General features: G+C 58.1%; 54 protein-coding genes (2 of these 54 cut by a window edge). 28 read left to right on the plus strand and 26 right to left on the minus strand.

Going from position 1 to position 57,263, the window contains the following annotated elements:
- On the plus strand, positions 1-53 hold the 3' end of the coding sequence (locus ACODS3_RS20820) for a MurR/RpiR family transcriptional regulator (protein WP_201005971.1). Its footprint begins 814 nt before the window's first position; only the last 53 of its 867 coding nucleotides appear in the window; its start codon lies off the left edge, out of view; the stop codon is at positions 51-53.
- 131 nt (positions 54-184) lie between these two features.
- Here the strand turns inward: ACODS3_RS20820 and ACODS3_RS20825 are convergent, their stop codons facing one another.
- The 6 genes from ACODS3_RS20825 to ACODS3_RS20850 form a co-directional block, all read right to left on the minus strand.
- Complete coding sequence (locus ACODS3_RS20825; RefSeq protein WP_489036120.1) at positions 185-1,036, minus strand: D-hexose-6-phosphate mutarotase; 852 nt, start codon at positions 1,034-1,036, stop codon at positions 185-187.
- A 120-nt stretch (positions 1,037-1,156) separates the two neighbouring features.
- Positions 1,157-2,515, minus strand: a complete 1,359-nt coding sequence (locus ACODS3_RS20830) for a carbohydrate porin (RefSeq protein WP_201018036.1) — start codon at positions 2,513-2,515, stop codon at positions 1,157-1,159.
- A 118-nt stretch (positions 2,516-2,633) separates the two neighbouring features.
- Entirely contained in the window at positions 2,634-3,791 is a 1,158-nt protein-coding gene (locus ACODS3_RS20835) for an ABC transporter ATP-binding protein (RefSeq protein WP_201005977.1), read from the minus strand.
- 2 nt (positions 3,792-3,793) lie between these two features.
- Positions 3,794-4,639, minus strand: coding sequence for a carbohydrate ABC transporter permease (locus tag ACODS3_RS20840; RefSeq protein WP_201018037.1), 846 nt, complete (start codon positions 4,637-4,639; stop codon positions 3,794-3,796).
- Positions 4,632-5,540, minus strand: a complete 909-nt coding sequence (locus ACODS3_RS20845) for a carbohydrate ABC transporter permease (protein ID WP_201005981.1) — start codon at positions 5,538-5,540, stop codon at positions 4,632-4,634. The genes ACODS3_RS20840 and ACODS3_RS20845 overlap by 8 nt, the downstream gene beginning before the upstream one ends.
- Positions 5,541-5,644: 104 nt before the next feature.
- Positions 5,645-6,931 (minus strand): ABC transporter substrate-binding protein, encoded by a 1,287-nt coding sequence (locus ACODS3_RS20850; protein ID WP_201018038.1) that lies wholly within the window; start codon positions 6,929-6,931, stop codon positions 5,645-5,647.
- 416 nt (positions 6,932-7,347) lie between these two features.
- Here ACODS3_RS20850 and ACODS3_RS20855 point away from each other — a divergent pair, with 416 nt between their 5' ends.
- Positions 7,348-8,670 carry a hypothetical protein gene (locus ACODS3_RS20855; RefSeq protein ID WP_304575449.1) on the plus strand — a complete coding sequence of 441 codons (1,323 nt, stop codon included), beginning with the start codon at positions 7,348-7,350 and terminating at the stop codon, positions 8,668-8,670.
- 93 nt (positions 8,671-8,763) lie between these two features.
- Here ACODS3_RS20855 and ACODS3_RS20860 read toward each other — a convergent pair whose 3' ends face one another.
- From ACODS3_RS20860 to edd, 4 genes are all read right to left on the minus strand, one after another.
- On the minus strand, positions 8,764-10,227 hold the full coding sequence (locus tag ACODS3_RS20860) for an ATP-binding protein (protein ID WP_304575448.1): 1,464 nt from the start codon (positions 10,225-10,227) through the stop codon (positions 8,764-8,766).
- Positions 10,217-10,954 (minus strand): response regulator, encoded by a 738-nt coding sequence (locus tag ACODS3_RS20865; RefSeq protein WP_201018040.1) that lies wholly within the window; start codon positions 10,952-10,954, stop codon positions 10,217-10,219. Before ACODS3_RS20865 ends, ACODS3_RS20860 begins: the two co-directional genes overlap by 11 nt.
- Before the next feature lie 76 nt (positions 10,955-11,030).
- Entirely contained in the window at positions 11,031-11,996 is a 966-nt protein-coding gene (locus ACODS3_RS20870) for a glucokinase (protein ID WP_201018041.1), read from the minus strand.
- A complete protein-coding gene (edd, locus tag ACODS3_RS20875; protein ID WP_201018043.1) occupies positions 11,993-13,819 on the minus strand; it encodes a phosphogluconate dehydratase in 1,827 nt (608 codons plus the stop codon). The genes ACODS3_RS20870 and edd overlap by 4 nt, the downstream gene beginning before the upstream one ends.
- A 218-nt stretch (positions 13,820-14,037) precedes the next feature.
- Between edd and gap the strand changes: the two genes are divergently transcribed.
- The 13 genes from gap to ACODS3_RS20940 all read left to right on the plus strand — a co-directional run bounded on the left by gap (position 14,038) and on the right by ACODS3_RS20940 (position 28,605).
- Entirely contained in the window at positions 14,038-15,039 is a 1,002-nt protein-coding gene (gene gap / locus ACODS3_RS20880) for a type I glyceraldehyde-3-phosphate dehydrogenase (RefSeq protein ID WP_201005990.1), read from the plus strand.
- Positions 15,040-15,134: 95 nt separating this feature from the next.
- Positions 15,135-15,653 carry an RNA polymerase sigma factor gene (locus ACODS3_RS20885; RefSeq protein ID WP_201018044.1) on the plus strand — a complete coding sequence of 173 codons (519 nt, stop codon included), beginning with the start codon at positions 15,135-15,137 and terminating at the stop codon, positions 15,651-15,653.
- Positions 15,654-15,729: 76 nt separating this feature from the next.
- Positions 15,730-16,695: a FecR family protein gene (locus ACODS3_RS20890; protein ID WP_304575447.1), complete on the plus strand. Its 966-nt coding sequence runs from the start codon at positions 15,730-15,732 to the stop codon at positions 16,693-16,695.
- 125 nt (positions 16,696-16,820) lie between these two features.
- Positions 16,821-19,391: a TonB-dependent receptor gene (locus ACODS3_RS20895; RefSeq protein ID WP_201018048.1), complete on the plus strand. Its 2,571-nt coding sequence runs from the start codon at positions 16,821-16,823 to the stop codon at positions 19,389-19,391.
- A 128-nt stretch (positions 19,392-19,519) separates the two neighbouring features.
- Complete coding sequence (locus tag ACODS3_RS20900) at positions 19,520-20,134, plus strand: biliverdin-producing heme oxygenase (protein ID WP_489036078.1); 615 nt, start codon at positions 19,520-19,522, stop codon at positions 20,132-20,134.
- The gene (locus tag ACODS3_RS20905; RefSeq protein ID WP_201018050.1) at positions 20,131-20,592 is read left to right on the plus strand and encodes a YbaN family protein; all 462 of its coding nucleotides are present in this window, start codon (positions 20,131-20,133) and stop codon (positions 20,590-20,592) included. The genes ACODS3_RS20900 and ACODS3_RS20905 overlap by 4 nt, the downstream gene beginning before the upstream one ends.
- Positions 20,593-20,702: 110 nt before the next feature.
- Positions 20,703-21,059 (plus strand): DUF5064 family protein, encoded by a 357-nt coding sequence (locus tag ACODS3_RS20910; RefSeq protein WP_201006002.1) that lies wholly within the window; start codon positions 20,703-20,705, stop codon positions 21,057-21,059.
- Between the two features lie 97 nt (positions 21,060-21,156).
- Positions 21,157-22,659: a sigma-54-dependent transcriptional regulator gene (locus tag ACODS3_RS20915; protein WP_201018051.1), complete on the plus strand. Its 1,503-nt coding sequence runs from the start codon at positions 21,157-21,159 to the stop codon at positions 22,657-22,659.
- Positions 22,660-22,948: 289 nt separating this feature from the next.
- Entirely contained in the window at positions 22,949-23,332 is a 384-nt protein-coding gene (gene gcvH / locus ACODS3_RS20920) for a glycine cleavage system protein GcvH (protein WP_201018052.1), read from the plus strand.
- Between the two features lie 10 nt (positions 23,333-23,342).
- Positions 23,343-26,207: an aminomethyl-transferring glycine dehydrogenase gene (gene gcvP, locus ACODS3_RS20925; protein WP_304575445.1), complete on the plus strand. Its 2,865-nt coding sequence runs from the start codon at positions 23,343-23,345 to the stop codon at positions 26,205-26,207.
- Positions 26,208-26,288: 81 nt separating this feature from the next.
- The gene (gcvT, locus tag ACODS3_RS20930; protein ID WP_201018054.1) at positions 26,289-27,416 is read left to right on the plus strand and encodes a glycine cleavage system aminomethyltransferase GcvT; all 1,128 of its coding nucleotides are present in this window, start codon (positions 26,289-26,291) and stop codon (positions 27,414-27,416) included.
- A 391-nt stretch (positions 27,417-27,807) separates the two neighbouring features.
- Positions 27,808-28,020 (plus strand): cold-shock protein, encoded by a 213-nt coding sequence (locus tag ACODS3_RS20935; protein ID WP_007977299.1) that lies wholly within the window; start codon positions 27,808-27,810, stop codon positions 28,018-28,020.
- Between the two features lie 99 nt (positions 28,021-28,119).
- On the plus strand, positions 28,120-28,605 hold the full coding sequence (locus ACODS3_RS20940; protein ID WP_201018100.1) for an RDD family protein: 486 nt from the start codon (positions 28,120-28,122) through the stop codon (positions 28,603-28,605).
- A gap of 51 nt (positions 28,606-28,656) precedes the next feature.
- Here the strand turns inward: ACODS3_RS20940 and lptG are convergent, their stop codons facing one another.
- Entirely contained in the window at positions 28,657-29,718 is a 1,062-nt protein-coding gene (gene lptG / locus ACODS3_RS20945) for an LPS export ABC transporter permease LptG (RefSeq protein WP_201006012.1), read from the minus strand.
- On the minus strand, positions 29,711-30,832 hold the full coding sequence (gene lptF / locus ACODS3_RS20950) for an LPS export ABC transporter permease LptF (protein WP_489036083.1): 1,122 nt from the start codon (positions 30,830-30,832) through the stop codon (positions 29,711-29,713). Before lptF ends, lptG begins: the two co-directional genes overlap by 8 nt.
- A gap of 327 nt (positions 30,833-31,159) precedes the next feature.
- Between lptF and ACODS3_RS20955 the strand changes: the two genes are divergently transcribed.
- From ACODS3_RS20955 to rlmF, 5 genes are all read left to right on the plus strand, one after another.
- Positions 31,160-32,650, plus strand: coding sequence for a leucyl aminopeptidase (locus tag ACODS3_RS20955; protein WP_489036085.1), 1,491 nt, complete (start codon positions 31,160-31,162; stop codon positions 32,648-32,650).
- A gap of 56 nt (positions 32,651-32,706) precedes the next feature.
- Positions 32,707-33,135 carry a DNA polymerase III subunit chi gene (locus ACODS3_RS20960; protein WP_201006018.1) on the plus strand — a complete coding sequence of 143 codons (429 nt, stop codon included), beginning with the start codon at positions 32,707-32,709 and terminating at the stop codon, positions 33,133-33,135.
- A gap of 7 nt (positions 33,136-33,142) precedes the next feature.
- Positions 33,143-33,598, plus strand: coding sequence for a DNA polymerase III subunit chi (locus ACODS3_RS20965; protein WP_201018059.1), 456 nt, complete (start codon positions 33,143-33,145; stop codon positions 33,596-33,598).
- 167 nt (positions 33,599-33,765) lie between these two features.
- Complete coding sequence (locus ACODS3_RS20970) at positions 33,766-36,612, plus strand: valine--tRNA ligase (RefSeq protein WP_489036088.1); 2,847 nt, start codon at positions 33,766-33,768, stop codon at positions 36,610-36,612.
- 177 nt (positions 36,613-36,789) lie between these two features.
- The gene (rlmF, locus tag ACODS3_RS20975; RefSeq protein WP_489036090.1) at positions 36,790-37,758 is read left to right on the plus strand and encodes a 23S rRNA (adenine(1618)-N(6))-methyltransferase RlmF; all 969 of its coding nucleotides are present in this window, start codon (positions 36,790-36,792) and stop codon (positions 37,756-37,758) included.
- A gap of 79 nt (positions 37,759-37,837) precedes the next feature.
- Here the strand turns inward: rlmF and ACODS3_RS20980 are convergent, their stop codons facing one another.
- Positions 37,838-38,119: an HU family DNA-binding protein gene (locus tag ACODS3_RS20980; RefSeq protein WP_020304671.1), complete on the minus strand. Its 282-nt coding sequence runs from the start codon at positions 38,117-38,119 to the stop codon at positions 37,838-37,840.
- A gap of 392 nt (positions 38,120-38,511) precedes the next feature.
- On the opposite strand from ACODS3_RS20980, the gene yejK reads away from it, so the two are divergent.
- Entirely contained in the window at positions 38,512-39,513 is a 1,002-nt protein-coding gene (gene yejK, locus ACODS3_RS20985; protein ID WP_489036093.1) for a nucleoid-associated protein YejK, read from the plus strand.
- Positions 39,514-39,518: 5 nt separating this feature from the next.
- Positions 39,519-39,869, plus strand: a complete 351-nt coding sequence (locus ACODS3_RS20990; protein ID WP_489036095.1) for a glutaredoxin family protein — start codon at positions 39,519-39,521, stop codon at positions 39,867-39,869.
- Between the two features lie 76 nt (positions 39,870-39,945).
- On the opposite strand, the gene ACODS3_RS20995 is transcribed toward ACODS3_RS20990, so the two are convergent.
- From ACODS3_RS20995 to ACODS3_RS21010, 4 genes are all read right to left on the minus strand, one after another.
- Entirely contained in the window at positions 39,946-40,881 is a 936-nt protein-coding gene (locus tag ACODS3_RS20995; protein WP_489036097.1) for a glutathione S-transferase family protein, read from the minus strand.
- Positions 40,882-40,946: 65 nt separating this feature from the next.
- Positions 40,947-41,282, minus strand: a complete 336-nt coding sequence (locus ACODS3_RS21000) for a GIY-YIG nuclease family protein (RefSeq protein WP_489036099.1) — start codon at positions 41,280-41,282, stop codon at positions 40,947-40,949.
- Entirely contained in the window at positions 41,275-41,766 is a 492-nt protein-coding gene (locus ACODS3_RS21005; protein ID WP_463531439.1) for a nuclear transport factor 2 family protein, read from the minus strand. Before ACODS3_RS21005 ends, ACODS3_RS21000 begins: the two co-directional genes overlap by 8 nt.
- 121 nt (positions 41,767-41,887) lie before the next feature.
- Positions 41,888-43,114: a CynX/NimT family MFS transporter gene (locus ACODS3_RS21010; RefSeq protein WP_489036101.1), complete on the minus strand. Its 1,227-nt coding sequence runs from the start codon at positions 43,112-43,114 to the stop codon at positions 41,888-41,890.
- 208 nt (positions 43,115-43,322) lie between these two features.
- On the opposite strand from ACODS3_RS21010, the gene ACODS3_RS21015 reads away from it, so the two are divergent.
- Genes ACODS3_RS21015 through ACODS3_RS21025 form a run of 3 tightly spaced genes read left to right on the plus strand, consistent with a single transcriptional unit; the run spans position 43,323 to position 45,089 of the window.
- Entirely contained in the window at positions 43,323-43,808 is a 486-nt protein-coding gene (locus tag ACODS3_RS21015) for an Hcp family type VI secretion system effector (protein WP_095067134.1), read from the plus strand.
- A complete protein-coding gene (locus tag ACODS3_RS21020; RefSeq protein WP_256590405.1) occupies positions 43,790-44,530 on the plus strand; it encodes a DUF4225 domain-containing protein in 741 nt (246 codons plus the stop codon). Before ACODS3_RS21015 ends, ACODS3_RS21020 begins: the two co-directional genes overlap by 19 nt.
- The gene (locus tag ACODS3_RS21025) at positions 44,523-45,089 is read left to right on the plus strand and encodes a hypothetical protein (RefSeq protein ID WP_095067136.1); all 567 of its coding nucleotides are present in this window, start codon (positions 44,523-44,525) and stop codon (positions 45,087-45,089) included. Before ACODS3_RS21020 ends, ACODS3_RS21025 begins: the two co-directional genes overlap by 8 nt.
- 87 nt (positions 45,090-45,176) lie before the next feature.
- Here the strand turns inward: ACODS3_RS21025 and ACODS3_RS21030 are convergent, their stop codons facing one another.
- From ACODS3_RS21030 to ACODS3_RS21045, 4 genes are all read right to left on the minus strand, one after another.
- A complete protein-coding gene (locus tag ACODS3_RS21030; RefSeq protein WP_201006044.1) occupies positions 45,177-45,941 on the minus strand; it encodes an amino acid ABC transporter ATP-binding protein in 765 nt (254 codons plus the stop codon).
- Positions 45,942-45,951: 10 nt separating this feature from the next.
- Positions 45,952-47,049 (minus strand): amino acid ABC transporter permease, encoded by a 1,098-nt coding sequence (locus tag ACODS3_RS21035; RefSeq protein ID WP_201018071.1) that lies wholly within the window; start codon positions 47,047-47,049, stop codon positions 45,952-45,954.
- A gap of 10 nt (positions 47,050-47,059) precedes the next feature.
- Positions 47,060-48,241 (minus strand): amino acid ABC transporter permease, encoded by a 1,182-nt coding sequence (locus ACODS3_RS21040; protein ID WP_201018072.1) that lies wholly within the window; start codon positions 48,239-48,241, stop codon positions 47,060-47,062.
- A gap of 71 nt (positions 48,242-48,312) precedes the next feature.
- On the minus strand, positions 48,313-49,341 hold the full coding sequence (locus ACODS3_RS21045) for an amino acid ABC transporter substrate-binding protein (protein ID WP_201006049.1): 1,029 nt from the start codon (positions 49,339-49,341) through the stop codon (positions 48,313-48,315).
- Between the two features lie 480 nt (positions 49,342-49,821).
- Between ACODS3_RS21045 and ACODS3_RS21050 the strand changes: the two genes are divergently transcribed.
- Positions 49,822-50,481: an alpha/beta hydrolase gene (locus ACODS3_RS21050; protein ID WP_201018073.1), complete on the plus strand. Its 660-nt coding sequence runs from the start codon at positions 49,822-49,824 to the stop codon at positions 50,479-50,481.
- 127 nt (positions 50,482-50,608) lie between these two features.
- Positions 50,609-52,060 (plus strand): ATP-dependent RNA helicase RhlB, encoded by a 1,452-nt coding sequence (rhlB, locus tag ACODS3_RS21055; protein WP_489036105.1) that lies wholly within the window; start codon positions 50,609-50,611, stop codon positions 52,058-52,060.
- 71 nt (positions 52,061-52,131) lie between these two features.
- Here the strand turns inward: rhlB and moaE are convergent, their stop codons facing one another.
- From moaE to ACODS3_RS21080, 5 genes are all read right to left on the minus strand, one after another.
- On the minus strand, positions 52,132-52,581 hold the full coding sequence (gene moaE / locus ACODS3_RS21060) for a molybdopterin synthase catalytic subunit MoaE (protein WP_201006055.1): 450 nt from the start codon (positions 52,579-52,581) through the stop codon (positions 52,132-52,134).
- A gap of 2 nt (positions 52,582-52,583) precedes the next feature.
- On the minus strand, positions 52,584-52,829 hold the full coding sequence (locus tag ACODS3_RS21065) for a MoaD/ThiS family protein (RefSeq protein WP_489036108.1): 246 nt from the start codon (positions 52,827-52,829) through the stop codon (positions 52,584-52,586).
- Positions 52,826-53,311, minus strand: coding sequence for a cyclic pyranopterin monophosphate synthase MoaC (gene moaC, locus ACODS3_RS21070; RefSeq protein ID WP_200995175.1), 486 nt, complete (start codon positions 53,309-53,311; stop codon positions 52,826-52,828). Before moaC ends, ACODS3_RS21065 begins: the two co-directional genes overlap by 4 nt.
- Positions 53,312-53,442: 131 nt before the next feature.
- The gene (locus ACODS3_RS21075; RefSeq protein WP_201006061.1) at positions 53,443-54,837 is read right to left on the minus strand and encodes a PhoH family protein; all 1,395 of its coding nucleotides are present in this window, start codon (positions 54,835-54,837) and stop codon (positions 53,443-53,445) included.
- A gap of 335 nt (positions 54,838-55,172) precedes the next feature.
- A complete protein-coding gene (locus ACODS3_RS21080) occupies positions 55,173-56,309 on the minus strand; it encodes a polysaccharide deacetylase family protein (RefSeq protein WP_201018077.1) in 1,137 nt (378 codons plus the stop codon).
- A gap of 331 nt (positions 56,310-56,640) precedes the next feature.
- Between ACODS3_RS21080 and yaaA the strand changes: the two genes are divergently transcribed.
- Positions 56,641-57,263, plus strand: partial view of a peroxide stress protein YaaA gene (gene yaaA, locus ACODS3_RS21085; RefSeq protein ID WP_201018078.1) — the 5' portion only. The gene runs 157 nt beyond the window's last position; 623 of the gene's 780 nt are visible here — the first part of the coding sequence; the start codon lies at positions 56,641-56,643; its stop codon lies off the right edge, out of view.

Here is a 57,263-nt window from a genome sequence, read left to right on the forward strand (position 1 = left end):
AGATCAAGGAAAGCCTGAATGACAGCCGGTATCCGGCAGAGGATCAGGGCTAAGCCCAATCCTGCCTCTATGTGGGAGGGAGCTTGCTCGCGACAGGGCCGGTGAGTTCAGAAAAAACTTTTGGGGCGCACTTCAAATTGCCGTCGCGGCCAAGGCCCCTCCCACATCCGGTGGCACAGGCCCATCAAGCCAGACAGGCCTGCAACCTGATCTGCGCCTGCTCTCCCGGCTCCAGGCTTCCGTGTTCGCTCTCACATGAAGTCGCTTCAACACGGACGAATCCGCTGGCTTCGCTGCCACAGACGCCCAATAACGGCCTGCTGCCAGGATGCCAGACCACGGTGCTCGGGCTGTCGCTGGTATCGATGTGCAAACGCCGCTTCCAGGCCCGGTCCTGAAGCTGCAAGGCGCCGGAGTGCTCAAAGACCCTCTGGCAACCTCCAGCAACCCGCAGCTCGCCTTCCTGCTGACACGCCTGTCGGTTCAGCTTGTCATAGCCCTGCGCGCCATCGAGCCCCTCCAGCGCCACGCCAGCCACATCGCTGATGCGCCAGTAGGCATGTAGCCCATGACTGAAATGACAAGGTTCGCTGTCCTCATGCCGGGTACTCAAACGCAGCTCCATGCCCTGCCCCAGCTCGGCATGCAGATCGACCTGCCAGTCCCAGAGCTGCAATTGCCAGTGCAGGGTCACGCCCACTTCGCTTTCAGCGCTGTCGATCAGCTTCCAGTTGAGCAGACGCGCCCAGCCATGGGCAGGCCAGCCGCTTTCACTGGGATGACGGCCATACCAGGGCCAGCAGACCGGCACGCCACCACGAATGGCGCCGACCTGCGGCCATTGCGCAGCACACCAGAGCCAGGGTTTCTGACCCCGAGGCTGGAAATGCAATAACTGCCCGCCCTGGCGGCTGAACACGGCCTGGCACTGGGGATGATCGATCACCAGCACATCGCGTAGCTGATAGCGCTCCCACTCGAAAGTCGGGCGGGCACGTCGGGATGTGAAAAAGCGTTGCAAGGGGTGCTCAAGCATCTGCGCGTTCGTGAGGGACATCGCCAATCGCACCTCTGAAAATAAAAGAATTCATGACCATAAAAAAACGGGCAGCCAGGCTGCCCGCAAAGCACACACGACCTTGATCGGTTTATGAAATCAGAACTTCGACTGAATTTTCAGACCCGCAACAATGGCATCGTCGACCTGGCTCACGCCGCCAGGATGCTTGATGTATTGCAGGTTGGGACGCACGGTCAGCCAGTTGGTGACGTGGAAGCCGTAGTAGATTTCCGAGTTGTACTCGGTGTCCTGTACCGGCAGGTAGCCCGGGTTGTCGTAGTCGTTGATGCCACTAAGCTGGTTGGCCAGACGAACACGGTCCTGCACATCGTCGTTGACGTGGATACGGGCGATACCGATACCGATGTCATCCTTTGGACGCGAATCGAACGGACCTTTGTAGGTCAGGCCGATCTGCTGGTAGTTATCGACGAAGTTGGTTTCCTTGTCATGCACGGTAGCGTTGGCAAAGATGCTCAGACCACGGGAGGCATCGCCATTGTGCGACGTCAACTGCTGCTGGGCCACGATCCACCAGCCATGTTTGCTGTCATGAGATTTGAACGCGCCACCGGAGATCGGCTGAGCCTGACCGTCGGCACCTTCATAGACGTCGTCGGCATTAGGCGTGCTCTTGTAGAAACCGACACGGTATTCGCCAGGCAGCGAGTTGACGGTCGGAGTCCAGACCAGTTCAACCGGCAGGATCATGCCCTTGGTGCCGCTACCGCTGAGCTTGAAGCCGTTGCCGGTTTCGAGGTTAGACGGGTTCTGTTCGTACACACCGACCTGGGCATAGACCTCAGGCGTGATGTTGTACTTGATGCGCAAGGCCCACTGGCTGATTGGCCAGTTGTACCAGGTGTTGACGTAGTTACCCACCTGCGAGCCGCAGAACGACAGGTTCTGGAAGTCGCACGGGAAGGAGTTGAAGTCTTCGCCCGGCCCGAAACGGCCAGCCTTGACGTCCAGCACGCCATCGAAATACTTCTGCTTGACCCACAACTGGGTCAGACGCCAGGTCTGACCACGACCCCAGACTTCCTGCGAGGAACTGAGCGTGCCGGCACGAGGATCACCGATCCGGTCATTGGAAATGTTGCGACCACTACGTTCGGTAATCGCCAGCTTGAACTCGGCATCCTTCAGGCCAAAGGCCTTCTCCAGATCGACTTTCAAGCCAAAAGCGAACTGGTCACTGTAACGGCCCGTGGTGTCGTCGTTATAGCCCCCCTTGAGGTTGCTGGCCATCTCGGAGACGTACTCCAGAGAAAAGTCGTAACCCTTGTCGAGCAACTCGGTGCGCGTACCGCCCCAGTCACCTGTCATCCACGGTGAGTTGGCATCGAACGCATCGGCAGCATGAGCGCCGCCCGCCAGACTCATCGCACCCACAACCGAAAGCTTGCGTACCAACTGGAACCGGGAAAGCGATTTAGCCTTTATCTTCTTCATCCCATCAATCCTCGTTTTATTGTTATTAGCTTTGGTGCACGTTTTACTTACTGCTTCGTGTTCACTGGCGGGTCATGCGGTATGGCAGCACTTGACCAGCCAGCTGTGCTCGGTACGTCTAACGAATCATCTGCGTGACATTGCCCACGCGCTCAGCCGTTTGCTGCTTTCCCAAAACACCCAGACGCTCGCCGCTCTGGGCATCGAAAAGCAGGACCCTGGACGGGTCGAATTGCAGGGTCAGGCTTTCGCTCACCTGAGGCGCGACATCCGGCGCCAGACGACAGCAGACTTTACTCTGATTCAGGGTGACAAAAACCAGTGTGTCCGGCCCGGTCGGCTCGGTGACCTGCACTTCAGCACGAATGGTCGGCAACCCGTTGGGCTCGCCAGACGCCAGGGTGATCTGCTCCGGACGAATGCCCAGAATCACTTCGCGGTCCTCCAGCCCTGCATCGCTCAGCCCCAATGGCAGCTCGCATCGGGCCTGACCGCTGTCGAGTACCGCCAGCAGGCGGCCTTCCTTGCGTTGCAGACGCAACGGAATGAAGTTCATGGGCGGCGAACCGATGAAACTGGCGACGAACAGGTTGGCCGGATCGTTGTAGATCTGCTTGGGCGTACCGAACTGCTGAACGATCCCGTCCTTCATGACAGCCACCTTGTCGCCCAGGGTCATCGCCTCGATCTGGTCGTGGGTGACGTAGACGGTGGTGGTTTTCAGGCGCTGGTGCATCAGTTTCATTTCGGTGCGCATCTCGACCCGCAGCTTGGCGTCGAGGTTGGACAGCGGTTCGTCGAACAGGTAGATCTTCGGACGCCGCGCCAGGGCACGCCCCATGGCGACCCGCTGCTGCTGACCACCGGACAACTGGCCCGGCTTGCGATTGAGCAGGTGTTCGATCTGCAACAGCTTGGCAACCCGACTCACTTCTTCGTCGATGGCAGCCTGAGGCATCTTGCGGATTTTCAGGCCGAACTCGATGTTCTCCCGCACGTTCATGGTCGGATACAGCGCGTAGGACTGGAACACCATCGCGATATCACGATCCTTCGGGCTGGTGCCGCTGACGTCTTCGCCATCGATCAGGATCGCGCCGCCACTGATGCTCTCAAGACCGGCGATGCAGTTCATCAGCGTCGACTTGCCGCAACCGGACGGGCCGACCAGGATCAGGAACTCGCCATCATTGATTTTCAGCTCAATGTTCTTGAGCGTGTCCGGCAGGTTGGCGCCGTAGGTCTTGTTTACGTTACGTAGTTCGAGAGTCGCCATGATTACCCCTTGACCGCGCCGGCCGTGAGCCCACGCAGGAAATACTTGCCAGCCAGCACATAGACCAGCAGTGTCGGCAGCCCGGCGATCATCGCCGCCGCCATATCAACGTTGTATTCCTTGGCCCCGGTGCTGGTGTTGACCAGGTTGTTCAGCGCCACGGTGACGGGCTGGGATTCGCCACTGGAAAACACCACGCCAAACAGGAAGTCATTCCAGATCTGGGTGAACTGCCAGATCAGGCAGACCATGATGATGGGCGTGGACATCGGCAGGATGATCCGCCAGAAAATCGTGAAGAAACCCGCACCGTCAAGACGTGCCGCTCTGACCAGCGCATCCGGGATACTGACGTAGTAGTTGCGAAAGAACAGTGTGGTGAATGCCAGCCCGTAGACCACATGCACGAACACCAGGCCGGTGGTGGTACTGGCCAGCCCCATCTTGCCGAGGGTAAAGGACGCTGGCAGCAGCACGGTCTGGAACGGCAGGAAGCAACCGAAGAGCAACAGGCCGAAGAACAGCTGCGAACCGCGAAAGCGCCACATCGACAGCACATAGCCGTTCAGCGCACCGATGGCTGTGGAGATGATCACTGCCGGGATGGTGATCTTGATCGAGTTCCAGAAATAGCCATCGACGATATCCCAGGCCTTGATCCAGCCGATAGCCGTGACCACGCTTGGCCAGCTCAGCAGGTTACCGCTGCCGATATCTTCAGGTGCCTTGAAGCTGGTCAGGAGCATGACCACCAACGGCACCAGATACAGAAGACAGGCCAGCAGCAGCACGGCATGAATCAGAATCCGGCTGAAGCTGATGGAAGGTTTGCCAACATGACTACTCATGGCGTTTTGTCCTCAGCTCGGAATACAGGTACGGCACCAGAATCGCCAGGATCGCGCCGAGCATCAGAATCGCACTGGCCGAGCCCATGCCCATCTGGCCACGACTGAAGGTGAAGGAATACATGAACATCGCTGGCAGGTCCGACGAGTAACCGGGACCGCCGGCCGTCATTGCCGCCACCAGGTCGAAGCTCTTGATGGCGATGTGCGCCAGAATCATCACGGCACTGAAGAACACCGGACGCAGGCTGGGCAATATCACGCGCCAGTAGATGAGCGGCAAGCTCGCGCCATCCATCTGTGCAGCGCGAATGATCGATTGGTCGACACCACGCAGGCCCGCCAGAAACAGCGCCATGACAAACCCGGAAGACTGCCAGACCGCCGCGATGACCAGGCAGTACACAACCCGGTCGGGATCGACCAGCCAGTCCAGGCGAAAGCCTTCCCAGCCCCAGTCGCGCAGCATCTTGTCCAGACCAAGGCCCGGGTTGAGCAGCCATTTCCAGGCCGTACCGGTGACGATCATCGACAGCGCCATCGGGTAGAGATAAATGGTGCGAATCGCACCTTCACGGCGAATGCGCTGATCCAGCAGCACCGCCAGCACCACGCCGACCACCAGACTGATGGCGATGAACATACCGCCGAACATGAGCAGGTTCTTGCTCGCCACCCACCAGCGGTCGTTGTCCATAAGGCGCATGTATTGCGCCAGCCCGACCCATTTGTAGGTCGGCAGGAAAGTCGAGTTGGTAAAGGAGAGGACGAAGGTCCACAGGATGTAACCGTAAAAACCAACCAGCACGACGAACATGCTGGGTGCCAGTACCAACTTGGGCAACCAGCGTTGCAGCGCATCCAGAGGCGAGGCTTTGCTGAACACAGCGACAGAGCTCATCGGGAGTATCCAATCCGGAATATCGAATCCAGGCCGCAGGCGTGTGTGAAACCGGGGTACGGGTTCATCAGCACGAACTGCGGCTGGGGTTCAGGTAACGATAATTACTGGGCTGACATGATTGCCGCGCCCAGTTTCCTGGCTGCTGCGGCAGGGTCGGCATCTTTATCGTTGATGTAGTTGGTCACGACATCGAAGAATGCGCCTTGTACCGCCAGCGTAGTCGCCATGTTGTGAGCCATGCTTGGCTGCAGACCGCCGGTTTTCGAGTCAGCCAGGAAATCTTTTGCAGCAGCCTGGGCGCAGGAATCGAAACCGTGCTTCTCCATATTGGCCAGCATGTCGTTACGAACCGGAATGGAGCCTTTGTTGATGCTGAAGACCTGCTGGAAGTTTTCACCCAGCGCGACCTTGGCCAGGTCCTGTTGCGCAGCGGTGGTGCCCTTGTCTTTCTGCTTGAACACGGCCAGCGAATCGATGTTGTAGGTGAACGCCTTTTCAGTGCCCGGGAAGGCTACGCACTCGTAATCCTTGCCTGCGACTTTCTTGGCGGCAGTCCACTCGCTCTTGGCCCAGTCGCCCATGATCTGCATGCCAGCCTTGCCGCTGATGACACTGGCTGCCGCGATATTCCAGTCACGACCGGCGCGGTTGGCGTCCATGTAGGTGGCGACTTTCTTGAGTTCGGCGAAGGACTTGGCCATTTCCGGACCGGTCAGGGCTTTCTGGTCAAGATCGACGAGGGCCTTCTTGTAGCCTTCTGCACCCATGACCGAGAGGACTACAGCCTCGAATACGGTGCTGTCCTGCCATGGCTGACCGCCATGGGCCAGTGCAATGAAACCGGCGGCCTTGAGCTTGTCGCCAGCGGCGTAGAATTCTTCAAGGGTGGTCGGGGGCTTTTCGATACCGGCTTTCTTGAAGACTTCCGGGTTGATCCACAGCCAGTTGACGCGGTGGATGTTCACCGGCACGGCAACGTATTCGTTCTCGAATTTCACGGTGTCGGAGACTTTCTTGTCCAGAAGAGAATCCCACTTCTCTTCCTTGGCAACATCCTTCAACGCATCGGTATCGAGCAGGCCGGTGGAACCCCATTCCTGAATGTCCGGGCCTTTGATCTGTGCTACGCCAGGCGGGTTACCCGCTACTGCACGGCTCTTGAGCACGGTCATTGCCGTCGCACCGCCACCGCCGGCAATCGCGCCGTCCTTCCAGGTAAAACCGTCTTTTTCAACCTGCGCTTTCAAAACATCGACAGCGGCCTTTTCGCCACCGGACGTCCACCAGTGCACGACTTCGATAGTGCCTTTGGAATCAGCAGCAGTAACGCTCAGAGGGAACAACGAGGCGAGGGAAATGACAACAGCGAGACGTGAGATTGAATTCATCGATTTGACCTTTCTTGTTGTTATGCATGAGCAAGTCTGTGCTTGCGCTCAAAGCAGTTTAACCAAGGGTTTTTCAGGCACGGTAACGAAGGGACGCGCAAAAGTCACAGGATGGTTACATTCACCACCCGTCCTCTGGACAGCAACACCCAACCTCAAGGCAGGTTAGTTCATTTTTCCAGAACCGGTCATCCAACGAAAATTCAATCACAACGACATCATTGACTTCATACCGTCACTCGGATTACGTGAAACCCTCTACTTCATAGTGCAAATGAATATAACTTGAAACGATTGCCGCACACATGATTACCTAGAATTAAAAGGCAGGACGCCTTTCATCACGCCCCCCTTACTTCAACTCTTGTTAAAAGAGCATAAACGGACGTGCATTTTCATTCACAAGGAATAACACAATGAACAACACTCCTGTTTCGCCCAAGTCCGGTGAAATTGATCCGGGCTTTCAACCCGTCGTCGTTCCCAACCCGGTTGAAGGCCAAAGACTTTTTTCTGTCGATACCTTGCTCAGGCTGGCCGATGGCTCTTTCATTGCTGGCTGCCAGGATGAGAACTATCGACAACTTCCCTGCCTGGTCAGAATAAAACCTGATAACAGCCTTGATACAACCTTCGGCCAGAATGGCTACGCCTTCGTTAATGTACGTAGCGCCCCTCTGGCCGAGAACGACGGTTATCTGCTGAATGTGGATCTATTGCCAGACGGCCGGTATCTGGCCAGGCTGGATACCACAATAACGATCAAGGGCCAGCGGGTCAGTAGCCTGGTACTGGCCTGTTTTACAGCGGATGGCCAGAAAGACCCGGCCTTTGGCAACAACGGGCTGCGCCTGTATCCACTCCCCGGCAACCCGGGACAATGGCCGTCGCCATTGCGCAAGCTTGCCAGCCGTATTCCCCAGCCTCAATCCCTGCGATTCCCCGATGAACAATACGGTGACCTCAAGGTATTGAGCGATGGAAAACTGCTCGTCCTCACCACGGTAAGAGACATGGTTGAATATGTTCATCGCACTTATGTCCTGAGACTCACCCCGGACGGAGAACCGGACCCGACCTTCAATACCGATGGCCTGATGGAGCCTGAAAGTTATGTGTGGTTCAAGCCTTATCGTTTAATCGTGCAAGACAATGGAATGTTTGTCATCGGCGGCGAACATCCAGGTGTTCCCTTTATTGCCAGATTTCATGAAAACGGGGCTCTCGATACCACATTCGCCTCAGATGGATATTTTACAGACTTTGGCAATTACGCTTATTCAAGCTGGAATTCGCTTATACAGGACGCTGATGGCAATATTGTCTGCGCAGGAAACAGAGGCAGTGTAAACATCGTTCGCGGCAGAGGCGTTCTGGCCATTTGCAAGTTAGACATGAATGGTCAACGTATTCCAGAGTTCAATCAGGGAGAAACCGTACTGATCGAATCAAGAGAACCCGACAATGTCGTACCGGTAAACTTCACGGCTATTGTCGACCGCTCCGGGCGGATTGTAGTGGCTGGCAGACACATAAACGCGATACCGAAACTGACAGGCTTCATGGCCCGTCTGCTCGAAAACGGGCAGCCAGACACCAGCCTGGGAGCAGACGGCGTGTGTTACTACGAAGAAATCGAGGGGTTGAACTATCTGAGCGAAGATCCGGACACCGGGGCCTATTATTCCAGTGTTATAACGGGTTTTTCACCCAATGCCATTTATCGATTCATCAGTTGAAACAGACACAGACCACACATAGAAACGAATTCATTCGCGAATAAATTCGCTTGTACCGAGGCGGTGTCCAGACACCGCCGATGATGGCCTGCCTCAATCCACTGACCGAGGCAAAAACAGTGTCACCCGCAATCCGCCCTCGCGCAGATTCTGCAGGCTCACTTCGCCTCCATGGCTGTGGGCGATATTGCGAGCGATGCCCAGGCCAAGACCGTAGCCCTGTTGCTGGCTGCCGGCCAGACGAAAATGCGGCTCGAACACATGTTCCAGTCGCTTTTCCGGCACCCCCGGCCCTTCGTCATCCACGTGCAGGACGAAAGCCAGGTCGTTGTCTTCGACCTTCAAATGCGCGCGATGCCCGTACTTGATGGCGTTATCGATCAGGTTGCCGATGCAACGCTTGAGCGCCAGCGGCTTGCCGGGATAAGCCGCTTCGGCAACCCCCTTCTGCGTGACACGCCCGTCACGCAGATAGGGCTCGATCAGGCATTCAAGCAAGTGATTGAGGTCCACCTGCTCGATGTTCTCGTGAATGTCGGTGTCCTTCACGCATTGCAACGCGCCTTTGACCAGCAGCTCAAGCTCATCGAGATCGCGGCTGAACTTGGTCTGCATCATTTCGTCTTCCAGCAACTCGACACGCAACCGCAAGCGGGTGATGGGCGTGCGCAAGTCATGAGAAATGGCGCTGAACAACTGGCCGCGCTCCGTCAGATAACGACTGATCCGGTTGCGCATGGCATTGAAGGCGCGGCTGACCTCAACCACTTCACTGCCACCGCCCTCGACCACCGGCTCGACATCGGCGCCCAGGGACATGTCACGCGCCGCACGCGCCAGACGCTTGAGGGGCCGGCTTTGCCAATGCACCAGCAGGCCGATGAAGAACAGCAGAAAAACACTGGTCAGGGCAATGAACCAGACCTGCTGCAAAGGAAGCTCCTGCTCTTCCAGAGAGGTATAGGGCTCAGGCAGCAGTGACGCGATATACAGCCATTCGCCGGGAGCCAGTTCAATCTGGGTCACCAGAACAGGAGGGTTCAGCGGCTCAAGGGTCAGCGCGTAATGCGCCCAGGAGCGTGGCAACTCATCGAGCTTCAGGCCGCTGTTGAAAATCCGCAGGTCATCCGGGCGCACGAACCACACCGCAATGTCGGGATCATTGCCAAGGTGCTGGCGCAATACTTCATCGACAACCTGCAACACGGCCTGCTTGCGAGGCGTGGGCGGCAATATCTGCATGTCCAGCGGACGGTCATTGAGCGATACGACAAAGCGCGTACCGCCCATGCTGCGCAATTGATCCAGCACCAGCGGACGGTAGGCCAGAGGCAACGAGCGAAAGTAGCTGACACTGGCCGCCATGGAATACGCCAGGCTGCGCGCACTGGTCACCAGCCCGACCATTTGCGTGGCCCGCAACTGGGAAAGCCAGATGACGCTGGACAAGGCCTGAGCCATCAAGACCGCCAGCAGCGTCAGCAACAGCATCCGCCCCAACAGTGAACGCGGCAGCCTTGGGCGGCGCAACTTCAAGAGGGTCGTTTCAGTAGCCATTGCTGGCGTGCACGCTAACGTTCGTCGCCAGAAGGTAACCACTGCCGCGTATCGTGCGTATCAGGCGCGGCGCCTTGCCAGTGTCGCGCAAACGCTGGCGCAGACGACTGACGGCCATGTCGACAATGCGCTCCAGCGGCATCAGTTCACGCCCGCGAGTGGCGTTGCCGATGGTGTCGCGATCCAGGATCTGCTGCGGGTTATCGAGAAACAGCTTGAGCAGCGCAAAGTCCGCCCCCGAAAGAATCACTTCCTCGCCATCGTTGTGAAACAGCCGGTGGCTGACCATGTCCAGACGCCACTCATCGAACACCATCACGTCATTGCCGCTGCGTTCCTGACCAAACTGGGCACGACGCAACAAGGCCTTGATCCGGGCCTGCAATTCACGGGGGCTGAAAGGTTTACCCAGATAATCGTCAGCCCCGAGTTCCAGGCCGATGACACGGTCGGCCTCATCGGAACTGGCGGTAAGCATGATGATCGGCACATGGGGCTGGCGCGGATGCTGGCGCACCCAGCGGCACAGGCTGAAGCCGTCTTCATCGGGCAGCATGACGTCGAGGATCAGCAGGTCGCTGGGAGCCTCGTTGAACGCCTGTCGAAAATCCGCGCCGTCCCCAACAGTACGCACCTGAAAACCGGCACGGCTGAGGTAGGTATCCAGCAACTCGCGGATCTCCTGGTCATCATCGACCAACAGAATCGATTTACTGACTGAGCTCAAATTGAATCGTCCTTGTTAGCAGTGACGTTGTTGTTATTGGGTTGCCATCCATGACACGCAGCGTGTGAAAAACGAATCAGAGATCCTTTCCAAATGCCTGTTGCAATGCTACGCCTGCCCCCATCAAACCGGGGTATTCGGCAGTGACCAGCCAGACCGGCAGGCCCTTGAAGTAATCGCTCATCACGCCCTTTTCAGCGAGTGCGCGCTTGAAACCGCTGTTGCTGAAGAAGTCGACGAAACGTGGCACCACGCCGCCAACGATATAGACCCCACCCAGGCCACCCAGAGTGAGCACGTTGTTGCCCACCACCCGGCCCAGAAATACACAGAACTGATCCAGAACCCCTGCCGCCACCGGGTCACCCGCCACAGCCGCCGAGGTAATGGCAGCCGGCGACTTGAGCACTGGCTCGATATCGTCCAGCGCACAACTGACCTGATACAACTGCAACAGGCCCGCGCCACTCAATACCGTCTCGGCACTGACATGCTCGTGCTCGGCCATCAGACGTGTCCACAGCAAGGCTTCACGGGCGGTGCCGATCGGCAGATCCACATGACCACCCTCGCCGGGCAAGGCCGTCCAGCGGTCTTCGCCGACGCTGATCAAGGTTCCGACCCCAAGCCCGGTCCCCGGCCCGATCACCACACGCGGGCGATCCGGCTTGCCGAGACCGTGGCAGATGGTCAGGTATTCGTCATCACGCAGGCGGGTCATGCCCAGCGCCATGGCCGTGAAGTCGTTGATCAGCAGCAGCTCATCGACTTTCAGGTTTTCGCAGAACTTCGACCGGCTCAATTGCCAGTGGCTGTTGGTGAAATAGAACTCATCGCCATCCACCGGCCCGGCCACGGCCAGACAGACGAAGCCGACATCGCCACGTTGCAACTCAAGATCCTGCAAGTAGATCTCGATGGCTTGTTCCGGCCCGGCGTAATCGATGGTCGGGAATACCCGAATCGAATGCAGTTTGTCGTCTTCCCAAATGGCAAAACGTGCATTGGTGCCGCCAATATCACCGACCAGAGCCAATTTCACTTGAGCGTCTCCAGATTTGAAGTAAAGGCGCTGGCGCCCTGCTCCGCCGAGCTGAAGGCCATGCGCATGAAACCGAACAGTTCCCGGCCACAGCCGACACCGTTGTCGAGCTGACCGACTGCCGGTTGTCTGGCTCCCAATTCTGACGCTTCGACCAGAACTTGCAACGTGCCTTTTACGCCATCGACGCGAATCACGTCACCATCTCGGACAAGAGCCAAAGGGCCACCATCAAAGGCTTCCGGGCAGACATGAATCGCCGCCGGAATCTTGCCCGAGGCTCCGGACATGCGCCCGTCAGTCACCAGGGCAACCTTGAAGCCACGATCCTGAAGCACGCCCAGGAATGGCGTCATCTTGTGCAGTTCAGGCATGCCGTTGGAGCGCGGCCCCTGGAAGCGCATCACCGCCACGAAATCACGCTCCAGCTCACCGGCCTTGAACGCATCGGCCAGATCCTGCTGATCCTGGAAAACCCTGGCCGGTGCTTCGACGATCTGATGCTCGGGCGCCACGGCGGAGACTTTCATCACGCCACGCCCCAGGTTGCCCTCCATGACCCGCAGGCCGCCTTCCGGCGAGAACGGACGCGCCACCGGGCGCAGAATGTTTTCGTCCAGGCTTTGCAGTGGACCTTCGCGCCAGACCAGCTTGCCATCTTCCAGGAAAGGTTCCTTGGTGTAGCGGCTCAAGCCATGACCGGCCACGGTATTGACGTCTTCGTGAAGCAGACCGGCAGCCAGCAGTTCACGGATCAGGAACGACATGCCGCCCGCTGCCTGGAAGTGGTTGATGTCGGCCTTGCCGTTTGGATAGACGTGGCTCAGGGTCGGCACGACTTCCGAGAGGTCGGCCATGTCCTGCCAGGTCAACTGGATGCCTGCGGCCTGAGCAATCGCCGGCATGTGCAAGGTGTGGTTGGTCGAACCGCCCGTGGCGTGCAGGGCGACGATGGAGTTGACCAGCACTCGCTCATCGACGATTTCACCAATTGGCATGAAGTCGCCGCTTTGCTTGGTCAGGCGAGTGACCTGCTGCGCCGCCTCGGCTGTCAGCGCCTCACGCAACGGCGTGCCCGGATTGACGAACGAAGCGCCCGGCAGGTGCAAGCCCATGACTTCCATCAACAACTGGTTGGTATTGGCTGTGCCGTAGAACGTGCAGGTGCCCGGACCGTGGTAGGACTTCATCTCCGAATCCAGCAACTCTTCGCGGGTCGCCTTGCCTTCGGCGTAGCGCTGGCGCACATCGGCCTTTTCCTTGTTGGAAATACCGGAAACCATCGGCCCGCCGGGCACGAAGATGGTTGGCAAGTGACCGAAACGCAGCGAGCCCATCATCAGGCCCGGCACGATCTTGTCGCAGATGCCCAGCATCAATGCGGCATCGAACATGTTGTGGGACAGCGCCACCGCCGTGGACATGGCGATCACTTCACGGCTGGCGATGGCCAGTTCCATGCCCGGCTCGCCCTGGGTCACGCCATCGCACATGGCCGGCACGCCGCCCGCGAACTGGCCGACCGAACCAATGTCACGTAAAGCCTTTTTGATCTGGGCAGGAAAGACTTCGTACGGCTGATGCGCCGAAAGCATGTCGTTATATGAAGAAATAATTGCCACGTTGGCGGCGTTCATCAGGCGCAGGTTCTGCTTGTCCTCGGGTGCGCATCCGGCAACGCCGTGGGCGAAGTTGGCGCATTGCAGTTGGCCACGCATCGGGCCGTCGCTCGCTGCGCCGCGAATCAGTTGCAGGTAGCGCTGACGGGTTTCGCGACTACGAGCGATAAGACGCTCGGTTACCTCAAGAATGCGGGGATGCATGTGATGAACTCCAGGCTAACGTCTATGGTCACCCGTAAAGACCATGCCAGTTATCGGGACCCGGCGCCAAGGCGCAAAAGCCTGATCTCGATCAACTGAACCAGCCTTTCAGGCTTGTAGTTGTAGATAAAACAAAATATTGCCACTAAAAAGGCTTGTTTTCTATTTTTATGAGAATAATCTTGTAATTCCAACAACAATTCTTGAAGGACGACTGTATGACTATTCGCATTGCAATCAACGGTTTTGGCCGCATCGGCCGTAACGTCCTACGCGCACTTTATACCCAAGGCTACCGACAAGACCTGCAGGTCGTCGCCATCAACGATCTGGGCAACAGCGAGATGAATGCTCATCTGCTGCGTTTCGACACCGTTCACGGCCCTTTCAGCGGCACCGTCGAGTGCGACAGCGAAAGCCTGACAGTCAATGGTGACCGTATCGCTGTCAGCGCCATACGCAACCCTGCCGAGTTGCCATGGAAAGCCCAGAACATCGATGTCGTCTTTGAATGCACCGGTCTGTTCACCGACCGTGAAAAAGCCGCCGCGCATATCACCGCCGGGGCAAAGAAGGTCATTATTTCAGCTCCGGCCAAAGGCGCGGACGCTACCATCGTCTATGGCGTCAACCACGACACCCTGCGCCAGTCGCACCAGATCATCTCCAGCGCCTCCTGCACCACCAACTGCCTGGCACCTGTCGCGCAGGTACTGCATCGCGAACTGGGCATCGAAAGCGGTCTGATGACCACCATCCATGCCTACACCAATGACCAGAACCTGATCGATGTGTATCACACCGATCCGTACCGCGCCCGTTCGGCCACTCATTCGATGATCCCGAGCAAGACCGGCGCCGCCGAAGCCGTGGGCCTGGTATTGCCGGAACTGGCGGGCAAACTGACCGGCATGGCCGTCCGGGTGCCGGTGATCAACGTTTCGCTGGTGGACCTGACCGTCAACATCAAGCGCGAAACCACCGCAGACGAAGTCAACGCGCTGCTCAAGGAAGCCAGCCAGCACTCCAGGATTCTGGGCTACAACACCCTGCCGCTGGTTTCCCACGACTTCAACCACAACCCGCTGTCGTCGATCTTCGACGCCAACCACACCAAAGTCAGCGGCAAGCTGCTCAAGGTGCTGGCCTGGTATGACAACGAGTGGGCGTTCTCCAACCGCATGCTCGACAACTGCCTGGCGCTGCATAACGCACAGTGACAGCGAAGTATTAAGAAAAATACAGAAAGCCGACTTGACCGAATATGTGGATGATAAGCATTATCATCCACTGATTTTTCCGGTCAGGTACTTCTGTGTCGCAGGCGCACTTCAATGACGTATTTGTCGCTCAACGCGAAGTGTTGTTGCGAACCTTGCAAGGCATGGTGGGCAACCACAGCACCGCTGAAGACCTGCTGCAGGAAACCTGGTTGCGCGTCACCCGCGCCCTGACCGAACGCCCGATAGATCACCTGGAACCCTTCGTCTACCAGACCGCCCGCAACCTGGCGCTGGATCATTTGCGCTCGCGCCGCATCCATGGCCGGACCCTGGTCGAAGATGCGCCCGCCGAGCAGATCGAAAGTGTGGTCGCACAGCTCAGCACACCGGAAGAGGCCACCCACGCCAAACGCCTGCTTGAAAGCCTCAGCACCACTGTGGGTAAACTCAGCACGCGCCAACAGAACATATTCACCCTGAGTCGCCTCAACGGATGCAGTTATCTGGAGATCGCCGAGCAACTGGACATCTCTGCAAGCACCGTACAAAAAGAACTGAAACTGATCATGGCGATCTGTGTGGGAGTGCTGGCGAGACTCGACCAGGCTTGACCAGACCTGGACACTGTCGCAGGCTGCCACTCCCATTGCACGCACATCGATCAAACCGAGTTTGCCGAGGAACACCGTGACCCCAGGAACAGAACGCCCGCAGTCGCTTGCGCAGGATGTACTGAGCGACAGCGCAATGGATCAAGCCCTGACCTGGCTGATCGAACTGGAAGGCGCAGATCCTCAGCAGCAGGCACACTTCGAGGCCTGGCTGCAGGCCGACCCTGCCCATGCGCAAGCTTTCACCAAGGCCCGGGCGATATGGGACTCGCAAACCGTTCAGCACGCGGCAGCGGCCTTGCAACAACCGCACAAGCCTTCGCGCTGGCAACGCATCCGACCGCACTGGAAACCCTTGGCCACAGCGGCTGTTCTGCTGTTGGGGCTGTTCAACTTCAGCAACCTGCCCTTGCGCATCCAGGCCGACCACCTGACGGTAGTAGGCGAACGCCAGCGCCTGCAACTGAGCGACGGCTCGAAAGTCCTGCTCAATACCAACTCGGCCTTTTCCAGCCACCTTGATGACAAGCAACGGGTGGCACGCCTGTATCAAGGGGAAGCCTATTTCAATGTAGCCCTCGATCCGAACGTGCCGATGGAGATCGAAGCCGGCCCGATCCGCATGAGCGCCAACAGCACCGAGTTTTCGGTGCGTTACCTTGATGGCGAAGCGCGGGTTCAGGTTCAGCGTGGCGCGGTAGACGTCAGCGCCATACGCGGCGACTCCAGAGTCAGCCTTGGCGCGGGCGACAGCGTTCGCGTAGGTCCATCGGGTTTTGGCCATCGGGAAAGGCTCGATCCGGCCAGGGACCTGGCCTGGGTCCAGGGTCGACTGATCTTCGATAACAGCCCGCTCAGCGAAGTTCTGGCCGAGCTGCGTCGCTATTATCCCGGCTGGATCATCAACACCAACCCCGCACTGGATCGCGTCACCGTCACAGGCAACTACAAGCTGGATAACCCCTTGAACGTGATACGTTCACTGGCGCAGATCACTTCGGCCAATGTGCAGGAAATACCTGCGCTAGTGCTCATCAACTGATCGGTAAAACTTTTTTTACGCACTCCCCGTCCCTCGTTCGTCTAGTCATATCCAATGCAACTGATTCGCATTAAGAATCGACAGCACAACACTATAACCAGCAGTTCGTCAGGGAGCGCCACCGTATGTCATCCTCGTTCACTCACTCACGCAAGCGATTCACACTTTCGCTGCTGACCGTGGCGATTTTCAGCGCCGGCATGCAAGCGATGCCCGCCGTCGCAGCAACAGAAAGCGCTCCACAGGCACGCGCTGCCGGCACTTACACGTTCTCGATCGCCAGACAACCGCTGGTATCGGCACTCAATGAATTCAGCCGTGTCACCGGCTGGCAGGTGGGCGTGTCGTCGGACCTGGCGCAAAACGTTGTCTCCCCTGGCGCCAATGGCAACCTGCAACCCGCCCAGGCCCTGGAGCGCCTGCTGTCGGGCAGCCAGTTGAGCTATCGCAACCTGGGCGACAACAACGTCGTACTGGAAAAGCGCGTCTCTGGCGTCATCGCCCTTGAGCAGACCACCGTCAGTGCCACGCGCCAGGAACAGGATATCTCCTCGGTTCCCAATACCGTCAGCGTACACACACGCGCAGAACTGGACCGTCGCAACGTCAATGACATCCGCGATCTGGTACGCAACGAGCCGGGCGTTTCGGTCGGTGGTGCCGGTCAGCGCGGCGGCACCACTGGCTACAACATCCGTGGTATCGACAACAACCGGATCCTGACCCAGGTGGACGGCGTCGAAATCCCGGACAGCTTCTTCACCGGTCCTTTCGCCCAGACCCGCCGCAATTACGTCGACCCGGAAATCGTCAAGCGCGTCGAGATCCTGCGCGGCCCGGCTTCGGCGCTTTACGGCAGCAGCGCCATCGGTGGCGTAGTCAGTTACTACACCCTGGACCCGAGCGACATCATCAAGCCCGGAAAAGACGTCGGCGCCCGCCTGAAAACCGGTTACAGCTCGGCCGATGAAAGCTGGCTGACCTCAGGCACCGTTGCTGGCCGCCATGGCGATTTCGACGCCTTGCTGCATTTGAGCCAGCGCGAAGGCCATGAAACCGAATCCTACGGCAGCACCAGCGGCACCGGCCTGACCCGTACCGAGGCCAACCCTGAAGACCAGCGCGCAACCAATGTGCTGGCCAAACTGGGCTGGAACTACGCCGAAGACTCGCGTCTGGCGCTGACCTACGAAAAGTACAAGGATGATCGCGACACCAATCAGCTCAGCGCCGTCGGCGGGCCGTTCGGCAACGGCGTCGGGGTTGGCATGTATCGGGGTCGTACCACCAATGACACCGTCACTCGCGAACGCTTCGGCATCGAACACACCTTTGCTCTCGATAGCCTGCTGGTCGACAACGTCAAGTGGAGCCTGAATTACCAGAATGCCAAGACCGAGCAAAGCACCCGCGAACGCTACTTCCCGTTCGTCCGTGACTTGTACCGTAATCGCGATACGACCTATCAGGAAAAACAGTGGATCTTCGATGCCCAGTTCGACAAGGCATTTTCGATTGCCAGCACCGACCATGAGCTGACCTACGGCACCACTGTAAAACGGCAGAAAGTCACGGGCTTGCGTACCGGCAGTGCAACCTGTGCGCGAGTGTTCGGCGCCTGTACCGTGGCCGGTGCCATCAGTCCTGTAGCCAGTGATAACCCTGTGCCAGCCAGCGACTTCCCCGACCCGACCATCACCAGCTATGCGCTGTTCGCTCAAGACCAGATCAGCTGGAACAAATGGACCTTCATTCCTGGCGTGCGCTACAGCTACACCCGCCTGAGCCCGAAAATGACCGAAGAGTTCCTCAACTCCGAAGGCCTGAACGATCCGAGTGGCGGCAATAACAAGGACAAGACCTGGGATCGCGTATCGCCCAAGTTCGGCGTGACCTACGCCCTGAGCAACGAATACACCTGGTATGGCCAGTACGCCGAAGGTTTCCGGACTCCGTCGGCCAAGGCCTTGTATGGCAGCTTTGAAAACACCACAACCGGTTACCTGGTCGAACCCAACCCGAACCTGGAGCCCGAAAAGAGCAAAAGCTATGAAACCGGTCTGCGTGGCCGCTTCGAGTCGGGCTCGTTCGACGTTGCCGTGTTCTATAACAAGTACCGCGACTTCATCAACGAAGACGGTCTGGCTGCCGGCTATGACGAACTTACCTTCCAGTCCTACAACATCAAGCACGCCACCATCAAAGGTGCGGAGATCAAGGGTCGTCTGAACCTGGACAGCTTCGGCGCACCGCAAGGTCTCTACACTCAGGGCTCGATTGCCTACGCGCAAGGCCGCAACAACGACACCGGCGAACCACTCAACAGCGTCAACCCGCTGACCGGCGTTTTCGGCCTGGGTTATGAGCAGGACAGCTACGGCGGCCTGCTGAGCTGGACGCTGGTCAAACGCAAGACACGTGTGGATGACAGTGAATTCCATGAGCCGGACGGTTCTTCATCACAGTTCCGCACACCGGGCTTCGGCATTCTGGACCTGACCGGCTACTACAAGGTCACCGACGACGTCACCGTCAATGCGGGCCTCTACAACCTGGCCGACAAAAAGTACTGGCTGTGGGATGACGTGCGCGGATACGACGGCGTAGGCGAGGCAAGTGCTACTGCTCCGGCCAACATGGATCGCCTGACTCAGCCAGGACGCAACTTCAGCGTCAATCTGGTCTGGGACATCTGATTCCTGGCGCAACAAGCCCTGTGAAAAACACGCCATCGACAGTGATCGGCGGCGTGTTTTTTTACGCTCCGTGGATTGGCCATTCGTCTATTCAACAACGCCCTCTTACTTTTGCAAGGAAGAACCTGATGACAACCGAGCAGACTCGTCCTGCCCTGCGTTCCCAGCGGCTCAACCAGATTACCCATGCGCCCCACGAACAGCTCGACAAGGCGGTCAAGGCCAATGCGCCTTTTGAAACCCTCGACAGCTACAAGCGTTTCGTCGTCGCCCAATATCTGTTTCAGGCCGAACTGCAAAGCCTCTACAACGATCCTGAACTGATCGAGATCATCGCCGACCTGCCCGCCCGTTGCCGCGCCGAGCAAGCCAAGGCCGATCTCGCAGACCTGAACACCGACATTCCTCGATCCATCTCCGGTGCCGTGCAGAATCCGAGCAAGGCCAAGGCCCTGGGCTGGCTGTTCGTCTCCGAAGGCTCAAAACTGGGTGCGGCCTTTCTGATCAAGCGCGCTGCCGCCCTGAACCTCAGCGAAAGCTTTGGCGCACGGCATCTGGGCGAACCCGCCGGTGGCCGCGCCGAAGGCTGGAAAACCTTTATCAGAATCCTGGATGGCCTGGAGTTCAGCGCCGAAGAGGAAGCACAGGCCGATCAGGGCGCCATCGAGGCTTTCGAGCGTTTCACGGTTCTGCTGCAACACGCTTACGCCCATGCGCCTGAGATCGAACAGGTTCAAGCATGAAAAAGCGCCCGGTGCTGTTAAGCTGGCCGGGCTTTTTGAACCAGCCCGTAGTGACCATGACCTATAAACCGCCCGGCTCCAGACTTTCGCGCTTTCTGTTTGGCATCCTCGCTTATGTCAGCCTGGGTATAGGCATTGCCGCCATATTCATCCCCGGCCTGCCGACCACGGAATTCATTCTGCTGGCCGCCTGGGCCGCGACCCGCAGTTCGCCGCGCCTGAACGCCTGGCTGGAAAACCATCGCGTGTTCGGCCCGATCCTGCACAACTGGCGTAATGGCCGGTTGGTCGCACGCCGCGCCAAAATCAGCGCGACCATCAGCATGCTGGTCTGCGCCATCCTGATGCTGAGCCTGCTCACCCATGTCTGGTGGCTCTACCTCGCCATCGCGGGCATGGCGATGGGCAATATGTGGCTCTGGTCCAGGCCCGAGCCTGCCCGTGATCTGAATCAGTAACCAAAAAGAACAGCCCGGCTATCCTGTCAGGTGTTTGTTCATGGTGCTGAACCCCGGAACACATGCCGGGGTCTACCCGTACACTTTCAATTTCTGACGGAGCGACCTCAATGTTTGAGCCAGGTCATCTGCACATCACCCACGCGGCCCTGCAACGCTCAGGGTTCAGCTACGACATTCATGTCCATTACGAAGTGCGCGAAGATCCCGAGGAAGGAACCTGCATGCACTTCACCATGCAAGGCGAGATCAACGGCAAGGCCTTCTCTGAAGAGTTTCAGTTACCAAGGGATCTGGCCTTCAATTTCGCCCATGACGCAGGGCGCATCGGCATGAAACACGGCCTGCCCAACCTCGCCGCAATGCCCATCGACCTGCACAAGGACTACGACAGGATGTTCAAGGACGTGCGCGAAAAGCTGAATGCCAAACCGGGTGAGCCTGTGAAGCCTGAGCATCTGGAATAACGATTTTGTGGGAGGGGCCTTGGCCGCGACGGCGTATCAACAAACACCCCGGCAAGGCATACTGGCCACCCTCGCAGCCCAGAACCCATAACGCCTCATGCGCATCCATGTCTGCTTCATCGACCGCGTCGGTATCACCCAGGAAGTGCTGGCCATTCTGGGTGGACGCAATCTGAATCTCGATGCTGTTGAGATGGTGCCGCCCAACGTTTACATCGATGCGCCGACCCTGAGCCCTCAGATGCTCGAAGAGCTCAAGGATGCGTTGTTCCGGGTACGCGGTGTCGAAGCGATTACCGTCGTGGATATCCTTCCCGGCCAGCGTCGCCACCTGCAACTCGATGCCCTGCTCGCCGCCATGACCGACCCGGTGCTGGCACTCGACAGTGCCGGGCACGTGCTGCTGGCCAACCCGGCGCTGATCGCGCTGATTGGCCGTGAACCTGAAGGCGAGCCCATAGGCGAACTGTTCGCCGACCCAAGCCTGCAAGCCACGCTGCTGGAAAACGGTTTTCGCCTGCCCATGCGCGAGGTCACGCTCAATGGCGAAGCCTTGCTGCTGGACGCAACGCCCATTACCGAAGCAGGTGCCTTGCTGACGCTGTACCTGCCCAGCCGGATCGGTGAGCGCCTGTCGGCATTGCATCATGACCATGCAGAAGGCTTCGATGCCCTGCTGGGAGAATCCCCCGCCATCCGCATCCTCAAGGCCCGCGCCCAGCGAGTCGCCGCGCTGGATGCGCCCTTGTTGATTCAGGGCGAAACCGGCACCGGCAAGGAGCTGGTCGCCCGTGCCTGTCACGCCAGCAGCGCTCGCCATGGTGAGCCCTTCCTGGCACTCAACTGCGCGGCGCTCCCGGAAAACCTGGCTGAAAGCGAGCTGTTCGGCTATGCACCCGGCGCGTTCACCGGAGCCCAGCGCGGCGGCAAGCCGGGGCTGATGGAACTGGCCAACCAAGGCACCGTGTTTCTAGATGAAATAGGCGAAATGTCGCCTTATCTGCAAGCCAAGCTGCTGCGTTTTCTCAACGACGGCAGCTTCAGGCGGGTGGGCGGGGACCGGGAAGTCAGGGTCAATGTGCGCATCCTGAGCGCCACCCATCGCGATCTGGAAAAGATGGTCAGCGAAGGTACCTTTCGTGAAGACCTGTTCTATCGCCTGAACGTGCTGAACCTGGAAGTCCCGCCACTGCGCGAGCGCGGGCAGGACATTCTGCTGCTGGCCCGCTATTTCATGGAACAGGCCTGCACCCAGATCCAGCGCCCGGTGTGTCGCCTGGCAACCGGTACTTACCCCGCCTTGCTGGGCAACCGCTGGCCGGGCAACGTGCGCCAGTTGCAGAACGTGATCTTCCGCGCCGCCGCCATCAGCGAAAGCACGCTGGTGGACATTGGCGACCTGGACATCGCAGGCACCGCCGTCGCCCGCCAGAACGATGGCGAAGTCGGCAGCCTTGAAAAGGCTGTCGAAGATTTCGAGCGTGAGCTGCTGCAGAAGCTTTATGCCGATTACCCCTCGACCCGCCAACTGGCGGCACGGCTGCATACCTCGCATACCGCGATTGCCCATCGGTTGCGCAAGTACGGGATCGGGAAATAGTGGCCGACCTTTTCGCGAATGAATTCGCGAAGAAACGTAACAAAATCATTCCATCGTAACGAATTCGATCCACACCTCCCCGATCCCCAGCCAGCAAGGCTTTGATCCCACGGGAATTTTGCAGCCCTCCATCGCTGTATCGATTTCGCTACAGCCTTCTAGATCCCTCGCCCTCAAAAACATCTCAAGCCATTGATTTAAAACAATAAATTTATATTGGCCGCAAAATTGCTACTGAGCTTTTCATTATGCCGGCATCAGCCGCGGCCTTTACCCTTGAGGAGTTGTTATGAGCGAGTTGCGATTCACCGTTGAACACGAATGGCTGCGGGCCGAAGCCGATGGCAGTGTCACGGTAGGCATCACGCCTTATGCACAGGAATCGCTCGGCGATGTGGTCTTTGTGCAGCTCCCGGAATTACAGGCCTACACTCAACACGCCGAAGTCTCGGTCGTGGAATCGGTAAAAGCTGCCAGCAGCATCAACATGCCGCTGGACGGTGAGGTGGTCGAAGTCAATTCCGCCCTCGACGCCACTCCTGAACTGGTCAATGAAGACGCGCTCGGCGCCGGCTGGTTCTTTCGTTTCATCCCGCAAGACGTCAATGCCATTCACGGCCTGTTGGATCAGGACGCCTACGACCGACTGATCAAAGCCAACGCTGAAGCCTGAGGAGCGAGACATGACTGACTCTATCGAACTGAGCACCGCCAACGAATTCATTGCCCGCCACATCGGCCCGCGCGCCAGCGACGAGCAAGCCATGCTGCAAACCCTGGGCTTCGACTCCATCGAAGCGCTGAGCGAAAGCGTGATCCCGCAGAGCATCAAGGGCACCAGCGTGCTGAACCTGCCGGCTGGCCAGAGCGAAGCCGATGCCCTGGCTTCGATCAAGGCCATCGCCAGCAAGAACCAGTTGTTCAAGACCTACATCGGCCAGGGTTACTACAACACTCACACACCGGCTCCGATCCTGCGCAACCTGCTGGAAAACCCGGCCTGGTACACCGCCTACACGCCTTACCAGCCAGAGATTTCCCAGGGCCGCCTGGAATCGCTGCTCAACTTCCAGACCCTGATCAGCGACCTCACCGGCCTGCCCATCGCCAACGCCTCGCTGCTGGATGAAGCCACCGCCGCCGCGGAGGCCATGACCTTCTGCAAGCGCCTGAGCAAGAACAAAAGCAGCCAGCACTTCTTCGCCTCGGCCCACTGCCATCCACAAACCCTGGACGTGCTGCGCACCCGCGCCGAGCCATTGGGTATCACCGTTGTAGTGGCCGATGAAGCGGAACTGGGCGATGTCAGCGACTACTTCGGTGCGCTGCTGCAATACCCGGCCAGCAATGGCGATGTATTCGACTATCGCGAACTGATCGAACGCTTCCACAGCGCCAACGCGCTGGTGGCGGTTGCAGCCGATCTGCTGGCCCTGACCCTGCTGACTCCGCCGGGTGAATTCGGTGCCGACGTGGCCATCGGCAGCGCCCAGCGTTTCGGCGTGCCGCTGGGCTTCGGTGGCCCGCATGCGGCCTATTTCTCCACCCGCGATGCATTCAAGCGCGACATGCCCGGCCGTCTGGTCGGTGTATCGGTGGACCGCCACGGTAAACAGGCTCTGCGTCTGGCCATGCAGACCCGCGAGCAACATATCCGTCGCGAGAAAGCCACCAGCAACATCTGCACCGCGCAAGTGCTGCTGGCCAACATCGCCAGCATGTATGCCGTCTACCACGGGCCTGCTGGCCTGACGCAAATCGCCAATCGCGTGCATCGCATGACGGCGATCTTCGCTGAAGGCTTGAACCAGCTAGGCCTGAAGGTCGAGCAGGAGTTCTTCTTCGACAGCCTGACAATCAATACCGGCGCCAAAACCGCCTCGCTGCACAGCAAGGCCCGCGCGCAACATATCAACCTGCGGGAAATCAACGCCGAATACCTGGGCCTGTCTTTCGACGAAACCACTTCGCAGTCGGCCATCGAAACCCTGTGGACGATCTTTGCCGCCGATGGCCAGAGCCTGCCGGACTTCGCCACCCTGGCCAGCAGCGCCAAGTCGTATCTGCCCAAGGCCCTGCGTCGTCAATCGGCAATCCTCAGCCATCCGGTCTTCAACCGCTATCACTCCGAAACCGAGCTGATGCGCTACCTGCGCAAGCTGGCAGACAAGGACCTGGCTCTGGACCGCACTATGATCCCGCTGGGCTCCTGCACCATGAAGCTCAACGCCGCCAGCGAAATGATCCCGGTCACCTGGGCCGAGTTCGGCAACCTGCACCCGTTCGCGCCTGCCGAGCAAAGCGCCGGTTACCAGCAACTGACCAGCGAACTGGAAACGATGCTCTGCGCCGCCACCGGTTACGACGCCATTTCCCTGCAACCCAACGCCGGTTCACAAGGCGAATACGCTGGCCTGCTGGCGATCCGCGCCTATCACCAGAGCCGTGGCGATGAAGCCCGCGATATCTGCCTGATCCCATCGTCCGCCCACGGCACCAACCCGGCCACCGCCCATATGGCTGGCATGCGCGTAGTCGTGACTGCCTGTGATGCACGCGGCAACGTCGATATCGAAGACCTGCGCGCCAAGGCCATCGAACACCGCGACCAACTGGCTGCACTGATGATCACCTATCCGTCGACCCATGGCGTGTTCGAGGAAGGCATCCGTGAAATCTGCGGCATCATCCATGACAACGGCGGCCAGGTTTACATCGACGGCGCCAACATGAACGCCATGGTCGGCCTCTGCGCACCGGGCAAGTTCGGCGGCGACGTTTCGCACCTGAACCTGCACAAGACCTTCTGCATCCCCCACGGCGGTGGCGGCCCGGGTGTCGGCCCGATCGGCGTGAAATCGCACCTGACACCGTTCCTGCCCGGCCACGGCCATATGGAGCGCAAGGAAGGCGCAGTCTGCGCAGCTCCGTTCGGCAGCGCGAGCATTCTGCCAATCACCTGGATGTACATTCGCATGATGGGCGGCGAAGGCCTCAAACGCGCTTCGCAACTGGCGATTCTCAATGCCAACTACATTTCCCGTCGCCTGGAAGACCATTACCCGGTGCTCTATACCGGCAGCAACGGTCTGGTGGCACACGAATGCATTCTGGACCTGCGCCCGCTCAAGGAAACCAGTGGCATCAGCGTCGATGACGTCGCCAAGCGCCTGATCGACTTCGGCTTCCACGCACCGACCATGTCGTTCCCGGTGGCCGGTACCTTGATGATCGAGCCGACCGAAAGTGAATCCAAGGAAGAACTGGACCGTTTCTGCGAGGCCATGATCAAGATCCGCGAAGAAATCCACGCGGTCGAGAACGGCACTCTGGACAAGGATGACAACCCGCTGAAAAACGCTCCGCACACAGCCGCCGAAATCGTCGGTCAATGGAGCCATCCATACAGCCGCGAACAGGCCGTGTATCCGGTCGAGTCGCTGATCGAAGGCAAATACTGGCCCCCTGTCGGTCGTGTCGACAACGTGTTCGGCGACCGCAATCTGGTCTGCGCCTGCCCGTCCATCGAAAGCTACCAAGAGGCGTGATCGCCCAGCCTTCGCGAAGAACGCTCCTCCTGCAGGAGCGAATTCATTCGCGAAGGCCTTCTCTTGTATATGGAACCCATCATGCCCACAGAACAATTGCTGACCACCCCGCTACACGCCCTGCACCGTGAACTCGGCGCCAAAATGGTGCCCTTCGCCGGTTACGACATGCCCGTGCAATACCCGGCTGGCGTGATGAAAGAGCACCTGCACACCCGTGAAAAAGCCGGCCTGTTCGATGTGTCGCACATGGGCCAGATTCTCCTGACCGGTGCCGGTGCCGCACAGGCGCTGGAAACCCTGGTCCCGGTGGATATCATCGACCTGCCGGTCGGCATGCAGCGTTATGCGATGTTCACCAACGAGAACGGCGGCATTCTCGATGACCTGATGGTCGCCAACCTGGGCAACGATCAATTGATGCTGGTGGTCAATGCCGCCTGCAAGAACGAAGACCTGGCACACCTGCGCAAACACCTGGCGTCTCAATGCACCATAGAGCCACTGTTTGAAGAGCGCGCCCTGCTCGCCCTTCAAGGCCCGCAGGCTGCCACAGTGCTCGCACGCCTGGCACCGCAAGTGGCAGACATGACCTTCATGCAGTTCGCCAGCATCACGTTGCTGGGCGTTGGCTGCTATGTCAGCCGTTCTGGCTACACCGGCGAAGACGGCTATGAAATCTCGGTTCCGGTCGCTCAGGCCGAAGCCCTGGCGCGTCGTCTGCTGGAGGAGCCGGAAGTGGCTCCGATCGGTCTGGGTGCCCGAGACTCACTGCGCCTGGAAGCCGGTCTTTGCCTGTACGGCCACGACATGAACACCGAGACATCCCCTGTCGAAGCCAGCCTGTTGTGGGCGATATCCAAGGCAAGGCGCGCCGATGGCGTTCGGGCTGGCGGATTCCCCGGAGCAGAAAAAATATTTGCCCAGCAACAGGCCGCAGTGGATAAAAAACGTGTCGGTCTGTTGCCACAGGAACGTACGCCGGTGCGTGAAGGCTCACAAATCGTCGATGCAGAAGGCCAGACAATCGGCAGCGTTTGCAGTGGCGGTTTTGGCCCAAGCCTGGGCAGTCCTCTGGCGATGGGTTATCTGGACAGCCGCTTCACTGCGCTGGATACGCCAGTCTGGGCTGTCGTGCGCGGCAAGAAGGTTGCGATGCTGGTGAGTAAAATGCCTTTTGTTGCACAGCGTTACTTCCGCGGCAAATAACAGCGTCAAAAAAACAGCAATTATTCATGGCGTAATAACCCTGCTGCATGACTCTTTAACAAGAGGCGCGCAACAGGGTTTCTGCCATTGAAAAAATGCCCCGCCAACGGGCACGACGAGCCAAAAACGGGCAGTTTTTCAGCCTGGGTGAAAGATCGCTGCACATCAGTTGCAGCCAAGGAAACAAGGGACAAAGCGGGGCTTGTTTTTGTAACGAGAGTTGGCGTAGAGTTTCCTGACTGTGTTTGCATAGGTCGCTGAATCTGGACCTGGGCAGTAGCTCAAAGCGTTGCTACATCCCGTTCTACGTTTCTTACTTCTTGCAACCAGCCCCAGTACTCTTTCGTGTGAAAGAGGCTGTCATCAATTCAAGCGTCAAGGAAATAAGAAAATGTCCCAACGTCAGAGCGGCACCGTCAAGTGGTTCAACGACGAAAAAGGTTTTGGTTTTATCACTCCAGAAAGCGGTCCGGATCTGTTCGTACATTTCCGCGCAATTCAAGGTAACGGCTTCAAGAGCCTGAAAGAAGGCCAGAAGGTAACCTTCATTGCAGTGCAGGGCCAAAAAGGCATGCAGGCTGATGAAGTGCAGGCAGAAGCTTAATAGCTGAAACCCGAAAAGCCCCTGATTATTGATCTCAGGGGCTTTTTTATCAGCGCGATTTCGTAAGATGCGGTCTTTACCGTGATCGAGAACTTCGCGATGCCCAAACACCTGCTTCGACCGCAAGGCGATTTCGCGCCCGCCAGCCTCGCTCGACGCCTGGCCGCCATCTGTTACGACGCCCTCCTCTGCTTCGCCCTGCAACTGGTTACCGCATTCATCTACAAGCTGGTGCTGATGGCTTTCATCGGTGAAGCCAGACTGCGCGCCCTGACCGAATCCGGTTCACTGGATGGCGACCCCTTGCTCTCCTCCATTCTCCTGCTTGCCACCTTCGGCTTCTTCGCCAAATTCTGGACCCATGGCGGCCAGACACTGGGCATGCAGGTATGGGGCATTCGCGTACAGAACGCCGACGGCACCGCCATCAGCCTGATGCAGGCACTGCTGCGCTTTATCGTCTCTATCGCTTCATGGCTGTGCGTAGGGCTGGGCTTTATCTGGAGCCTGTTCGACAAGCAACAGCGTACCTGGCACGACATGTATTCCAACACCCGATTGGTGCGGGTGCCCAAACAGAAGTAAGCGCCCATGAAAAAGCCGACTCACGTCGGCTTTTTCGATTCAGGGAGTCGCTTATCCGGCGCGGCGCAACAACAGCACACCCGCAAGAGCACAAGCAGCTGCCGGCACCAGCACCGCGAACAGCGGCGAGAAACCGAACACCAGACTCGACGGGCCAAGCAGGTCCTGGATGATGCGGAAGGTAAAGCCGACCAGCACACCGGTGAACACACGCTGCCCCAGGGTCACCGAACGCAGCGGACCGAAGATGAACGAGATCGCCATCAGCACCAGCGCCACAGTCACCAGCGGCTGCAGGACCTTGGTCCAGAAAGCCAGCCAGTAACGGCCATTGCTCAAGCCTTGCTCTGCCAGATAGTGCGCGTAGCTCCAGAGCCCGGAAATCGACAGCGATTCAGGAGGCATGATGACCGTGCTCAACAGTTGCGGGCTGAGGGACACTTCCCAGCGCTCGACCGGGGTCTTGATGACTTCGGTGCTGCCATCACGGAAATACGTGGTAGAGACGTCTTTGAGCTCCCAGTAATCCGTCATGTAGTTGGCTTGTCTGGCGAAGCTTGAGGTCAGCATATGGTGCTGCTCATCGAAGCGATAACGTGTCACGCCGTACATCAACCCGTTGGGCTGAACCGTGTTGATGTGGATGAACTCGTCACCCTGACGGTGCCACAAACCATGCTTGGCACTCTGCGAGTCGCCGCTGCCCTGAGCCAGCGAACGGGCGGCCTGCGCCTGGTTTTCCGCGTAGGGCGCAACATACTCGCCCACCAGAACACCCGCAGCCATCAGGAACAGCATGGGTTTCATGACCGCCCAGACGATGCGCGCAATGGACACGCCGGCTGCGCGCATGATGGTCAGTTCACTGCTGCTGGCCAGCGTGCCCAGACCGATCAGGCAACCGATCAGGGCCGCCATCGGCAGCATGTCGTACACCCGCCGCGGAGCAGTCATGAGAACGAAACTGCCAGCGTCCATCAGGGTGTAGCTGTCGCTGATATCACCCATCTCGTCGATGAAGGCGAACAGCGAAGCAAGGCCCAGAATGATCCCCAATACCGCCAGGATCGCCAGAAATACACTCTTGCCAATATATCGGTCGAGCTTAACCACGAGCCACCTCCGCTACGCTACGGCGACTCGCCATTTTCAGCCGCAATGGCTCCCAGTAAATCAACGCCAGACCCACCAGCAGGAAAATCCCGTGGACCCACCACATGCCAAGGCCGATCGGCAGCTTGCCTTTCTCCAGGGCACCGCGCACGGCAATCAGGATTGTCAGGTAGGACATGTAAAGCAGAATCGCCGGCAGCAGTTTCAGATAACGCCCCTGACGCGGATTGACCCGCGCCAGCGGCACTGCCATCAAGGTCACGATGAAGACCAGGATCGGCAGCGAGATACGCCACTGCAATTCGGCCCGGTAGCGCGGCGTGTCGTTGCCGATCAGCTCACTGGTGGGAATGGCTTCGCGGTCGGTGATTTCCTCGCTGATTTCCGGCTTGGGCAGCATCGCGCCATAGATGTCGTACTTGATCGCACGGTAATCGGCCTCGCCTGGATTACCGTCGTAGCGATAGCCGTTTTCCAGAATCAGGAAACGGCTGCCATCGGCACGCACTTCCTGGTGCCCCTTGTCGGCCACCAATACCGTGATGCTCGGCTCCTTGGTCGTGTCGGCGGGAACACGCCGCTCGGAAATGAACACACCACTCAGATTGGTGCGGTCTTCTGACAGCTCCTGGGTGTAAGTGACCCGTGTGCCGTCGCGCAACGCCTGAAAACGTCCTGGCACCAGGGTGTCGAACTCGGTCATCGCATCCTGCTTGTTGATCAGCAGCGAGAACTGGGTTGCACCTTGCGGCGCGAGGCTGAAGCTCAGCCAGGCAACCAGCAGTGCCACAACGGCTGCCGGTGCCATGGTGATCGCGAGCAGACGCTGCTGGCTCATGCCGGTAGCGGCGAGCACGGTCATTTCACTTTCCAGGTACAGACGGCCATACGCCAGCAGAATACCGAGGAACAGACCCAGCGGCAGGATCAGTTGCAGGAAGCCCGGCAGGCGAAACCCCATGATCATGAAGAGCACGCCCGGATCGAGCGCACCCGACGCAGCCTGGGCCAGATACTTGATGAAACGCCCGCTCATGATGATCACCAGCAATACGGCGCTTACCGCGCTCAAGGTGATCAGCACTTCTCGGGACAGATAACGGAAGACAATCAAACCAGACACTCCAGAGTTGTCAGGCTCAGGCAGCCAAACAAGAAAAAATGAGCCACGGCAACCAGACATTCACACCCGGCAAAGGTGCGAGCCGCCAAAAAATATGCGGCATTATCCTGTGATTGGGTGTTCCTGTCACTGCGCGGTCTGGATAGATCTCACAACAACTTCCTACACAGACCGTAGAAGCGGTTTTTCGGGGTTGTCAGCGGCTGCAAAGCGGGGTCAAACTGCAAGGCTTGACGCTGGCACCGGCTGCAAAAGGCCTCGATTTGCCGCACACATCATTCATTTTGCGAAAGCTCGCAGTCTATTCGGGGACCCGACATGGAATTGGTTGTTAAAAGCGTAAGCCCAGAAACCTTGAAGACCGCCACCCTGGTGGTTGCAGTGGGCGAAAATCGCGTTCTGAGCGCTGCTGCTCAAAGCGTAGACGCGCTAAGCGGCGGCGCCATTGCCGCCGTTCTCAAACGCGGGGATCTGGCAGGCAAGGTTGGCCAGAGCCTGTTGCTGCACAGCCTGCCCAACCTCAAGGCCGAGCGCGTCCTGCTGGTAGGGATCGGCAAGGAAACCGAACTGTCGGATCGTCAATTCAAGAAAGTCATCGCCAGCGTGCTCTCGACCCTCAAGGGGCTGGGCGGCAGCGATGCAGCCATCGCGCTGGATCAGGTAGCGGTGAAGAATCGCGACACTTACGGCAAGGCTCGCCTGCTGGTCGAAACCCTGGCTGACGGCGAATACGTGTTCGACCGCTTCAAGAGCCAGAAAGCCGAACCTCGCGCCCTGAAGAAAATCACCCTGCTGACCGCCAAGGCCAGTGTTGCCGATGTCGAGCGCGCAGCGACCCACGCCCAGGCCATCGCCAAAGGCATGGCTTTCACCCGCGACCTGGGCAACCTGCCGCCGAACATCTGTCACCCGGTTTACCTGGGCGAAGAAGCCAAGGCACTGGGCAAGGCTCACAAGAATCTGAAAGTCGAAGTCCACGACGAGAAGAAACTGGCAGAACTGGGCATGGGTTCTTTCCTGGCCGTCGCACAAGGCAGCGCCCAGCCTCCACGCCTGATCGTCATGAACTATCAGGGCGGCAAGAAGAGCGAAAAACCTTTCGTGCTGGTCGGTAAAGGCATCACCTTCGACACCGGCGGCATCAGCATCAAGCCGGCCGCTGGCATGGACGAGATGAAGTTCGACATGTGCGGTGCCGCCAGCGTATTCGGCACCCTGCGCGCCGTGCTTGAACTACAACTGCCGATCAATCTGGTTTGCATCCTGGCCTGCGCCGAGAACATGCCAAGCGGCACCGCAACCCGTCCGGGCGATATCGTCAAGACCATGAGCGGCCAGACCGTCGAGATCCTCAACACCGACGCCGAAGGCCGTCTGGTACTGTGCGATGCCCTGACCTACGCCGAGCGCTTCAAGCCGCAGGCGGTCATCGATATCGCGACCCTGACCGGCGCTTGCGTGGTTGCACTGGGCGGCCACACTTCCGGCCTGCTGGGCAACAACGACGTGCTGATCAATCAACTGCTGGACGCTGGCAAACTGGCCGATGACCGTGCCTGGCAACTGCCGTTGTTCGACGAGTATCAGGAGCAACTGGACAGCCCGTTCGCGGACATCGCCAACATCGGCGGCCCGAAAGGCGGCACCATCACCGCAGCCTGCTTCCTGTCGCGCTTCGCCAAGGCCTATGACTGGGCGCACCTGGACATCGCCGGCACGGCATGGCTGAGCGGTGGCAAGGACAAAGGCGCAACCGGTCGTCCGGTTCCGCTGCTGACCCAATACCTGCTGGATCGCGCTGGCGCATAAGATGCCTTGCGACGTATCGGCTTGGCGGTCGATACGTCGCTTGCACAGGAACAGAAATGACTCAAGTCGACTTTTACATTCTCCCCAGCGCCGATCCTGCGGCACGCCTGGACTTCGCCTGCAAGCTGACGGAAAAAGCCTGGCGCCTGGGCCACAAGGTTTATCTGCATTGCAGCGACAACGCCCAGCGCGAAGACCTCGATGCCCGGCTCTGGCGCTTCAAGGGTGAAGTCTTCCTGCCTCATGGCGAGGCCGAAAGCGATCACGACGCACCGGTAGTACTGGGGCTTGGTGACGATCCCGGGCAACATCAGGACCTGCTGGTCAACCTCGACCTGCGCATCCCGGCCTTCTTCAAGCGCTTCGCCCGTGTGGCCGAAGTGGTCGTGGAAGAGCCTGCAATACGTCTGGCGGCACGAGAGAGTTTCCGCTCCTACCGCGAACAGGGTTATCCTCCGCAAGATCACCGACTACAGCGTCTTTGAGTACACGATGGATACTTCAAAAAAAGCTGAACCTGCGCTCCTGCTGGACGACCTTGAATCGATCCGCCAACTGCTCGGCGATGACAACCTGCAACCGCCCTTGCTGACCGACACGGTTCACCGCGAAGGCCAGATCCCGTTGCTGTTCGATGTGGTCGGCACAAAACCCGACATGACACTGGAAATGGATTTCGACAATCCGGACATTCCGACTCTGCTGCCCGATACGCCCGTACAACACCCCGTACAACAAGCGGCAGAGCCCCAGCCAGCCCCTGAACCCGAAACCCGCCCGAATCCCGATGCCCTGCTGCATCTGGACACCGAACTACGGGCTGCGGCGCAGTTGATCATGCAAGACGTGATCGACGACTTTGCCCCGCATATCGAGACGGAGATAAAGCGGCGGCTTGAGGCGAGGCTGGAGAGGCTTGTAGCCTCAACCAAAAGCGGGAAGGTCTGAAGCTACAAGTTGCAAGCTTTAAGCTGCAAGAAAAAGCTCATGGCTTTCCGCTTAGTAGCTTGTAGCTTGTAGCTTCCAACCTGCCGCTTACCACTTGTAGCCTGCAACCTCCCCCCGGTCTATACTTGTCGGCTTTTCTGAATCAATGCCACAGGGTCCCGCCGCGCATGGACAAGACTTACCAGCCGCACGCCATCGAAACTTCCTGGTACCAGACCTGGGAGTCCGAAAACTATTTCGCTCCGCAGGGCGCGGGGGACTCCTACACCATCATGATCCCGCCGCCGAACGTGACCGGCAGCCTGCACATGGGTCATGGTTTCAACAATGCGATCATGGATGCTCTGATCCGTTTCCGTCGCATGCAGGGCCGCAATACTCTGTGGCAGCCGGGCACCGACCATGCGGGTATCGCCACGCAAATGCTGGTTGAACGCCGCATCGAGGCTCAGGGCCTGAATCGTCACGATCTGGGCCGCGAGAAATTTCTGGAAAAGATCTGGGAATGGAAGGATGAGTCCGGCGGCAACATCAGCCGTCAGATCCGCCGCCTGGGTTCGTCCGTGGACTGGAGCCGCGAGCGTTTCACCATGGACGACGGCATGTCCGCCGCCGTACAGGAAGCCTTCGTGCGCCTGCATGAAGACGGCCTGATCTATCGCGGCAAGCGTCTGGTCAACTGGGACACCAAGCTGCACACCGCGATTTCCGATCTGGAAGTGGAAAACCACGACGAGAAAGGTCACCTGTGGAACCTGCGCTACCCGCTGGCCGACGGCGCGAAAACCGCTGAAGGCCTGGATTACCTGATCGTTGCCACCACTCGTCCTGAAACCATGCTGGGTGATGCCGCTGTCGCGGTAAACCCTGAAGACGAACGCTACAAGGCGCTGATCGGCAAATTCGTAGAGCTGCCACTGATTGGCCGCCGCATTCCGATCATTGCAGACGACTATTGCGACCCTGAATTCGGCACCGGCTGCGTGAAAATCACCCCGGCCCACGACTTCAACGACTATGAAGTCGGCAAGCGCCACAACCTGCCGCTGCTGAACATCTTCGACAAGAACGCTTCGGTGCTGCCTGCCGCTCAGGTGTTCAACCTCGACGGCACGCTCAACGAATCCGTCGACGGCCGCCTGCCTGCCGAATACGCCGGCCTGGACCGCTTCGAGGCGCGCAAGCAGATCGTCGCCGCATTCGATGCCGCCGGCCTGCTGGTCAGCGTCGATGACCACGCCCTGAAAGTCCCGAAAGGCGACCGTTCCGGCACCATCATCGAGCCATGGCTGACCGACCAGTGGTACGTTTCCACCAAGCCACTGGCTGAACCTGCCATTGCCGCAGTGGAAGACGGCCGCATCGCCTTCGTGCCCAAGCAGTACGAAAACATGTACTTCTCGTGGATGCGCGACATTCAGGACTGGTGCATCAGCCGTCAGCTCTGGTGGGGCCACCGCATTCCGGCCTGGTACGACGAGTCCGGCAAGGTCTACGTCGGTCGCGACGAAGCCGAAGTGCGCGCCAAGCACAACCTGGGGCCGGACGTTGCGCTGCAACAGGACAACGACGTACTCGATACCTGGTTCAGCTCGGGCCTGTGGACCTTCTCCACACTGGGCTGGCCGGAAAAGACCAAGGCACTGGAAACCTTCCACTCCACCGACGTGCTGGTCACCGGTTTCGACATCATTTTCTTCTGGGTCGCCCGGATGATCATGCTCACCATGCATCTGGTGAAAAACGAGGACGGCACGCCGCAAGTGCCGTTCAAGACTGTCTATGTGCATGGTCTGGTGCGTGATGGTCAGGGCCAGAAAATGTCCAAGTCCAAGGGCAACGTCCTGGACCCGCTGGATATCGTCGACGGTATCGACCTGGAAACCCTGGTGCAGAAACGCACCAGCGGCCTGATGCAGCCACAACTGGCCAAGAAGATCGAAAAGCAGACCCGTCAGGAATTCGCCGACGGCATCGCCAGCTACGGCACCGACGCCCTGCGCTTCACCTTCTGCTCGCTGGCCTCTACCGGTCGCGACATCAAGTTCGACATGGGCCGCGTGGAAGGCTATCGCAACTTCTGCAACAAGATCTGGAACGCAGCGCGCTACGTGCTGGACAAGGGCGAAGACTGCGGCCAGAACGGCGAAGAAGTCGAGCTGTCGCTGGCGGATCGCTGGATCATCTCGCAACTGCAACGCACCGAAGCCGAAGTGACCCGCCAACTGGATCAGTTCCGCTTCGACCTCGCGGCACAAGCGCTGTACGAGTTCATCTGGAACCAGTACTGCGACTGGTACCTGGAGCTGTCCAAGCCCGTGCTCTGGGACGAAAACGCACCGATCGAACGTCAGCGCGGCACACGCCGCACGCTGGTTCGCGTGCTGGAAGTCGCGTTGCGTCTGGCGCACCCGTTCATGCCGTTCATCACCGAAGAAATCTGGCAGCGCCTTGCGCCGCTGGCCGGCATCAACGGCAAGACCATCATGCTGCAGGCGTGGCCGGTGGCCAACGAAACACGCATCGACCCGGCTGCCGAAGACGATATCGAATGGCTCAAGGGCCTGATGCTGGCGGTGCGTAACATCCGTGGCGAAATGAACATTGGTCCGGGCAAACCGCTGCAACTGTTCCTCAAGAACGTCAATGCCGAAGACCAGCGCCGCCTGAGCGAGAACGACTACCTGCTCAAGAAACTGGCCAAGCTCGAATCCATCACCGTACTGGCTGAAGGTGCAGAAGCACCGCTGTCCGCGACCGGTCTGGTGGGCGAGATGGAAGTGCTGGTGCCAATGGCCGGCCTGATCGACAAGGGTGCCGAGCTGGCGCGTCTGGACAAGGAAATCCAGCGTCTGCAAGGCGAAGTCCAGCGCCTGGGCGGCAAGCTGTCCAACGCAGCGTTCGTCGACAAGGCACCGCCTGAAGTCATCGCCAAGGAACGCGCCAAGCTGACCGAATCCGAACAGGCCCTGAGCAAGCTGGCAGAGCAACACGCACGTATCGCCAGTTTGTAAGCGGTTACAGCCCTATTTGTCGCGCAGCAAACAGGTGTAGGAGCGGATTTATCCGCGAGACGTCATTGAAGGTTATACATTTCTTCAGATATACCTCTCGCGAATAAATTCGCTCCTACGGAAATTTGCAGCGCGCTCCTACGGGGCGCAGCATTCGCATCTTCAGAACGACTCCCCATGACCACGCCAGACAAACCCAAACCTCCCCGCAAGAAGCCCCAGCGTCCTGCCAGGCCCGCAGAACCTCGCGAGAAGGCCACACTGCACCCGCGCAATCGCCATCAGGGTCGCTACGACTTTCCCAAGCTGATCAAAAGCAGCCCGGAACTGGCCGAGTTCGTGATCCTCAACCCCTATGGGAAGGAAAGCATCGACTTCGCCAACCCTCTGGCCGTGCGGGTCTTCAACCGGGCACTGCTCAAGGCGCTGTATGGCATTGCCCATTGGGATATTCCGGCAGACTATCTGTGCCCGCCGATTCCGGGGCGTGCGGATTACCTGCATTTTCTCGCCGACCTGCTGGCCAGCGAGAACAATGGCGAGATTCCACGCGGCGCCTCGATCAAGGCGCTGGACATCGGCACCGGTGCCAACTGCATCTATCCGCTGCTGGGCCATAGCGACTACGGCTGGCATTTCGTGGGCTCGGATATCGACAGCACTGCCATCGCGGCGGCCACGACCATCATCAAGGCCAACGGCTTGAGCAAGGCCATCAGCGTGCGTCAGCAGACCAATCGCAAGCACATTCTGCTGGGCCTGCTCGACAGCAGTGAACGCTTCGAGGTGAGCCTGTGCAACCCGCCCTTCCACGCCTCGCTGGAGGAGGCGCAGCGCGGCAGTCAGCGTAAATGGCGCGCACTGGGCAAGGCCGACCCCAAACGCAAGCTGCCGGTGCTCAATTTCGGCGGGCAATCCCAGGAATTATGGTGCGAAGGTGGCGAGATCGGTTTCGTGACCCAACTGATTCACGAAAGCTCCCAGGTGCCTGAACAAGTGCGCTGGTTCAGTACACTGGTTTCCAAAGCCTCGAACCTGCCTGCAATCCAGGCCGCCCTGACAAGAGCCGGAGCGCTACAGAGCCGGGTCGTGGAAATGGGCCAGGGCCAGAAGCAGAGCCGTTTCGTGGCCTGGACCTTCATGTAGAAGCGAATTCATTCGCTACAGAATCAAAAAAGCCGTGCCCGGTTATCCGGCGCACGGCTTTTTTACAGCAAGCGTGAGCTTACTTGTTGATCGAGTCGTTCAGCACTTTGGCCGGTACGAACTTGATGACTTTCTTGGCAGCGATTTCGATGGCAGCGCCAGTCGAAGGGTTGCGGCCGGTGCGAGCTGGACGCTCAGCAACTTTCAGCTTGCCAATGCCTGGCAGAGTGATTTCAACGCCGTTTTCCAGTTGGTCGGCAACAATCTGGCCCAACTGCTCAAGAGCATTACGCGCGGTGGTTTTTGGCGCGTCGATAGCTTCAGCGATATCGGCGATCAATTGGTCTTTGGTAAGAGCCATGGTGGTGTTCCTTCCCTATCAAATTCATTTGGATTGCAGAACGCAACGTCGGCCAAAGGCCGGGCAATGAACCAGGCTCCCGCTGGCAGCCACGATTAATCGCGAAATGTAGATACTGAAACCGGGTTTTGGTTCGGCCTACACGTAAACGATCTGCATGCTTGGCGCGCTAGAGTGCGCAAGACCGCGCAAAACTAGCACAGAGCCGGGCAAATATCCGCCCTTACCTATCCTTTTGGTCAGCTTTAAGTCGTAATAGAACAAAAATTGATCACAAAACACCCTACAGAGTGGAAAACAGGGCTCTGCAAGGCCATTTGTCGCGGGCGTGCGTTACACTTGCTGCCTTGCAACGAGCTGCCTGCTCTTCATCACCATCAGCCGAGATATCCATGCCGATCCGTCATTGCATCGTCCACCTGATCGACAAGAAACCCGACGGTACGCCCGCAGTTCTCCACGCTCGCGACTCCGAACTCGCTGAGTCCCAGGCCATCGAGAACATGCTCGCGGACCTCAACGAGAGCTATAACGCCAAACAGGGCAAGGCCTGGGGACTGTTCCATGCCGAATCCGGCGCACACCCTTTCAGCGGCTGGCTGAAAGAGTATCTGGATGGCGCAAACGACTTCACGGCGTTCTCTCGTGTGTCGGTGGAGCACCTGCAGAAGCTGATGGAAGAATCCAACCTGTCGGTGGGCGGTCATGTGCTGTTTGCGCATTACCAGCAAGGCATGACCGATTACCTGGCCATCGCCCTGCTGCACCACAGCGAAGGCGTGGCCGTGAATGACGAGCTGGACGTTACACCGTCGCGGCATCTGGACCTGGGCCAGTTGCACCTGGCTGCCCGGATCAATATCTCGGAATGGCAGAACAACAAGCAGTCCAAGCAGTACATCTCCTTCATCAAGGGCAAGAACGGCAAGAAAGTCTCGGAGTACTTCCGCGACTTCATCGGCTGCCAGGAAGGTGTCGACGGCCCCGGCGAGACCCGCACCCTGCTCAAGGCGTTCAGCGACTTCGTGGAAAGCGAAGACCTGCCGGAAGAGTCGGCACGGGAGAAAACCAAGACCCTGGTGGATTACGCCAGCAGCCAGAGCAAACTGGGTGAGCCCATGGGCCTGGAAGAACTCTCCGAACTGATCGACGAAGACCGCCCGCGTGCGTTCTACGATCACATCCGCAACAAGGATTACGGCCTGTCTCCAGAAATCCCGGCAGACAAGCGCACCCTGAACCAGTTCCGCCGCTTTACGGGCCGCGCAGAAGGCCTGTCGATCAGCTTCGAGGCGCACCTGCTGGGTGACAAGATCGAATATGACGAACAGGCCGACACCCTGATCATCAAGGGCCTGCCCACTCAGCTCACCGATCAGTTGAAACGGCGATAACCGCGATGCTGCTGCGTACCCTCAAGAAGTTCGCGCTGATCATGCTGGTGGTCGTGGTCTATCAGAACTGGGGCAAGATCGAGAACCTGTTCAACCCGCAACCCGCCAGCGTTGCGCAGAGCTACAGCCAGGCAAAGGTCGTGATGTATGCGACCGAATGGTGCGGCTACTGCAAACAGACACGACGCTTTCTGGACAGCAAGGGCATCGCGTTCACTGAGTACGACATCGAGAAGTCAGCAGAAGGCCGCAAGGCCTATGAAGCCCTCGGTGGACGCGGTATCCCGTTGCTGGACGTCAACGGGACGCTGATTCGCGGCTTTTCGCCAGACACCATATTGGCGGCGCTGAAGTAGGAGCAATCGGGCGGCGCTCCGCTTATTCGCGAAAATGATCTTCGCGGATAAATCCGCTCCTACCTGAGCATTTAATTCACGACCGCTTTTCGATCCGGAACCCCAGGCGTGGGAAATGCACATGCACCAGGCCTGCACGCGGGTCTTCACGGCGCAGGATCAGCTCTTCGCGGCCACTAAACAGCAACTCGCCTTCCACTTCATCCACGCCGTAATCAATGGCTGAGATCGCCACCCGATCACCGGCCTTGAAGCCGTTCGGGTCGACAAACGCCTCATCGGGCAATGCCGCAGGCGTGGCGTCGGCGGCGATTTGCACTGCATCGACAGCAGAGAGGTCGTTATGCGCGCCATGACCGAAGCCCAGCACACGACCAAGCCAGGCCGAAACCGTCGGGTAGTCGTCTACCAGCGGCGCAGTCACGGGGGTCTGTTTGAGGAACCAGAGGGTGTGGGCCACGGAAAAGTCGGCAATCGAAGGCTCGCCAAACAGGAAGTCGCCATTGCGCTCCAGTTGCTGCTCCAGACGTGCCATCAGGGTTGGCCATTGATGCTGCGCCTGTTCCAGCTGCAGGCGTGATGCGCTTCCACCATCGAACAAGGTTGCCCGGTCTGCAACGAAGGCCTTGACCGCTTCGGGAGGCACCTTGGCGAAGCGGACCGCCAGCGAGGCGGGCTGGAATACCAGGCTGACCGCATGCATGAACAGCACCGAATCGCCCCAGGCAGCAAGACCGGCAACCGTAAACTCGTAGCCTTCGGGGTAGAAGGTCGGGGAAATCTTTTCCTGCTCCAGACGACGTGCGATCAATGCGGTGTCGCAGTAGATATCCGCACCTACCTGCAGAACCGGCGTCTTGCGATAACCACCGGTAAGGGCCGTCAGATCAGGTTTTGGCATGATGGGCGGGATCGTCACCGACCGCCACGAGAGCCCCTTGAAGCCGAGCATCAGGCGGGCCTTTTCGGCAAACAGCGATGCAGGGTAATGATGAAGAATCAGCTCTGACATGCTTTGGCCTCTTGGGCGCTGGGAAAGCAACAGCTTACCCCCCTGCACCCGGGCAGCCTACAGGATCAGGCTGATGACAAGGCATCACGCAGAGTGATCGGAGAACCCGCATAGCTTGCCGCCAGTACTTCCTTGGCGCTCTTGCGCAGCTTCTTGATCAGGCGCTCCTGGCGCAAAGCCTCGCCCTTGCTGTCCCAGACCTCGACGTAGACCAGCGCAAGTGCCGGGCTGGAGTGGAAGAAGCGTGCGCCCTTGCCCCGCTGGTGATCGGCAAAGCGTCGATAAGGATCGTCACTGATGCCGCAATACAACGAACCATTGGCCGCACGCACCAGATAGACAAACCAGGGTTTGCCCACAGGTGCTGCGACATCGGTAACGGCATTCACAACGTCAGGCATGGCGTTTTTCTGTAAACACTTTGAGGCCCTTGTGAGCCTGTGCGCGAATCGCGTTCTGCACCAGCGGCGTCCAGCCCAGCAGCAGGCCCTTGGTGCCCAGCGCCTGACGCGACCAGCTCCACAGATCGAAGTTGTCATGGTGCTCAGTGATCTTGCCATCATGGAAGACAAACCGGGCCTGGATGTTATTGACCACTGTACGGCCAGTCTGGCTGAACAGGTAAGTGGCCACCCAATGCGCGCCGCCACTGCGCTCATCGGCGCGGACATTGTCGAAAACCACCGAGAAGTCCTGGGCGCGCGAGGTCAGCATGCGCCACATATCACCGGCCTGCCTGCCACGCAGCTCACCGAATACCGGGTCGCTGAATAGCACATCATCGCTGTAACAGGCCGCCATTCCTTCGGCATCCAGACGGGCAAAAGCCTCGTAGAAGCGGGTAATCAATGCGCTATTGGCTTGGCTTGTTTGTTCGTTGCTCATGCATGCAGGTCCGTTTGGAAGCAAAAGATGATGCACGATAAGCGGCAACTCGACACTTTGCCATCATCATTCGCAGGATAAATGTTGTTCGCGAATGAATTCGCTTCCACACAGCGCAGATTCAAACCTTCTCGCTGACGACATTCACATGCAACGCCCGTCCTGCACCCAGCCCGGCCACAATGGCTCCAAACCCCAATGCAGCAAAGATCCAGCCAATCGAATCCCAGCTTCCCGTCACATCATGCACCACGCCCACCGCCAGCGGGCCTATGGAAGCAATGGTGTAACCAATCCCTTGAGCCATGCCCGACAGGTTGGAAGCCACATGGGAGTCACGCGAACGCAGCACGATCAGCGCCAGTGCCAGACTGAACGTACCGCCCTGCCCCAGCCCCAGCAGAATGGCCCAGCCCCAGAGCCCTTCCAGCGGCGCATACAGGCAACCGAACAATCCCCCCAGAGTCATCAGCATGACAAGCACAATGGACAGACGCTGATCCTTGCCCCGTGTCGCCAGCCATGGCGCACTCAAGGCACTGATCAACTGCACAATGATCGAGCCGGACAACAACAGACCCGCCTGGGTCGGAGTCATGCCGCGGTCGATCAGCACCGAAGGCAACCAGCCGAAGACGATGTAGGCCAGAGAGGATTGCAGGCCCATATACAGCGTGACCTGCCAGGCCAGCGGATCACGCAGCAGACCACGCACGCGATACGCCACCTGATGATTAGCATGCAGCTCGCGAGCCTGGGGCAACCAGACCAGTGCGGCCAGTACCGCCGGGATCATCCAGAACCCCAGACCGACACTCCAGCGATCATCGAAATACTGGGTCAAAGGCACCGTCAAGCCGGCAGCAATCGCGGCCCCAAGGCACAGCGCCATGGTATAGACGCCGGTCATCGCACCGGCCTGCCGGGGGAAGTCGCGTTTGACGATACCTGGCAACAACACACCAATGATACCGATGCTCGCCCCGGCCAACAGGCTCCCGGCGAACAACCCGACCTCACCGAAATGGCTACGCAGCAGGATGCCCGCCGCCAATAACAGCAGAATCCCCAACACCACCCGCTCGCTGCCGAAACGTCTTGCGAGTCGTGGCGCCAATGGCGCGAACAAACCCAGGCACAACACTGGCAAAGTCGTCAAAAGCCCGGCCCTGGCCGCCGACAACCCAAGGCTGTCGGAAACCGCATTGAGCAATGGCGCAACGCTGGAGAGCGCGGGCCGCAGATTCAGGGCAACCAGCACCAGGCCAAGCAATAACAGCCATGGGCGTTTGAGGGTGGAAGTGTGCTGGATTGAGGTCGTGCTCGCCTGAGGCGCCTTGGTCGTCATGAGTCTCTCGTGGGCAGGATGTGTTACAGCGCATTGCGCAAAGGGGGTGCATCCTGTTGGAGAACCTTGCCGAATACAAGTTCGCTCTGAATATCCACAAAAATGCGCGGCCCCACTGACCACAAAGCGTCGTAATTTTCAGAAACGCCCTACAGCCTGTTTGATGCCATATTAATAAGATGATTGCCTACCTTCAGGACGATTATGTATGGCACATCACGGTTACATGACAATCACTGGTAAAAATCAAGGCTTCATCTCGGCAGGTTGCTCTACGCAGGAATCCATCGGTAATAAATGCCAGGATGGGCATGCGGATGAAATCATGGTGCTTTCGTTCAGCCACAACATGAACAATATCGGAGGCATCCGACACGCCACGCATCATCCTGTTGTCATCACGAAGAACATTGATAAATCTTCTCCTCTATTAGCTCAGGCGCTAGCTAATAGAGAAGAGCTCAACTGCAAAATCGATTTCTTCCGCAACTCCGCTCAGGGAAAACTGGAAAAATTTTACACCGTCGAATTAATAGCAGGCATGGTCGCAGACCTGAGCGTAGATATTCCCCACTCAATCCGGCAGAACGACAGCGTCCCCTTGGAACATATCGCCATTCGTTATCGCGATATCATCTGGACACACCATAAGGCCGGTACCATTGGCTACGCTTCATGGATAGAAAAGGAATGAGGGAGCAAGGCCGTGGCGATAAAACAATCAATAGAAGCAATAAATTCCAGGAAGTCAGCCAAGCTGCCTCTTATCTGGCTGGCCACGCTTGCACAATCAGTGCTAGACACATAAGAGACGGCACACTGCGTATTCAATTCAACAGGGAGGTTGCTTACTACGCAAGAGAGATTGTCAGGGATGTTGACCAAGGTCGCAAAAGTGCCGATGAAGGACTGAAAGCGCTCAAGGAAGAGCAAATCAGCCTAAGCAAGCAATCACTCACGATTGCACAACAAAGCATTGGACTTGTTGCAGGAGGATTACAGATTACAGGTGGCGCAGCCATGTGTGGGGGGACATTCGGGCTGGGCTGCGGATTGGGTGTCCTGATGGCTACTCATGGCGCGAACAATGTCTATGAAAACGGGCGTAATTTATGGGAAGGCAGATCAGATACGCAGGGTTACGTCAGAAAGACCTATCAAGGTATTTCCAAGTTTTTTGGAGGCAGTGAATTTGAGGGCAATATGGCGTATGGCGGTGCGGATATAGCTTTATCACTCTACGGGGCATCTAGACTTATTCCAAAACCAGACGCATGGAGACTATTCAGATACTTGAGATCCGACAAGGAGAGGGCCTACAAACAAGCTTCCGCAACATCATTAGTGATTGATGCTGCATCAGATGCAGTAACAATGAGCAGCATGTGGAATGACTGGAATAAAGAAAATGAATGATCTCGCCTATCAATCCATCATCATTTCACTCTGCATCCTGTTCTTCCTTCCCTCTCTATGGGCCAAATCCAGATGGAGTGGTGATGGTTACTCCGGCGATAGATTCTTGATCGCATTTATCTATAATTTTATTTTTTCAGCTCTCCATTGGCAGTTGGTACAAACGACTGAGGTACCTTTTTCAGGGACACCAGCGAGCCCTTTGCTGCAATGGTTCTCTATTTTCATGGCAGTGGCACACATTATTTCACTCCCCAGAGAATCCCTGCCTAAACGCTGGTTTTCAAGAAAGGCTTCATTACCCATTTCTTTTAATCCGCAATATAGCTACACACTAAAAAGCCCTATCACAGACTTCTTATCACCCTTATTTAGCCTCTTGATACCGAGCATTTGTTGTGCAACATTTTATTCCGGGCTTATTTGTCTGGCACTCATAGAATTTATTGACGTCGATATTTTCTATCGAAAGATCATCTTCGGAACGCTTTGGATTATCCTGTTCGGTATATTTTTATACGGGCTGCACGCTGAAAGAAAAAAACGCGGTTACCTCTAGTCCGCTCCTCCTTTTGCCTGCGATAAAAATCGCAGCGCATAAAAAACCCGGACACAAGGTCCGGGTTTTTCATGCAGCGTCTGCGACTCAGTGAATGATCTGGCTGAGGAACAGTTTGGTACGGTCGCTTTGCGGGTTGTCGAAGAAGTCGTTTGGTGCGGCTTGTTCGACGATCTCGCCCTTGTCCATGAAGATCACGCGGTTGGCCACGGTGCGGGCAAAGCCCATTTCGTGGGTTACGCAGAGCATGGTCATGCCCTCTTCGGCCAGGGTGACCATGGTGTCGAGTACTTCCTTGACCATTTCCGGGTCGAGTGCCGAGGTCGGCTCGTCGAACAGCATGATTTTCGGTTTCATGCACAGGGCACGGGCAATCGCCACACGCTGTTGCTGACCACCGGAAAGCTGGCCCGGGTACTTGTTCGCCTGCTCTGGAATGCGCACGCGCTCCAGGTAGTGCATGGCGATTTCTTCAGCCTTTTTCTTCGGCATGTTGCGAACCCACATCGGAGCCAGCGTGCAGTTCTGCAGGATGGTCAGGTGCGGGAACAGGTTGAAGTGCTGGAACACCATGCCGACTTCACGACGAATGGTTTCGATCTGCTTCAGGTCCGAAGTCAGTTCGGTGCCATCAACGATGATGCGACCCTGCTGGTGTTCTTCCAGACGGTTCAGGCAGCGAATGGTCGTGGACTTGCCCGAACCCGACGGGCCGCACAATACGATACGCTCACCCTGACGCACGTTCAGGTTGATGTCCTTGAGTACATGGAACTGGCCGTACCACTTGTGTACGCCTTCCATCCGGATCATGCCTTCAGCGCCCAGAGGCTTACTGATAACTTCACTCATCACAAAACTCCTAACGCTTGTGGCCTGTGTCCAGCTTACGTTCCAAATGCATGGAATAGCGGGACATACCGAAACAGAAGATCCAGAACACCAGGGCCGCGAAGACGTAGCCTTCGGTGGCCATACCCAGCCATGACGGGTCGGCGGTGGCTTGCTTGACGCTGTTGAGCAAGTCAAACAGGCCGATGATGATCACCAGGCTTGTATCCTTGAACAGGGCAATGAAGGTGTTGACGATGCCGGGGATAACCATCTTCAACGCCTGCGGCAGGATAACCAGCCCCATTGCGCGCCAGTAGCCCAGGCCCATCGCTGCGGCCGCTTCGTACTGACCTTTGGGGATTGCCTGCATGCCACCGCGCACCACTTCGGCGATGTACGCCGACTGGAACAGGATGACGCCGATCAGGGCGCGCAGCAGCTTGTCGAAGTTCATCCCTTCAGGCATGAACAGCGGCAGCATTACCGACGACATGAACAGCACCGTGATCAATGGCACACCGCGCCAGAACTCGATGAAGGTCACACACACCACGCGCACGGCCGGCATGTTGGAACGACGCCCCAGTGCCAGCAGGATACCCAGCGGCAGCGCACCGGCGATACCGACGGTCGCGATCACCAGGGTCAGCATCAGGCCGCCCCACTGACTGGTTGCCACAATGCTCAGACCAAACGCGCCGCCATGCAGCAGGTAGAACGCGATGATAGGGTAAAGCACCAGGAAGCCGATGGCGTAGAACGCCTTGCGCGGGAACTTCGAGATGAACAGAGGCGCAGCACCGACAATCGCCAGGATTGCGGTGAGGTCGACCCTCCAGCGCAATTCAGTCGGGAAGTAGCCATACATGAACTGGCCAAAACGCTGCTGGACGAATACCCAGCAGGCACCTGCCTTGGTGCAGTCTTCCTTGGTGGTGCCGATCCAGTTGGCGTCCAGCAGTGACCAGCTGATCATCGGCGGGACGATCAGGTAGATCAGGTAGAACGAGAGCAGGGTCAGCAGCGTGTTGATCCAGCTGGAGAACAGGTTCTGCCGCATCCACGCAACCGGGCCGAACACTTTGCTCGGTGGTGGCATGTCAGGTTTGAAAGTATGAGTTGTCATGCGCGTTTCCTCACCGCTCGATCAGCGCAATGCGCTTGTTGTACCAGTTCATCAGCATGGAAATGCTGATACTGATCGCCAGGTACACGCTCATGGTGATGGCAATGACTTCAATGGCCTGACCGGTCTGGTTGAGCACCGTACCGGCAAACAGAGAAACCATTTCCGGATAACCGATCGCTGCCGCCAGCGAAGAGTTCTTCGCCAGGTTCAGGAACTGGCTGGTCAACGGCGGAATGATCACCCGCAGGGCTTGCGGAATGATGACCTTGCGCAGCGTTGGCCCAGGGCGCAGGCCCAGGGAACGAGCGGCTTCGGTCTGGCCATGGCTGACCGACTTGATGCCCGAACGCACGATTTCGGCGATGAACGCCGCGGTGTAGATGGTCAGCGCCAGAGTCAGGGAGATCAGTTCAGGGATCAGTACCCAGCCACCGGTGAAGTTGAAGCCTTTGAGCTGAGGCAGTTCCCAATGCACCGGGCTGCCGAAGATCAGCATGCTCAGGCCGGGAATGACCAGCAGCAGACCCAGGCTGGCCCAGAACTTGTGGAACGGCTCGCCAGTGGCTTCAAAACGCTTGTTGGCCCAACGCACCATCGCGACCACCGCCACAATGGCGATGACGATGCTGATCAGAAACGCCCAGATGCCTTCGGAAGGAATTGCCTTGGGCATGTTTAACCCGCGGCTGCTGACAAAGAACATGTCCAGGTAGCCATGAGCCTGACGTGGTCCGGGCAGGGTCAGGAATACGGCGGTGTACCAGAACAGGATCTGCAGCAACGGCGGAATGTTACGGAAGACTTCGACGTATACGGTCGCCAGCTTGTTGATCATCCAGTTCGGCGACAGACGAGCGACACCAATGATGAAGCCCAGGATAGTCGCCAGAAAGATACCGATGATCGACACCAGCAGGGTATTGAGCAAGCCGATGACAAAGACGCGGGCATAGCTGTCCGCTTCCGTGTAGTCGATCAAGTGCTGGGCAATACCGAAACCGGCACTGCGCTCAAGAAACCCGAAACCCGATGTAATACCACGATGCTGCAGGTTGGTCTGGGTGTTGTCGAACATGAACCAGCCCAACGAGACCACCGCCACTACGGTGATGATCTGAAATAACCACGCGCGCACTTTTGGGTCGCTCAAAGAGAGCTTTTGCTTTGGTGCGACGATTTGCTTTTCCATGAAATGCCCCAGGAAAAATCGAACAGAACAACGCCCGACAGGCTAAAAAAGCCTGTCGGGCGCCGGGTCAATCAGCGAATTGGTGGAGCGTACTGAATGCCACCTTTGTTCCACAGAGCGTTTTGGCCGCGCTTGATTTTCAGCGGGGTCGATTCGCCCAGGTTGCGCTCGAACATCTCGCCGTAGTTACCTACCTGCTTGACGATCTGAACAACCCAGTCCTTCGGCAGTTTCAGGTCTTTGCCGTACTCGCCGTCAGCACCGAGCATACGGGCAACGTCAGGGTTCTTGGTGGCCTTGGCTTCAGCTTCGACGTTCTTCGAAGTGATACCAGCCTCTTCCGCGTTCAACTGAGCGAACAGGGTCCAGCGAACGATGGAGAACCACTCTTCGTCGCCTTTACGTACGACCGGGCCCAGTGGCTCCTTGGAGATCACTTCAGGCAGAACGACGTAGTCGTCAGGCTTGGCCAGCTTGCTGCGCTGTGCGTAGAGCTGCGACTGGTCGGAGGTCAGTACGTCGCAACGGCCACCTTCCAGCGACTTGGCGCTTTCGTCGGAGGTGTCGAAAGTGATCGGGGTGTATTTCAGACCGTTGGAGCGGAAGTAGTCGGAGACGTTCAGCTCAGTGGTGGTACCAGCCTGGATACAAACGGTTGCACCGTCCAGTTCCTTGGCGCTCTTGACGCCCAGCTTGTTGTTTACCAGGAAGCCGATACCGTCGTAGTAAGTCACGCCGGCGAATACCAGGCCCATGCCCGAATCACGGGAGCTGGTCCAGGTGGTGTTACGCGACAGGATGTCGATTTCACCGGATTGCAGTGCGGTGAAGCGCTCCTTGGCGTTCAACTGGCTGAATTTGACCTTGGTTGCGTCACCGAAAACGGCAGCAGCTACGGCACGGCACACGTCAGCGTCGATACCGGTAATCTTGCCTGTAGCATCTGGAACGGAGAACCCTGGCAGGCCATCGCTGACACCGCACTGAACAAAACCTTTCTTCTGGATAGCGTCAAGTGTGGCACCGGCGTTAGCTGCACCGGTCACGCCGAGTGCTGCTACAGCTGTCACGACCGCCAGTGTGGATTTCAACATCTTCATTCAAACCTCCAGTGTGCTCTTTATTGTGTGGGACTTCGGTTACGCCGCACCCTTGTGAGGCATTAATGACCCGTGCTGGCTTTTTTTTGGGTCATACGACGTTGGGCCTGGACCATGAATCGAGCGCAAGATCATCTCGTCACTCACCTTCATCATTCATTTATAGCCCTAAGACCAAAGCCCCGTGTTTTCCCCGGACCAGAGCGGTACAGGATCAATCATGCCGGGAGTCCTGACGCATGGACTCCCGTGCTGCCTTCGATCGTTACAAGTAGTAGCCTAATAGTGTTACCGATCGATGTGAGCGCTTTGACTCCACACGTTTCATAGCAAAGCCCGTACCAGCATGCTGGCGATGTCGAATTAGCGACAGGTCAAGTCGAAAACTTGTAACCTTGCGACATCTTCTTTCACTTTTAAACTGCACGCGCACTTAATTAATGCGCCAAAAAACAATCAATGCACCCTATTGGAGCACTCATGAGCGAGCCTTTGATCCTTCAACCCACCGCAGAATCCGATGCCTGCGTCATCTGGCTGCACGGCCTGGGTGCCGACCGTTACGATTTTCTTCCCGTCGCCGAAGCCCTTCAGGAGTCGTTGACGACCACTCGCTTCATATTGCCCCAGGCCCCGAAACGCGCCGTTACCGTCAACGGTGGCTATGAAATGCCGAGCTGGTATGACATCAAGAGCATGACTTCCGAAGCCCGCTCCATCGATCACGATGAGATGGAAGCCTCGGCCCAACAGGTTCTGGACCTGATTGAGCAACAACGCGACAGTGGCATCGACCCCGCGAGAATCTTCCTGGCAGGTTTTTCCCAGGGCGGTGCCGTGGTTCTGCACACAGCCTACAAACGCTGGCAAGGCCCGCTGGGTGGCGTGCTGGCATTGTCCACCTACGCGCCAACCTTCAATGACCAGATGACATTGTCAGCCAGCCAGCAGCGCATTCCGGCCTATTGCCTGCATGGTTTTCACGACGAAGTGGTCCACAATGCCATGGGACGTACCGTTTACGAGTACCTCAAGACACTGGGTGTAACCGCTCAATGGAAAGAGTACCCAATGGGGCATCAAGTGTTACCCCAGGAAATTTCCGACATCCAGATCTGGCTTGCCGAGAAGCTTCGGTAACGTCTTCTTTAATAGAGCTTTGAACCGGCCTGATCGGGCGCCTGTGTAGCGAACCATGGATGACACTACGCCGCGCCCGATTCTTGCATTACACTGCTCGGCGTACATTCCTTAATCAATTGACGAGATGACCGTGCTCAAAGCACTTAAAAAGATGTTCGGTAAAAGCGAGGCTGAGCAGCTCGCGCCCAACCACGCAGCATCCCCCCCCGCCTCCAGGGCTGTCGCTGAAGACGAATCGCAGAATCGTGCGGTCAAGGCGCAGGCTTCGGTCAAAGAGCCCGCAGCCCCGACTCAGGCCAGGAGCGACAAACCCAAGGCCGAACGTCCACGTCGAGAGCGAGCGCCCAAGCCGCCTGTCGTCACCTGGAAGCTCGAAGATTTCGCTGTCGAACCTCAGGAAGGCAAGACGCGCTTCCATGACTTCGATCTGGCCCCCGAACTGATGCATGCGATTCATGATCTGGGCTTCCCGTACTGCACGCCGATCCAGGCGGGCGTGCTGGGTTACACCCTCAAGGGCAAGGACGCTATCGGTCGCGCCCAGACCGGTACGGGCAAGACCGCTGCGTTCCTGATCTCGATCATCACCCAGTTGACCCAGACGCCACCACCCAAAGAGCGCTACATGGGTGAACCCCGCGCCCTGATCATCGCCCCGACCCGCGAACTGGTGGTGCAAATTGCCAAGGACGCGGCAGCGCTGACCAAATACACCAACCTGAACGTCATGACGTTCGTGGGTGGCATGGAATTCGACAAACAGCTCAAGCAGCTCGAAGCCCGTCATTGCGACATTCTGGTTGCAACACCGGGACGTCTGCTGGACTTCAACCAACGCGGTGAAGTGCATCTGGACATGGTCGAAGTGATGGTCCTCGACGAAGCCGACCGCATGCTGGACATGGGCTTTATCCCGCAGGTACGCCAGATCATTCGCCAGACCCCGCACAAGGGCGAGCGTCAGACGCTACTGTTCTCCGCGACCTTTACCGATGACGTGATGAACCTCGCCAAGCAATGGACGACCGACCCGGCCATCGTCGAAATCGAAGCCGAGAACGTCGCCAACAGCAACGTCGAACAGCATATCTACGCAGTGGCTTCGGCTGACAAGTACAAGCTGCTGTACAACCTGGTCACCGACAATGGCTGGGAACGGGTGATGGTCTTTGCCAACCGCAAGGATGAAGTGCGCCGTATCGAAGAGCGTCTGGTGCGTGACGGCGTAAACGCCGCACAACTTTCAGGCGATGTGCCTCAGCACAAACGGATCAAGACCCTGGAAGGTTTCCGCGAAGGCAAGATCCGGGTGTTGGTGGCAACAGACGTCGCAGGCCGCGGTATTCACATCGATGGCATCAGCCACGTGATCAACTTCACCCTGCCGGAAGTGCCGGACGATTACGTACACCGGATCGGGCGCACAGGCCGTGCGGGCGCAGATGGCGTTTCGATCAGCTTTGCCGGGGAAGACGATTCCTATCAGCTCCCGGCCATCGAAGAGAAACTGGGCCGCAAGATCAGCTGCGAAATGCCACCGACCGAGTTGTTGCGGGCTGTGGTGCGCAAGGCCTGAGCACTTTTCGCGACTGAAGTCGCTCCTGCAGCGTTCTGTGCAGGAGCGACTTCAGTCGCGAACACCACCACTCATTTCCAGCGATCCGCAGCCGCCTGATCGCTATGCCGCCCTTCAACCCAGCGCGGGCCTTCGGCGGTGTTTTCGCGTTTCCAGAATGGTGCGCGAGTCTTCAGGTAGTCCATGACGAAATCACAGGCCTCGAATGCGGCCTGACGATGAGCGCTGGCAACGCCGACAAACACGATTGGCTCGCCAGGCTCCAGTGCGCCGACCCGGTGCAGCACTTCCAGCCTGAGCAGTGGCCAGCGCTGTTCGGCTTCAACCACGATCTTTGCCAGAGCCTTTTCGGTCATGCCTGGATAGTGCTCCAGAAACATGCCCGAAACCTCACGCCCTTCGTTGAAGTCCCGCACGTAACCGACAAAACTCACCACCGCGCCGATGCCGACATTGGCCGCATGCAGTGCATTGACCTCGGCACCTGGATCGAACGCCGCCGCTTGCACGCGAATCGCCATGCTCAGCCTCCGGTCACGGTAGGAAAGAATGCCACTTCGTCGCCATCCGTCAGCGGTTCGTCCAGCTGACACAGCTCTTGATTGCGGGCGCACATCAGGTTCTGCTCGGCCAGCACTTGCCAGGCATCACCACGCAGCAGCAGGTGCTGGCGCAGTTCGTCCAGGGTGGCGAAAGTGCCCTCGACACGCTCGCCATCCAGCCCCAACGCCTCCCGATAACGGGCGAAATACTGAACCTGCACACTCATTGCGCAGCTCCCGGCTCGTCGGCAATGAAGTGACCGCTCTTGCCACCGAGTTTTTCCAGCAACCGCACCGACTCGATGGTCATACCGCGATCAACGGCCTTGCACATGTCATAGATGGTCAGCGCGGCAACACTGGCGGCGGTCAGGGCTTCCATTTCCACACCGGTCTGCCCGGCGAGCTTGCAGCGCGCGACGATCAGCACCGCATCATCCCCTTGGGCACTGAGTTCGACCTTGACGCTGGTGAGCATCAGCGGATGGCAGAGCGGGATCAGATCACTGGTTTTCTTCGCAGCCTGAATGCCGGCAATGCGCGCAACAGCAAACACATCCCCTTTGGGATGACCGCCGCTGACAATCATTTGCAGGGTTTCAGGCAACATGCGCACAAGCGCTTGAGCCACAGCCTCACGGGACGTCACGGCTTTGTCAGTGACGTCGACCATATTGGCGCGACCTTGGGAATCGAGATGAGTCAGCACAGCCTTACTCCTGAACAGGAGTGGCGATTGTAGTTAGCCAAGGGCGTCAGCTACAAGCGGCAAGAACTGCAAGCTACAAGCGAACCACACTCTGGCTTCTCGCTTGCAGCTTGCAACTTACCGCTTACCGCTTACAGATGACTCTCGGCATATTCAGCCAGTACCGAGCGTGGAACCCCTTGCAGGGTGATGTGTACGCCGTTGGGGAAATCCTTGAAGCGCTCCGTCAGGTAGGTCAACCCCGAACTGGTGGCTGACAGGTAAGGGGTATCGATCTGCGCCAGGTTACCCAGGCAGACCACTTTGGAACCGGCACCGGCACGGGTGATGATGGTTTTCATCTGGTGCGGCGTCAGGTTCTGGCACTCGTCGATCAGAATCAGGCTTTGCTGGAAGCTGCGGCCCCGGATGTAGTTGAGGGATTTGAACTGCAACGGCACCTTGCTGAGGATGTAATCGACACTGCCATGGGTGTTTTCATCATCCATGTGCAGGGCTTCGAGGTTGTCGGTGATCGCGCCCAGCCATGGCTCCATTTTTTCCGCCTCGGTGCCGGGCAGGAAGCCTATTTCCTGATCCAGGCCTTGCACGCTGCGGGTTGCGATGATGCGGCGATAGCGTTTGCTGACCATGGTCTGCTCGATGGCAGCAGCCAGCGCCAGGATGGTCTTGCCGGAACCGGCAGCGCCGGACAGGTTGACCAGATGAATATCAGGATCGAGCAACGCGAACAGCGCCAGCCCTTGATAGATATCGCGTGGTTTCAGGCCCCAGGCTTCCTGGTGCAGCAAGGGTTCCTGATGCATGTCCAGAATCAGCAGCTCGTCGCTCCTGACGCCCTTGATCCAGCCGACGAAGCCTTGCTCGTCGATGATGAACTCGTTCATGTGAACCGCGGGCAGGCTTTCGCTCAACTGCACGCGATGCCAGGTGCGGCCATGGTCCTGACGGGTTTCGACCTTACTGACCCGGTCCCAGAACGAGCCGGGAATATCGTGATAACCCCGCGACAGCAGCGAGACGTCATCGACCAGCTGGTCAGTGCTGTAGTCCTCGGCGGCAATCCCGCAGGCCCGCGCCTTGAGGCGCATGTTGATGTCCTTGGTCACCAGCACCAGACGCAAATCCTTGTTACGCGCGTGCAGGTCGACCAACTGGTTGATGATGATGTTGTCGTTCAAATGCTCGGGAAGAAGGCTGTTGGGTTCCTCGCGCTTGCTCATCAGAATCGACAGGAAGCCCTTGAATACGCCGGTCCCACGGTCGATAGGCACACCCTTTTCGACTTCTTCCGGTGAAGCTTCACCCAGAGTCTTGTCGATCAGGCGGATGGCCTGACGGCACTCGGCAGCGACCGAATGCTTGCCGTCCTTGAGCTTGTCCAGTTCCTCCAGAACCGTCATCGGAATGGCAACGCGGTGTTCTTCGAAATTCAGCAGTGCGTTTGGATCATGGATCAATACGTTGGTATCGAGCACGTAAAGGATAGGCTGGTTAGTGGAAGGGTTGCGTCCGTGATCATCCATACTCGCTCACCTTTATAGAAGCCAGGCGGCGCAGAACCACTACAAAGCTGCGCCACGAAAAGGCCGCCGGTTCCTTCCCTTGAGGCAGGGAAGAATGTTGCTCAAGATGGGTCGTTGAGGACGCCACCTGTGTTGCAGGTTTCGGCGGTCTGTTCTCGTAATACAGCAAAACCGATGACAGAAAAAAGCTCTTTGACAGTTTTTTGAAGTTTATTTCACAGTATGACGAATAGCGCTTGGCGAGTGCCGCCTGCACGTTTACAGTCGGAAGTCACCTCAGGCCGGATTGGCCGAAAAAACCCGCCTTCCCCCCTTCCTCTTATGCCCTCAAGCCCTTATTCCTCCTGGGTTTCAGACAGATTTCGACAGTCATCCCAGATCAGTTCGCTTTGAGCGGTATTGGCCAGCAGCAAAGGCAGCGCCGACTGCGCCTTGTTGCCCATGTCATGGAATACCACCGTACCCCGACGCCAGAGCAGCATGAGGGTCAGCACCCGGTCCCCGACCTGCTGGGCCGAGAGGCGGCCTGTGGCGTCCTGCGAATCGATATTCCACAGCGACACCCGCAAGTGCTGCGAACGGAAGTATTCGCCGCTGTCAGCACGACGATGGCCATAAGGCGGCCTGAACAGCGGAACGAAGTTGTCCGGGAGAATCTGCTGGACCAGAGCGGCACTGCGCTGCACGGAATCCTGCCAGTCGACCCAGTTACTGTGCGAACGATATTCCCAGCCCTGCACACCCACGCATTGTTGCCTGTAGAGCGCCTGCAGGCTGGCTGCCGAGCTGCTCTCCAGGCGCGTCTGCAGGCTTTTCCCCAGTACAAAGAAGGTCGCGGTCATTTTTTGCTGGCGCATGAAATCGGCCAGCCAGTCCGTATTGCCATCCGCCGGGCTCGGGCCACTGTCGAAATTGAGCATGAAGGTGCGATCCGGCATTTCATCGCCACTCATTTCATCGGAGTTGTAGCGCTCGATTTCACTGCTGGTCTGAGGGAACAGAGCCGCCATGTACAGCAACTCGTTCAGGTAACGCTCATGGAAGATCGAACTCGGCTTGCCCCATGCGGCATAGAACGAATCCGGCAAAACCTGATACTCCTCGGCGCGCTGGCGCAATTGCTCCATGTCCTCGACCAGCACACAGAAGTTGGCGTCTTCCTCACAGGTCTTCTGCGCCGCCTGATAGTTCTCCAGCAAGCGCAACCACAGGCGATGACGAACCACATTCAGCGACGGCACGTTGACATAACGCAGGCCCAGGCGCTGCTTGAGCCCTTCTTCGTCCAGAGTCTCGCTGACAGCCAGGGCATGGGCGAAAGCCAGAATCTCGGCACGGGAGGCAACATCGAACAAGGCCGGCGTCTCGAAACGCTCAGGCCACACACTGCGATCCATCGTGGCGACTTCAGGCACCGCCGCCTGAGCTTCAAACCAGAACAGACACGCGCAAACTGCTAAAACAATACGCAAAACCAATGCCCTCTCGATCCAATATCAACGCCATCACCCGCGCGGCACTATAGCTGATCCGGGGCGGTGTCTTATGTCCGGCGCGTTACAAAACCACGGCCTATACAGACCGTGTGAAAACGTAGCGAGCGAAGGTCAGGCAAGGCGAAAACAGGCGAGGAACGGTCGGAGTCGCGCTCGACTTTACTGGCTGTAAATGAGCATTCCGAGCCTGTTTTCAACGCAGCATGACCGAGCGCAGTAGTTTTCACACGGTCTGTTATCGCCACCATAGCTGGAGTCATACCCCATCACCCCATAGAATCGCCCGACGATTACAGGAGACGACTTCATGCTGATGGTGATTTCCCCAGCGAAAACCCTCGATTACGAGACCCCGCCGACCACCGAGCGCTACACCCAGCCGCAATACCTGGACCACTCTCAGGAGCTGATTACCCAGCTTCGCGAGCTGACGCCAGCGCAGATCGGTGAGCTGATGCATCTGTCCGACAAGCTCTCGGGACTGAACGCGGCGCGTTTCGGCAGCTGGACTCCAGCTTTCACGCCCGAAAACGCCAAGCAGGCGCTGCTGGCATTCAAGGGCGATGTCTATACCGGCTTGCAGGCCGAAACACTGACTGATGCCCAGCTTTCCTACGCCCAGGACCACCTGCGCATGTTGTCAGGCCTTTATGGCCTGCTGCGCCCTCTGGACCTGATGCAACCTTATCGCCTGGAAATGGGCACAAAGCTGGCCAATGCCCGTGGCAAGGATCTGTATGCCTTCTGGGGCACGCGCATCAGTGAATGGCTGAATCAGGCACTGGCTGAGCAAGGCGATGACTTGCTGCTGAACCTGGCCTCTACCGAATATTTTTCTGCGGTCAAACGCTCGGCCCTGAAAGCCCGCATCATCGATACCGAGTTCAAGGACCTGAAAAACGGCCAGTACAAGATCATCAGTTTCTACGC

It is taken from the genome of Pseudomonas sp. FG43 (assembly GCF_057809175.1).

Excerpts from the sequence above, each read along its gene's own strand:
- ACODS3_RS20825 (WP_489036120.1), bottom strand. The coding sequence starts at position 1,036 with ATGCTTGAGCACCCCTTGCAACGCTTTTTCACATCCCGACGTGCCCGC.
- ACODS3_RS20830 (WP_201018036.1), bottom strand. The coding sequence starts at position 2,515 with ATGAAGAAGATAAAGGCTAAATCGCTTTCCCGGTTCCAGTTGGTACGC.
- ACODS3_RS20835 (WP_201005977.1), bottom strand. The coding sequence starts at position 3,791 with ATGGCGACTCTCGAACTACGTAACGTAAACAAGACCTACGGCGCCAAC.
- ACODS3_RS20840 (WP_201018037.1), bottom strand. The coding sequence starts at position 4,639 with ATGAGTAGTCATGTTGGCAAACCTTCCATCAGCTTCAGCCGGATTCTG.
- ACODS3_RS20845 (WP_201005981.1), bottom strand. The coding sequence starts at position 5,540 with ATGAGCTCTGTCGCTGTGTTCAGCAAAGCCTCGCCTCTGGATGCGCTG.
- ACODS3_RS20850 (WP_201018038.1), bottom strand. The coding sequence starts at position 6,931 with ATGAATTCAATCTCACGTCTCGCTGTTGTCATTTCCCTCGCCTCGTTG.
- ACODS3_RS20855 (WP_304575449.1), top strand. The coding sequence starts at position 7,348 with ATGAACAACACTCCTGTTTCGCCCAAGTCCGGTGAAATTGATCCGGGC.
- ACODS3_RS20860 (WP_304575448.1), bottom strand. The coding sequence starts at position 10,227 with ATGGCTACTGAAACGACCCTCTTGAAGTTGCGCCGCCCAAGGCTGCCG.
- edd (WP_201018043.1), bottom strand. The coding sequence starts at position 13,819 with ATGCATCCCCGCATTCTTGAGGTAACCGAGCGTCTTATCGCTCGTAGT.
- gap (WP_201005990.1), top strand. The coding sequence starts at position 14,038 with ATGACTATTCGCATTGCAATCAACGGTTTTGGCCGCATCGGCCGTAAC.
- ACODS3_RS20895 (WP_201018048.1), top strand. The coding sequence starts at position 16,821 with ATGTCATCCTCGTTCACTCACTCACGCAAGCGATTCACACTTTCGCTG.
- ACODS3_RS20900 (WP_489036078.1), top strand. The coding sequence starts at position 19,520 with ATGACAACCGAGCAGACTCGTCCTGCCCTGCGTTCCCAGCGGCTCAAC.
- ACODS3_RS20905 (WP_201018050.1), top strand. The coding sequence starts at position 20,131 with ATGAAAAAGCGCCCGGTGCTGTTAAGCTGGCCGGGCTTTTTGAACCAG.
- ACODS3_RS20910 (WP_201006002.1), top strand. The coding sequence starts at position 20,703 with ATGTTTGAGCCAGGTCATCTGCACATCACCCACGCGGCCCTGCAACGC.
- ACODS3_RS20915 (WP_201018051.1), top strand. The coding sequence starts at position 21,157 with ATGCGCATCCATGTCTGCTTCATCGACCGCGTCGGTATCACCCAGGAA.
- gcvH (WP_201018052.1), top strand. The coding sequence starts at position 22,949 with ATGAGCGAGTTGCGATTCACCGTTGAACACGAATGGCTGCGGGCCGAA.
- gcvP (WP_304575445.1), top strand. The coding sequence starts at position 23,343 with ATGACTGACTCTATCGAACTGAGCACCGCCAACGAATTCATTGCCCGC.
- gcvT (WP_201018054.1), top strand. The coding sequence starts at position 26,289 with ATGCCCACAGAACAATTGCTGACCACCCCGCTACACGCCCTGCACCGT.
- ACODS3_RS20935 (WP_007977299.1), top strand. The coding sequence starts at position 27,808 with ATGTCCCAACGTCAGAGCGGCACCGTCAAGTGGTTCAACGACGAAAAA.
- ACODS3_RS20940 (WP_201018100.1), top strand. The coding sequence starts at position 28,120 with ATGCCCAAACACCTGCTTCGACCGCAAGGCGATTTCGCGCCCGCCAGC.
- ACODS3_RS20955 (WP_489036085.1), top strand. The coding sequence starts at position 31,160 with ATGGAATTGGTTGTTAAAAGCGTAAGCCCAGAAACCTTGAAGACCGCC.
- ACODS3_RS20960 (WP_201006018.1), top strand. The coding sequence starts at position 32,707 with ATGACTCAAGTCGACTTTTACATTCTCCCCAGCGCCGATCCTGCGGCA.
- ACODS3_RS20965 (WP_201018059.1), top strand. The coding sequence starts at position 33,143 with ATGGATACTTCAAAAAAAGCTGAACCTGCGCTCCTGCTGGACGACCTT.
- ACODS3_RS20970 (WP_489036088.1), top strand. The coding sequence starts at position 33,766 with ATGGACAAGACTTACCAGCCGCACGCCATCGAAACTTCCTGGTACCAG.
- rlmF (WP_489036090.1), top strand. The coding sequence starts at position 36,790 with ATGACCACGCCAGACAAACCCAAACCTCCCCGCAAGAAGCCCCAGCGT.
- ACODS3_RS20980 (WP_020304671.1), bottom strand. The coding sequence starts at position 38,119 with ATGGCTCTTACCAAAGACCAATTGATCGCCGATATCGCTGAAGCTATC.
- yejK (WP_489036093.1), top strand. The coding sequence starts at position 38,512 with ATGCCGATCCGTCATTGCATCGTCCACCTGATCGACAAGAAACCCGAC.
- ACODS3_RS20990 (WP_489036095.1), top strand. The coding sequence starts at position 39,519 with ATGCTGCTGCGTACCCTCAAGAAGTTCGCGCTGATCATGCTGGTGGTC.
- ACODS3_RS20995 (WP_489036097.1), bottom strand. The coding sequence starts at position 40,881 with ATGTCAGAGCTGATTCTTCATCATTACCCTGCATCGCTGTTTGCCGAA.
- ACODS3_RS21000 (WP_489036099.1), bottom strand. The coding sequence starts at position 41,282 with ATGCCTGACGTTGTGAATGCCGTTACCGATGTCGCAGCACCTGTGGGC.
- ACODS3_RS21005 (WP_463531439.1), bottom strand. The coding sequence starts at position 41,766 with ATGAGCAACGAACAAACAAGCCAAGCCAATAGCGCATTGATTACCCGC.
- ACODS3_RS21010 (WP_489036101.1), bottom strand. The coding sequence starts at position 43,114 with ATGACGACCAAGGCGCCTCAGGCGAGCACGACCTCAATCCAGCACACT.
- ACODS3_RS21015 (WP_095067134.1), top strand. The coding sequence starts at position 43,323 with ATGGCACATCACGGTTACATGACAATCACTGGTAAAAATCAAGGCTTC.
- ACODS3_RS21020 (WP_256590405.1), top strand. The coding sequence starts at position 43,790 with ATGGATAGAAAAGGAATGAGGGAGCAAGGCCGTGGCGATAAAACAATC.
- ACODS3_RS21025 (WP_095067136.1), top strand. The coding sequence starts at position 44,523 with ATGAATGATCTCGCCTATCAATCCATCATCATTTCACTCTGCATCCTG.
- ACODS3_RS21030 (WP_201006044.1), bottom strand. The coding sequence starts at position 45,941 with ATGAGTGAAGTTATCAGTAAGCCTCTGGGCGCTGAAGGCATGATCCGG.
- ACODS3_RS21035 (WP_201018071.1), bottom strand. The coding sequence starts at position 47,049 with ATGACAACTCATACTTTCAAACCTGACATGCCACCACCGAGCAAAGTG.
- ACODS3_RS21040 (WP_201018072.1), bottom strand. The coding sequence starts at position 48,241 with ATGGAAAAGCAAATCGTCGCACCAAAGCAAAAGCTCTCTTTGAGCGAC.
- ACODS3_RS21045 (WP_201006049.1), bottom strand. The coding sequence starts at position 49,341 with ATGAAGATGTTGAAATCCACACTGGCGGTCGTGACAGCTGTAGCAGCA.
- ACODS3_RS21050 (WP_201018073.1), top strand. The coding sequence starts at position 49,822 with ATGAGCGAGCCTTTGATCCTTCAACCCACCGCAGAATCCGATGCCTGC.
- rhlB (WP_489036105.1), top strand. The coding sequence starts at position 50,609 with ATGACCGTGCTCAAAGCACTTAAAAAGATGTTCGGTAAAAGCGAGGCT.
- moaE (WP_201006055.1), bottom strand. The coding sequence starts at position 52,581 with ATGGCGATTCGCGTGCAAGCGGCGGCGTTCGATCCAGGTGCCGAGGTC.
- ACODS3_RS21065 (WP_489036108.1), bottom strand. The coding sequence starts at position 52,829 with ATGAGTGTGCAGGTTCAGTATTTCGCCCGTTATCGGGAGGCGTTGGGG.
- ACODS3_RS21075 (WP_201006061.1), bottom strand. The coding sequence starts at position 54,837 with ATGGATGATCACGGACGCAACCCTTCCACTAACCAGCCTATCCTTTAC.